64 protein-coding genes (1 of these 64 cut by a window edge) are annotated in these 55,996 nt (G+C 48.6%); 25 read left to right on the plus strand and 39 right to left on the minus strand.

Annotated features, from left to right (window positions below):
- On the minus strand, window positions 1-135 hold a 135-nt coding region (locus tag H608_RS24940; protein WP_155990104.1), incomplete at its 3' end, for a DUF4372 domain-containing protein.
- Window positions 136-457: 322 nt separating this feature from the next.
- On the opposite strand from H608_RS24940, the gene H608_RS0108945 reads away from it, so the two are divergent.
- Window positions 458-1,825, plus strand: a complete 1,368-nt coding sequence (locus tag H608_RS0108945; protein WP_028787379.1) for a M20/M25/M40 family metallo-hydrolase — start codon at window positions 458-460, stop codon at window positions 1,823-1,825.
- Here the strand turns inward: H608_RS0108945 and argH are convergent, their stop codons facing one another.
- The 9 genes from argH to H608_RS0108990 all read right to left on the minus strand — a co-directional run bounded on the left by argH (window position 1,826) and on the right by H608_RS0108990 (window position 10,592).
- Window positions 1,826-3,157: an argininosuccinate lyase gene (gene argH, locus H608_RS0108950; protein ID WP_028787380.1), complete on the minus strand. Its 1,332-nt coding sequence runs from the start codon at window positions 3,155-3,157 to the stop codon at window positions 1,826-1,828.
- 18 nt (window positions 3,158-3,175) lie between these two features.
- Window positions 3,176-4,249 carry a M20 family metallo-hydrolase gene (locus H608_RS0108955; RefSeq protein ID WP_028787381.1) on the minus strand — a complete coding sequence of 358 codons (1,074 nt, stop codon included), beginning with the start codon at window positions 4,247-4,249 and terminating at the stop codon, window positions 3,176-3,178.
- Entirely contained in the window at window positions 4,242-5,027 is a 786-nt protein-coding gene (gene argB, locus H608_RS0108960; protein WP_028787382.1) for an acetylglutamate kinase, read from the minus strand. Before argB ends, H608_RS0108955 begins: the two co-directional genes overlap by 8 nt.
- Window positions 5,020-6,042, minus strand: coding sequence for a Rossmann-fold NAD(P)-binding domain-containing protein (locus H608_RS0108965; RefSeq protein WP_245565743.1), 1,023 nt, complete (start codon window positions 6,040-6,042; stop codon window positions 5,020-5,022). Before H608_RS0108965 ends, argB begins: the two co-directional genes overlap by 8 nt.
- Window positions 6,002-7,165 (minus strand): aspartate aminotransferase family protein, encoded by a 1,164-nt coding sequence (locus H608_RS0108970; protein WP_028787384.1) that lies wholly within the window; start codon window positions 7,163-7,165, stop codon window positions 6,002-6,004. The genes H608_RS0108965 and H608_RS0108970 overlap by 41 nt, the downstream gene beginning before the upstream one ends.
- Before the next feature lie 32 nt (window positions 7,166-7,197).
- Window positions 7,198-7,560 (minus strand): four helix bundle protein, encoded by a 363-nt coding sequence (locus H608_RS0108975; RefSeq protein WP_028787385.1) that lies wholly within the window; start codon window positions 7,558-7,560, stop codon window positions 7,198-7,200.
- Between the two features lie 96 nt (window positions 7,561-7,656).
- Entirely contained in the window at window positions 7,657-8,631 is a 975-nt protein-coding gene (gene argC / locus H608_RS0108980) for an N-acetyl-gamma-glutamyl-phosphate reductase (protein ID WP_028787386.1), read from the minus strand.
- Between the two features lie 30 nt (window positions 8,632-8,661).
- Window positions 8,662-9,861: an argininosuccinate synthase gene (locus tag H608_RS0108985; RefSeq protein WP_028787387.1), complete on the minus strand. Its 1,200-nt coding sequence runs from the start codon at window positions 9,859-9,861 to the stop codon at window positions 8,662-8,664.
- 8 nt (window positions 9,862-9,869) lie between these two features.
- A complete protein-coding gene (locus H608_RS0108990) occupies window positions 9,870-10,592 on the minus strand; it encodes a GNAT family N-acetyltransferase (RefSeq protein ID WP_038007973.1) in 723 nt (240 codons plus the stop codon).
- Between the two features lie 302 nt (window positions 10,593-10,894).
- On the opposite strand from H608_RS0108990, the gene H608_RS0108995 reads away from it, so the two are divergent.
- Entirely contained in the window at window positions 10,895-11,317 is a 423-nt protein-coding gene (locus H608_RS0108995) for a hypothetical protein (RefSeq protein ID WP_071836940.1), read from the plus strand.
- Between the two features lie 195 nt (window positions 11,318-11,512).
- On the opposite strand, the gene H608_RS0109000 is transcribed toward H608_RS0108995, so the two are convergent.
- Both H608_RS0109000 and H608_RS0109005 read right to left on the minus strand, forming a co-directional pair.
- On the minus strand, window positions 11,513-12,211 hold the full coding sequence (locus H608_RS0109000) for an SAM-dependent methyltransferase (protein ID WP_028787390.1): 699 nt from the start codon (window positions 12,209-12,211) through the stop codon (window positions 11,513-11,515).
- Between the two features lies 1 nt (window position 12,212).
- A complete protein-coding gene (locus tag H608_RS0109005; RefSeq protein WP_028787391.1) occupies window positions 12,213-12,959 on the minus strand; it encodes an EI24 domain-containing protein in 747 nt (248 codons plus the stop codon).
- A gap of 268 nt (window positions 12,960-13,227) precedes the next feature.
- On the opposite strand from H608_RS0109005, the gene H608_RS0109010 reads away from it, so the two are divergent.
- Entirely contained in the window at window positions 13,228-13,842 is a 615-nt protein-coding gene (locus H608_RS0109010) for a DNA-3-methyladenine glycosylase (protein ID WP_028787392.1), read from the plus strand.
- Between the two features lie 190 nt (window positions 13,843-14,032).
- On the opposite strand, the gene H608_RS0109015 is transcribed toward H608_RS0109010, so the two are convergent.
- The 3 genes from H608_RS0109015 to upp all read right to left on the minus strand — a co-directional run bounded on the left by H608_RS0109015 (window position 14,033) and on the right by upp (window position 17,280).
- Window positions 14,033-15,349: a cation:dicarboxylate symporter family transporter gene (locus H608_RS0109015; protein ID WP_028787393.1), complete on the minus strand. Its 1,317-nt coding sequence runs from the start codon at window positions 15,347-15,349 to the stop codon at window positions 14,033-14,035.
- A gap of 71 nt (window positions 15,350-15,420) precedes the next feature.
- Window positions 15,421-16,437, minus strand: a complete 1,017-nt coding sequence (locus tag H608_RS0109020; RefSeq protein ID WP_051268156.1) for a PorP/SprF family type IX secretion system membrane protein — start codon at window positions 16,435-16,437, stop codon at window positions 15,421-15,423.
- A 192-nt stretch (window positions 16,438-16,629) separates the two neighbouring features.
- A complete protein-coding gene (gene upp / locus H608_RS0109025; RefSeq protein ID WP_028787395.1) occupies window positions 16,630-17,280 on the minus strand; it encodes a uracil phosphoribosyltransferase in 651 nt (216 codons plus the stop codon).
- Window positions 17,281-17,406: 126 nt separating this feature from the next.
- Between upp and H608_RS0109035 the strand changes: the two genes are divergently transcribed.
- Window positions 17,407-18,498, plus strand: a complete 1,092-nt coding sequence (locus tag H608_RS0109035) for an anhydro-N-acetylmuramic acid kinase (protein ID WP_028787396.1) — start codon at window positions 17,407-17,409, stop codon at window positions 18,496-18,498.
- 150 nt (window positions 18,499-18,648) lie between these two features.
- On the opposite strand, the gene H608_RS0109040 is transcribed toward H608_RS0109035, so the two are convergent.
- The 5 genes from H608_RS0109040 to H608_RS21800 form a co-directional block, all read right to left on the minus strand.
- Complete coding sequence (locus H608_RS0109040) at window positions 18,649-19,389, minus strand: LytR/AlgR family response regulator transcription factor (protein WP_028787397.1); 741 nt, start codon at window positions 19,387-19,389, stop codon at window positions 18,649-18,651.
- On the minus strand, window positions 19,377-20,468 hold the full coding sequence (locus H608_RS21790) for a sensor histidine kinase (protein WP_245565744.1): 1,092 nt from the start codon (window positions 20,466-20,468) through the stop codon (window positions 19,377-19,379). Before H608_RS21790 ends, H608_RS0109040 begins: the two co-directional genes overlap by 13 nt.
- A gap of 11 nt (window positions 20,469-20,479) precedes the next feature.
- Window positions 20,480-20,830, minus strand: coding sequence for a DUF4288 domain-containing protein (locus H608_RS0109050; protein WP_028787398.1), 351 nt, complete (start codon window positions 20,828-20,830; stop codon window positions 20,480-20,482).
- Between the two features lie 66 nt (window positions 20,831-20,896).
- The gene (locus H608_RS21795; protein WP_051268157.1) at window positions 20,897-21,694 is read right to left on the minus strand and encodes a LiaF transmembrane domain-containing protein; all 798 of its coding nucleotides are present in this window, start codon (window positions 21,692-21,694) and stop codon (window positions 20,897-20,899) included.
- Window positions 21,695-21,904: 210 nt separating this feature from the next.
- On the minus strand, window positions 21,905-22,534 hold the full coding sequence (locus H608_RS21800; protein ID WP_051268158.1) for a hypothetical protein: 630 nt from the start codon (window positions 22,532-22,534) through the stop codon (window positions 21,905-21,907).
- 85 nt (window positions 22,535-22,619) lie between these two features.
- Between H608_RS21800 and H608_RS0109065 the strand changes: the two genes are divergently transcribed.
- Window positions 22,620-23,201, plus strand: coding sequence for a DNA-3-methyladenine glycosylase I (locus H608_RS0109065; RefSeq protein ID WP_028787399.1), 582 nt, complete (start codon window positions 22,620-22,622; stop codon window positions 23,199-23,201).
- 102 nt (window positions 23,202-23,303) lie between these two features.
- On the opposite strand, the gene ade is transcribed toward H608_RS0109065, so the two are convergent.
- From ade to H608_RS0109105, 8 genes are all read right to left on the minus strand, one after another.
- A complete protein-coding gene (gene ade / locus H608_RS0109070; protein WP_028787400.1) occupies window positions 23,304-24,953 on the minus strand; it encodes an adenine deaminase in 1,650 nt (549 codons plus the stop codon).
- 27 nt (window positions 24,954-24,980) lie between these two features.
- Window positions 24,981-25,622, minus strand: a complete 642-nt coding sequence (locus tag H608_RS0109075; protein WP_028787401.1) for a response regulator transcription factor — start codon at window positions 25,620-25,622, stop codon at window positions 24,981-24,983.
- On the minus strand, window positions 25,597-26,427 hold the full coding sequence (locus H608_RS0109080; RefSeq protein ID WP_028787402.1) for a sensor histidine kinase: 831 nt from the start codon (window positions 26,425-26,427) through the stop codon (window positions 25,597-25,599). The genes H608_RS0109075 and H608_RS0109080 overlap by 26 nt, the downstream gene beginning before the upstream one ends.
- On the minus strand, window positions 26,391-27,035 hold the full coding sequence (locus H608_RS0109085; protein ID WP_028787403.1) for a hypothetical protein: 645 nt from the start codon (window positions 27,033-27,035) through the stop codon (window positions 26,391-26,393). Before H608_RS0109085 ends, H608_RS0109080 begins: the two co-directional genes overlap by 37 nt.
- Window positions 27,036-27,045: 10 nt before the next feature.
- Window positions 27,046-27,657 carry a hypothetical protein gene (locus H608_RS0109090; protein ID WP_028787404.1) on the minus strand — a complete coding sequence of 204 codons (612 nt, stop codon included), beginning with the start codon at window positions 27,655-27,657 and terminating at the stop codon, window positions 27,046-27,048.
- 261 nt (window positions 27,658-27,918) lie between these two features.
- Complete coding sequence (trmD, locus tag H608_RS0109095) at window positions 27,919-28,593, minus strand: tRNA (guanosine(37)-N1)-methyltransferase TrmD (protein WP_028787405.1); 675 nt, start codon at window positions 28,591-28,593, stop codon at window positions 27,919-27,921.
- Between the two features lie 26 nt (window positions 28,594-28,619).
- Complete coding sequence (locus tag H608_RS0109100; RefSeq protein WP_028787406.1) at window positions 28,620-29,009, minus strand: Ig-like domain-containing protein; 390 nt, start codon at window positions 29,007-29,009, stop codon at window positions 28,620-28,622.
- Window positions 28,996-29,394, minus strand: coding sequence for an RNA-binding S4 domain-containing protein (locus H608_RS0109105; protein ID WP_028787407.1), 399 nt, complete (start codon window positions 29,392-29,394; stop codon window positions 28,996-28,998). Before H608_RS0109105 ends, H608_RS0109100 begins: the two co-directional genes overlap by 14 nt.
- Before the next feature lie 19 nt (window positions 29,395-29,413).
- Between H608_RS0109105 and H608_RS0109110 the strand changes: the two genes are divergently transcribed.
- Entirely contained in the window at window positions 29,414-30,733 is a 1,320-nt protein-coding gene (locus H608_RS0109110) for a hypothetical protein (protein ID WP_028787408.1), read from the plus strand.
- A 51-nt stretch (window positions 30,734-30,784) separates the two neighbouring features.
- On the opposite strand, the gene H608_RS0109115 is transcribed toward H608_RS0109110, so the two are convergent.
- From H608_RS0109115 to H608_RS0109125, 3 genes are all read right to left on the minus strand, one after another.
- Window positions 30,785-32,146 (minus strand): dipeptidase, encoded by a 1,362-nt coding sequence (locus H608_RS0109115; RefSeq protein ID WP_028787409.1) that lies wholly within the window; start codon window positions 32,144-32,146, stop codon window positions 30,785-30,787.
- A gap of 66 nt (window positions 32,147-32,212) precedes the next feature.
- A complete protein-coding gene (locus H608_RS0109120) occupies window positions 32,213-33,184 on the minus strand; it encodes an EamA family transporter (RefSeq protein WP_028787410.1) in 972 nt (323 codons plus the stop codon).
- Window positions 33,185-33,186: 2 nt separating this feature from the next.
- Window positions 33,187-33,657 carry an Lrp/AsnC family transcriptional regulator gene (locus tag H608_RS0109125; protein ID WP_028787411.1) on the minus strand — a complete coding sequence of 157 codons (471 nt, stop codon included), beginning with the start codon at window positions 33,655-33,657 and terminating at the stop codon, window positions 33,187-33,189.
- 115 nt (window positions 33,658-33,772) lie between these two features.
- On the opposite strand from H608_RS0109125, the gene H608_RS0109130 reads away from it, so the two are divergent.
- Window positions 33,773-34,480 carry a DUF6498-containing protein gene (locus H608_RS0109130; protein ID WP_028787412.1) on the plus strand — a complete coding sequence of 236 codons (708 nt, stop codon included), beginning with the start codon at window positions 33,773-33,775 and terminating at the stop codon, window positions 34,478-34,480.
- Here H608_RS0109130 and dinB read toward each other — a convergent pair.
- On the minus strand, window positions 34,473-35,642 hold the full coding sequence (gene dinB / locus H608_RS0109135; RefSeq protein WP_028787413.1) for a DNA polymerase IV: 1,170 nt from the start codon (window positions 35,640-35,642) through the stop codon (window positions 34,473-34,475). The genes H608_RS0109130 and dinB overlap by 8 nt on opposite strands.
- Before the next feature lie 135 nt (window positions 35,643-35,777).
- Between dinB and H608_RS0109140 the strand changes: the two genes are divergently transcribed.
- The 5 genes from H608_RS0109140 to H608_RS0109160 all read left to right on the plus strand — a co-directional run bounded on the left by H608_RS0109140 (window position 35,778) and on the right by H608_RS0109160 (window position 40,039).
- Window positions 35,778-36,254 carry a hypothetical protein gene (locus H608_RS0109140; RefSeq protein ID WP_155990105.1) on the plus strand — a complete coding sequence of 159 codons (477 nt, stop codon included), beginning with the start codon at window positions 35,778-35,780 and terminating at the stop codon, window positions 36,252-36,254.
- Entirely contained in the window at window positions 36,244-36,843 is a 600-nt protein-coding gene (locus H608_RS0109145) for a Crp/Fnr family transcriptional regulator (protein WP_028787415.1), read from the plus strand. The genes H608_RS0109140 and H608_RS0109145 overlap by 11 nt, the downstream gene beginning before the upstream one ends.
- Window positions 36,844-36,911: 68 nt before the next feature.
- Window positions 36,912-37,469, plus strand: a complete 558-nt coding sequence (locus H608_RS0109150; protein ID WP_162142860.1) for a DinB family protein — start codon at window positions 36,912-36,914, stop codon at window positions 37,467-37,469.
- Between the two features lie 21 nt (window positions 37,470-37,490).
- Window positions 37,491-38,678, plus strand: a complete 1,188-nt coding sequence (locus H608_RS0109155) for an acetyltransferase domain-containing protein (protein ID WP_028787417.1) — start codon at window positions 37,491-37,493, stop codon at window positions 38,676-38,678.
- Between the two features lie 143 nt (window positions 38,679-38,821).
- The gene (locus tag H608_RS0109160) at window positions 38,822-40,039 is read left to right on the plus strand and encodes an IS256 family transposase (RefSeq protein ID WP_051268159.1); all 1,218 of its coding nucleotides are present in this window, start codon (window positions 38,822-38,824) and stop codon (window positions 40,037-40,039) included.
- Window positions 40,040-40,141: 102 nt separating this feature from the next.
- Here H608_RS0109160 and rimM read toward each other — a convergent pair whose 3' ends face one another.
- From rimM to H608_RS0109180, 4 genes are all read right to left on the minus strand, one after another.
- Entirely contained in the window at window positions 40,142-40,657 is a 516-nt protein-coding gene (gene rimM / locus H608_RS0109165) for a ribosome maturation factor RimM (protein WP_038007979.1), read from the minus strand.
- Window positions 40,658-40,739: 82 nt separating this feature from the next.
- Window positions 40,740-41,192: a 30S ribosomal protein S16 gene (rpsP, locus tag H608_RS24830; protein WP_051268160.1), complete on the minus strand. Its 453-nt coding sequence runs from the start codon at window positions 41,190-41,192 to the stop codon at window positions 40,740-40,742.
- A 170-nt stretch (window positions 41,193-41,362) separates the two neighbouring features.
- Complete coding sequence (gene ffh, locus H608_RS0109175; protein WP_028787420.1) at window positions 41,363-42,685, minus strand: signal recognition particle protein; 1,323 nt, start codon at window positions 42,683-42,685, stop codon at window positions 41,363-41,365.
- Between the two features lie 110 nt (window positions 42,686-42,795).
- Complete coding sequence (locus H608_RS0109180) at window positions 42,796-43,665, minus strand: sigma-70 family RNA polymerase sigma factor (protein ID WP_211227051.1); 870 nt, start codon at window positions 43,663-43,665, stop codon at window positions 42,796-42,798.
- 297 nt (window positions 43,666-43,962) lie between these two features.
- Here H608_RS0109180 and H608_RS0109185 point away from each other — a divergent pair, with 297 nt between their 5' ends.
- Window positions 43,963-44,340: an START-like domain-containing protein gene (locus tag H608_RS0109185; RefSeq protein ID WP_028787422.1), complete on the plus strand. Its 378-nt coding sequence runs from the start codon at window positions 43,963-43,965 to the stop codon at window positions 44,338-44,340.
- Here H608_RS0109185 and H608_RS0109190 read toward each other — a convergent pair.
- Window positions 44,309-44,947 carry a hypothetical protein gene (locus H608_RS0109190; protein WP_155990106.1) on the minus strand — a complete coding sequence of 213 codons (639 nt, stop codon included), beginning with the start codon at window positions 44,945-44,947 and terminating at the stop codon, window positions 44,309-44,311. The genes H608_RS0109185 and H608_RS0109190 overlap by 32 nt on opposite strands.
- A gap of 75 nt (window positions 44,948-45,022) precedes the next feature.
- On the opposite strand from H608_RS0109190, the gene H608_RS0109195 reads away from it, so the two are divergent.
- The 6 genes from H608_RS0109195 to H608_RS0109220 all read left to right on the plus strand — a co-directional run bounded on the left by H608_RS0109195 (window position 45,023) and on the right by H608_RS0109220 (window position 49,968).
- Complete coding sequence (locus tag H608_RS0109195; RefSeq protein ID WP_028787424.1) at window positions 45,023-46,459, plus strand: LptF/LptG family permease; 1,437 nt, start codon at window positions 45,023-45,025, stop codon at window positions 46,457-46,459.
- A 172-nt stretch (window positions 46,460-46,631) separates the two neighbouring features.
- Window positions 46,632-47,378: a superoxide dismutase gene (locus H608_RS0109200; RefSeq protein WP_028787425.1), complete on the plus strand. Its 747-nt coding sequence runs from the start codon at window positions 46,632-46,634 to the stop codon at window positions 47,376-47,378.
- A gap of 10 nt (window positions 47,379-47,388) precedes the next feature.
- On the plus strand, window positions 47,389-48,162 hold the full coding sequence (locus H608_RS0109205; protein WP_028787426.1) for a M949_RS01915 family surface polysaccharide biosynthesis protein: 774 nt from the start codon (window positions 47,389-47,391) through the stop codon (window positions 48,160-48,162).
- Window position 48,163: 1 nt separating this feature from the next.
- On the plus strand, window positions 48,164-49,165 hold the full coding sequence (locus H608_RS0109210) for a cation diffusion facilitator family transporter (RefSeq protein ID WP_038007988.1): 1,002 nt from the start codon (window positions 48,164-48,166) through the stop codon (window positions 49,163-49,165).
- Window positions 49,162-49,557, plus strand: coding sequence for an OsmC family protein (locus tag H608_RS0109215; RefSeq protein ID WP_028787428.1), 396 nt, complete (start codon window positions 49,162-49,164; stop codon window positions 49,555-49,557). The genes H608_RS0109210 and H608_RS0109215 overlap by 4 nt, the downstream gene beginning before the upstream one ends.
- A gap of 3 nt (window positions 49,558-49,560) precedes the next feature.
- Window positions 49,561-49,968, plus strand: coding sequence for an RrF2 family transcriptional regulator (locus tag H608_RS0109220; RefSeq protein ID WP_028787429.1), 408 nt, complete (start codon window positions 49,561-49,563; stop codon window positions 49,966-49,968).
- Between the two features lie 20 nt (window positions 49,969-49,988).
- Here H608_RS0109220 and H608_RS0109225 read toward each other — a convergent pair whose 3' ends face one another.
- Window positions 49,989-50,360 (minus strand): helix-turn-helix domain-containing protein, encoded by a 372-nt coding sequence (locus H608_RS0109225; RefSeq protein WP_028787430.1) that lies wholly within the window; start codon window positions 50,358-50,360, stop codon window positions 49,989-49,991.
- Window positions 50,332-50,742, minus strand: coding sequence for a hypothetical protein (locus H608_RS0109230; RefSeq protein ID WP_028787431.1), 411 nt, complete (start codon window positions 50,740-50,742; stop codon window positions 50,332-50,334). The genes H608_RS0109225 and H608_RS0109230 overlap by 29 nt, the downstream gene beginning before the upstream one ends.
- A gap of 297 nt (window positions 50,743-51,039) precedes the next feature.
- Here H608_RS0109230 and H608_RS0109235 point away from each other — a divergent pair, with 297 nt between their 5' ends.
- From H608_RS0109235 to H608_RS0109260, 6 genes are all read left to right on the plus strand, one after another.
- Window positions 51,040-51,675 (plus strand): peroxiredoxin, encoded by a 636-nt coding sequence (locus H608_RS0109235; protein WP_028787432.1) that lies wholly within the window; start codon window positions 51,040-51,042, stop codon window positions 51,673-51,675.
- 2 nt (window positions 51,676-51,677) lie between these two features.
- Complete coding sequence (locus H608_RS0109240; protein ID WP_051268161.1) at window positions 51,678-52,382, plus strand: phosphoadenylyl-sulfate reductase; 705 nt, start codon at window positions 51,678-51,680, stop codon at window positions 52,380-52,382.
- Between the two features lie 62 nt (window positions 52,383-52,444).
- On the plus strand, window positions 52,445-53,353 hold the full coding sequence (gene cysD, locus H608_RS0109245; protein ID WP_028787434.1) for a sulfate adenylyltransferase subunit CysD: 909 nt from the start codon (window positions 52,445-52,447) through the stop codon (window positions 53,351-53,353).
- A 34-nt stretch (window positions 53,354-53,387) separates the two neighbouring features.
- Window positions 53,388-54,629, plus strand: a complete 1,242-nt coding sequence (locus H608_RS0109250) for a sulfate adenylyltransferase subunit 1 (RefSeq protein WP_028787435.1) — start codon at window positions 53,388-53,390, stop codon at window positions 54,627-54,629.
- A gap of 136 nt (window positions 54,630-54,765) precedes the next feature.
- Complete coding sequence (gene cobA, locus H608_RS0109255) at window positions 54,766-55,593, plus strand: uroporphyrinogen-III C-methyltransferase (protein ID WP_028787436.1); 828 nt, start codon at window positions 54,766-54,768, stop codon at window positions 55,591-55,593.
- Window positions 55,586-55,996, plus strand: the 5' portion of a protein-coding gene (locus tag H608_RS0109260) for a diflavin oxidoreductase (protein WP_028787437.1). Its footprint extends 1,296 nt past the window's final position; the window shows 411 of its 1,707 coding nt (coding positions 1-411); the start codon lies at window positions 55,586-55,588; its stop codon lies beyond the right edge, outside the window. Before cobA ends, H608_RS0109260 begins: the two co-directional genes overlap by 8 nt.

Consider the following 55,996-nt stretch of genomic DNA (forward strand, 5'->3'; position numbering starts at 1 on the left):
CATACACATGAACTGATGCCAACAAGTAAAATGTCTGACACCTTTGTTGCCATTAAACATCTTGACACAACGATCAAAAACACGACTGGGTAAAAGCAACACTGCCTGCGCAAAGACATATTGTCCAGAATTCATAAGCCTCTGATTTTCATAAAACTAGAAAATCAGTAGTTTCAAATCGTCACCGACCTAAAAATGCTTGAAACACACGACTACCAAGACTTTCAAAGAACTTCAATTAAATTATACCGGACATTAGTGATTACTTATAACGGCTGTTTTACCTTATACCCTATACCTCAAGCCTTCTACCTTCTCCCCAAAAACCTATGACCTAATACTTACAACTTATTACTTATAACGGCTGTTTTACCTTATACCCTATACCTCAAGCCTTCTACCTTCTCCCAAAAAACCTATAACTTAGAACCTAATACTTACAACTTAATACTTCTTCATGCGTCGCTTTCTTTTCGCTTTCGCAGCTCTGTTGATCTGCAACCTCACATTCGCTCAATCCGACTCGGCTTTTATCCGGCAACTGGCCGATGAAATTTTATTACGGGGAAAAGCTTATGAGCAGCTACGTCATTTAACCAAAAAGATCGGGCCGCGGCTCGCAGGCTCGCCGGGAATGGTAAAAGCGGAACAATGGGGCGCTGCGGAAATGAAAGGCGCCGGCGCCGACCAGACCATCTTGCAGGAATGCAAAGTCCCGCATTGGGTACGTGGTGGAAAAGATGAAGCAGTGGTAACCGGTAAAGGTATTCCCGCACGCAAACTCGACGTGATCGCTTTGGGCAATTCAATTGGATCGCCTAAAGGAGGTGTGCAGGCACAAGTGATCGAAGTGAGCTCATTTGATGAACTCGATAAGCGGGCTGCCGAAGTCAAAGGCAAAATCGTTTTTTACAATTATCATTTCAAGCCGGCTTTTGTCCGCACATTCCAGGCCTATAGCGATGCTGTTGCTTACCGCGGACAGGGACCTTCGAGGGCAGCGAAGCTTGGTGCTATCGGCGTTATCATCCGCAGCATGAGCCACAGCACCGATAATATTCCGCATACAGGTTCTACCCGTTACGACAGTGCCTATGCCAAAATTCCCGCAATTGCTGTTGGCCTGCGGGATGCCGACTGGCTGAGCCAGACCCTGCAATCGGGAAAGACCCTGAATATGCGCATCACTACACACGGTTATTTTTTGCCCGACACAACCGGACACAACGTGATCGGTGAGTTGAAAGGTTCTTTATATCCCGACGAGATCATTACCGTCGGCGGCCACCTGGATAGCTGGGACAATTGTGAAGGCGCACATGACGATGGTGCAGGCTGCGTGCAGACATTGGAAGTACTGCGGGCATTCAAAGCGCTCAACTATCGTCCGCAACGCACGATCCGGTTTGTACTTTTTGCCAATGAAGAAAATGGTTTGCGCGGCGGGTCGAAGTATGCTGAAGAAGCGGTGGCCAAAAAAGAGAAACACATTTTTGCGCTCGAATCGGATGCCGGTGGCTTTACACCACGCGGTTTTGGATTTACGGCCAGTGATGAACAGTATAAAAAAATAATGCAATGGTTACCACTCGTGGCGCCTTATGGTTGTTCTGAATGGGTGAGAGGTGGTGGCGGCGCAGACATCGGTCCGCTCAACCGTTCGTTGGGTACACCAATGGCCAGCCTGAATCCAGACAGCCAACGCTACTTCGATTTTCACCACGCACGCAATGATGTATTCGAAGCCGTAAATAAACGTGAACTGGAGCTCGGTGCCGTTAATATGGCGGCGCTGATCTACCTGGTAGATCGCTATGGGCTTTGATCAGGAAAGTAGTTTATCGATAGCAGCCTGAACGTGGGCAAAAGGAAATGCCGCTACAGCGCTATCCATTTGTTTACGTATCTCGGCCGTACAAAGCTGACCGATACTTCCTTCGTGTGTGTGATTTAATTGCAGGTCATAAGTAAACTTACCGGCTTCTATATCAAGTCCCACTTCTTTGTAAGCATCGCGGAAAGGCATACCCGCAAGTACGCGCTTGTTCACTTCTTCCACACTAAAGAGGTACTTGTATTTTTCATCCGTCAGAATATTGTCTTTTACTTCGATGTTCGACAACATCAATCCCGCCATTTCCAGGCAATCACGCAGGTTGCGGAACGCGGGAAACAGATGTTCTTTCAACAATTGCAGATCGCGGTGATAACCCGAAGGCAGGTTGGTGGTCATCAGCATGATTTCATTCGGTAAAGCTTTGATGCGGTTGCAATGCGAACGGATCAGCTCAAATACATCCGGATTTTTTTTATGCGGCATGATGCTGCTGCCGGTTGTCAACTCCGGGGGAAAACTGATAAAAGAAAAATTCTGGTTAAGGTAAAGACAGGCATCCATGCTGAGCCGCGCCAGTGTGTCGGCTACATTGGCCAGCGATTGTGCTACTACACGTTCTGCTTTACCACGGCCCATCTGTGCATATACAACGTTGTAATTGAGATCGGCAAATCCCAGCAATTGTGTAGTAAGTGTACGATTGATGGGAAACGAGGAACCGTAACCGGCGGCCGATCCCAACGGATTTTTGTTGACCACATCATAAGCTGCTTTCAACGTGATCACGTCGTCGGCGAGGCTTTCCGCATAAGCGCCAAACCACAAACCAAAAGAAGACGGCATGGCCAGTTGCAGATGCGTATAGCCAGGCAGCAACTGCGCTTTGTATTTTTCGCTTTGTTGTTGCAACAGTTGGAAGAAGGGCTCGATGGCTTTTACCGTCAATTCGAGTTCATTCCGCAGGAATAGTTTTATATCAACCAAAACCTGGTCGTTGCGGCTGCGCGCAGAGTGGATTTTTTTGCCGGTGTCGCCGAGCGCTTCGGTCAGTAACAATTCTACCTGCGAATGAATATCTTCCACATTGTCCTGCAGGGAAAATTTTCCTTCCTGTATGCGTGCATAGATTTTTTTCAGTTCAACATGCAGTGCGGTAGTTTCTTCCGCCGTCAGCAGGCCGATACTTTCCAGCATACGGGTATGTGCCAGCGATCCCAGCACGTCGAATGCAGCGAGGTAAAGATCCATTTCGCGGTCATGACCAACGGTAAAGGTTTCTACTTCTTTCAGTGACGCCGTATTTTTTTGCCAGAGTTTCATGTTGTATCGGTTGAAATGTTATCCGTTCTGCACTTCGTTGATGAGTTGAATATAGAGCGCTATACCGTCCTCGATTTCTTTTACATATATGTATTCATCCGCCGTATGGCTGCGTGCCGAATCTCCGGGACCCATTTTCAACGAAGGGAAAGGCATCAATGCTTTGTCGGATGTGGTGGGTGAACCGTAATAGGTACGCCCGAGTTTACTGCCCGCTTTTACCAGCGGATGATCCAGCGCGATGGATGTGGAGCGCAGGCGTGTACTGCGTGGCAGCACTTCGCTGTCTACATGTGCGCGGATGATTTCCAGTACTTCTTCGAAAGTGTAACACTCGTTAATGCGCGTGTCCACTACAAACTTACAGACGGCAGGCACAACGTTGTGCGCCTTGTTCTCCGTTTCAATAACGGTTACGTTCATGCGGGAAGGACCGAGCAGATCGGACACGCGATCGAATTGATAGGAGCGGAACCATTCGATGTCTTTGAGTGCTTTGTACAAAGCATTCTCTCCTTCGTTGCGCGCAGCATGACCTGCTTTGCCGTGACTGACGCAATCGATCACCATCAGTCCGCGTTCCGCCACGGCCATCTGCATTTGCGTAGGTTCGCCTACGATTGCCGCCGCAATGGGCGGAAGATCGTTGATGATGAGTTCGATGCCACCTGTTCCGGAAATCTCTTCTTCAGCGGTAGCGGCAAAGATCACGTTATACGGTCCTTTGTGTTCATAGAAATAAAGAAAGCTTGCCGCCAGCGATACCAGGCAACCGCCCGCGTCGTTGCTGCCGAGGCCAAACAGTTTTCCTTCTTCCACATCGGGAGCAAACGGATCTCTCGTGTATTGCGGATTGGGCTTGACGGTATCGTGATGGGAATTAAGCAGCAGCGTTGGCTTGCCCGGGTCATAGTGTTTGTTCCGTACAATAACGTTGTTGCCAATGCGTTGCACGGGAATCTGCCGTCCGGTAAAAAATGTTTCCAGCAGGAGAGCGGTTTTGTCTTCTTCCTTGCTGAAAGAGGGAGTAGCGATCAGTTGTTTGAGTAAAGCCACTGCCGCTGTCTGCAGTATGGTTAGTTGATCATTCATTCACGATTGTTGTACCCGCACTTCCCCGGATCAGTTGATGCAGTTGTTCTGCCTTGCCAATGATCACACGGCTTACACCGCTGTTGAGTGCTGTAAAGGCATTGTCCAGTTTGGGGAGCATGCCTGCAAATATTTTCTTCTGTGCTTTGAGTTGCTGGTAGTAGTCCGGGTTGATGGATGGAATAACGGTGCTGTCATCATCGGCATCCAGCAGCACGCCACTTTTTTCAAAGGAATAAATAAGGTTCACTTCATATAATGCGCTCAGGCCTTTGGCAAGTTCCTGTGCAATGGTGTCCGCATTCGTATTGAGGAGTTGTCCCTGCTGGTCGTGTGTAATGGGCGCAAATACGAGTGCGATATTGCGGCTGAGCAACATGTCGGCCAGATCGGTATTGATGGCATCTACATCGCCTACAAAGCCGTAATCCACTACGGGATGTTTGCGTTTGTGTGCGAGGATGGCATCACCATCGGCGCCGCAAAGTCCCATGGCATTGCAATTGAAAGACTGCAGTTTGGCTACAATATTTTTATTGATATAACCCGCGTAAACCATCGTCACGATGCGGAGCGTTTCTGCGTCGGTGATCCGCCGGCCATCGATCATCTGTTGCTGGATGCCGAGTGTATCCGCCATGCGTGTGGCGAGTTTGCCGCCGCCGTGCACGAGAATTTTACGTCCGTCGATATTGGAAAAATCTTCGAGGAATGCGGCCAGTTTTTGTTCATCATCGATGATGTTGCCGCCGATCTTTATGATATAAAGCTTATCCATTGTTTCTTAGAATCTCAGAGAGTACGGCTTGTGCAGCCCATACGCGGTTGCCGGCTTCCTGTGTTACGAGGCTGTTGGGTCCGTCGAGTATTTCGTCGCTCAGTTCCACGTTGCGGCGTACGGGCAGGCAATGCATCACGCGCGCATTGTTGGTCTGTTCCAGTTTTTTATTGGTCAGCATCCATTGCGGATCGCTTTCATAAATCTTGCCGTAGTCATTGTATGTACTCCAGTTTTTTACATACACATAGTCGGCATCTTTGAGCGCTTCGTCCTGGTTGTGGGTGATATGTGCACCGCGAGTGAAGTCTTCATTCAGTTCATAATCTTCCGGATGAGTAATCACAAAATCGGCCTGTCCCCAGCGGTTGATCCATTGTGCAAAGCTGTTGGCCACGCATTGCGGCAGCGGTTTTACGTGTGGCGCCCAACTGAGAACGATCTTTGGCTTCCTGCCCGGCGTTGCAGGCTTGAAGGTTTCGTTGATCGTAATCAGATCGGTGAGCGACTGCAAAGGATGTAAGGTGGCGCTTTCAAGACTCACCACCGGAATACCGGCGTACTTGATGAATTGTTTGATATAAAGTTCGCTGTAATCATCGTCGCGGTTCTTCAGAGAGGGGAACGTGCGGATGGCGAGTATGTCAAAATATTTTCCGAAGATGGGTGCGGCATCTTTTACATGTTCGACGGTGTTGCCGCTCATGATGGCTTCTTCTTCAAACTCGAGTGCCCAACCTTCATTACCTACGTTGAATACAACGGCTTCCATGCCCAGGTTCTGCGCGGCTATCTGTGTGCTGAGACGTGTGCGCATGCTGGGATTGAGGAAAAGACATCCGATACGTTTACGGGCGCCGAGCGTCTGGTCGCGGAAAGGATCTGCTTTGTATTGCAGGCCTGTATTGATCAGGTGGTCAATATCAGGAACGTCATCAACGGAAATGAATTGTTTCAATTTACGGTTGGGTGTTTTATTGTTGTGATGAATGAACGGCTGGTTGATATGAAGCAATTTCTTCTTTAACGGCTTTGATGAAGCTGCCGGCGTTTTCCAGGCCGAGTGCCAGTGAAGGCAGCAGTCTGATCACATTCGGTTTGGCTTCACCGGTGAATATTTTTTGTTTCCACAGCAGATTCTTACGCAGCTCACCCAATTCGGCGGGTACGTCGAAGCCGATCATGAGTCCGCGTCCGCGGACATTTTTTAAACCGGCGATGGCTTTCAGTTCATTGATCAGGTAATCACCGGTGGATTTGGCCTGCTGCAATAATTTTTCTTCTTCGATTATTTCCAATACCGCCAATGCTGCGGCGCAGGCGAGGTGGTTGCCACCGAAAGTAGTTCCCAACTGGAAATGTTTTGCGGTGAATTTGGGAGAAACGATGATGCCTGCCACGGGGAAGCCGTTGCCCATGCCTTTTGCCATGGAATAGATGTCGGCGTCAACGCCGGCCCAGTCGTGGCTAAAGAACTGACCCGTACGGCCGTAACCGCATTGTACGCTGTCGGCGATATAAACGGCGTTGTATTTATCGCACAATTCGCGGATGAGGCGGAGGAAAGCAACTGAGGCTTCCCTGATGCCGCCAACTCCCTGTATACCTTCGATGATCACGGAAGAGATCTCGTTGCCCTGGCGTTCGAAGCAATCAGCCAAAGCCTGTTCGTCGTTAAAAGGCAGGAAGATTACGTTGTCTGTTTCGTTGACGGGCGCAACGTAGTTTTTATTATCGGTAACGGCAACGGCCAGGGAAGTGCGTCCGTGAAAAGCTTTGTTGAAAGCGATCACTTTGCGGCGTCCGTTGTAGAAAGAAGCGAGTTTGAGTGCATTCTCGTTGGCTTCGGCGCCGCTGTTGCACAGGAAGAGTTGATAATCTTCTTTGTTGGCTACTTGTCCTAGCCTGGTGGCGAGTTCCTGTTGCTGGGGAATGCGGATGGAGTTGGAATAGAAAGCAATCTTCTCCAGTTGTTCTTCAATGCGTTTTACCCAATGTGGATGCGTATGGCCGATGCTGATCACGGCATGACCGCCGTAGAGGTCGAGGTATTGCTGACCATTTTCGTCCCACACATGTGAGCCCTGAGCTTTCACGATGTTGATGTCGTTGATGGGGTAAACGTCGAAGAGATTCATGGTAAGTAGTAGTAAGTATTAAGTAATAAGTTTTAAGTTTTTTGATTCCGAACCTTGGTAATAAGTCCGATAAGCATAGCTTTTACTTCATTTATTTGTGCAATAAGTCTTTCATATTGAAACTTCTCAATGAAAGATAAATCGCAGGCAAGCAATATGAAATATTCAGCTTCGTTGGCTGATCCCAACGCAATATTTAAAAAATGCGCCAGCTCGGCGTTTGATTTCTTACCGCAGCCCTCCGCAATATTGGCGGGTATGGATATCGCCGCTCTTTTCAATTGTGATGTAAGACCATAAACTTCCTCTCTGGGAAATGTCTGGCAGGCTTTATATAAGTCCAACACAAACCTATGCGCGCTGTTCCATACTTTCAGGTCTTTGTAATTTTGCATACCGTATTAGTTTTAACACGGTTTCAATTCATTCGCGTCACAATCTACTCCTTAAGTATTACTTAAAACTTAATACTTATTACTTAATACCTTCCCTCAAAACGCCACCGCCTTCAACCCCAGGCCCAACTGCTCTGAAAAACCAAACAACAAATTCATATTCTGCACGGCCTGTCCACTGGCTCCTTTCAATAAATTATCAATAGCGGAATGCACCACCAATTTGCTGCCGGCTTTTTCCAGGCCAATAACAGCTTTATTCGTATTCACCACCTGTTTCAGAAATACCGGATCGGTACTTACATGCGTAAACGGATGATCTTTGTAAAATTCTTTATAGAGCACGATCAGCTCTTCGATACTCAGATCGCAATGCAACGTGGAACTGATAAAAATGCCTCTTGTAAAATCACCGCGCCAGGGTACGAAGCTCAGATCGATATTGTTGGCGGGCTGCAGTTGCAGCAGCGACTCGCCGATCTCTCCGAGATGCTGATGGTTAAGCGTTTTGTATGCCTGTATATTGTTGGCGCGCCAACTGAAATGCGAGGTGGCAGACAAGGATTGGCCGGCACCTGTAGAACCCGTAATGCCGGTTGTATAGATGTCGGTCAGCAATCCCGCTTTAGCGAGGGGTAATAATCCTACTTGTATAGCGGTGGCAAAACATCCGGGGTTGGCAATGTTTTGCGCCGTGCGGATGGCTTCGCGATTGAGTTCGGGCAATCCGTATACAAACTGCCTGCTGCCGATAGACGAAGTTGCCGCAAGACGGAAATCATTCGCCAGATCGATGATGCGTGTAGCAGAAGCTATTGTATTTTCTGCCAAAAATTTTTTCGACTCACCATGTCCTAAGCAAAGAAACAATACATCCGTGTCCTGCATTTCACCCGAAAAGGTAAGATCGGTATCGCCGATCAGATCCTGGTGTACGCTGCTGACGGGTTTGCCGGCATTGCTGCGGCTGTGAACAAATGCAACATGCACTTCGGGATGATGGATGAGTAAACGGATCAGTTCTCCTCCCGTGTATCCTGCTCCTCCGATAATGCCTGCTGTAATTGCCATGTCGTTTCAGTTATTCAGTGATCAGAAAATTTACTTGTCGTTGTCGGTTTTCACCAGGTGATAGATCAGCGTCTGGTTGCCGAAGATGCGTGTGAATCCTTTTACATCGTCGCCGGTGAAGCCGGTGTTCATTTCACCGTACTTGCCGAATTTGCTGTTCATCAGATCGAAGCGGCTTTCGATGCCTGTTACCTGGAAACGGTAGGGTTGTAACTGTACATACACATCACCGGTTACATTGCGCTGGCTTGTTTCGAGATAACCTTCGATATCTCTCATCACCGGATCGAGGATCTGGCCTTCATGCAGCCAGTTGCCGTAGAACTGTGCCAGTTGATCTTTCCAGTTGAGCTGCCATTTGGTCAACACATGTTTTTCCAATGCGTGATGCGCTTTCAGGATCACCATTGGTGCGGCAGCTTCAAATCCTACGCGGCCTTTGATACCGATGATGGTATCGCCTACGTGTATATCGCGACCGATGCCATAAGGACCGGCAATGCTTTGCAGGTATTGAATGGCTTCGGAGGGATGTTTGAATGTCTCGTCGTTGACGGCTTTGAGTTCGCCTTTCTCAAACGAAAGTTTTACTTCCTGGCTGCCGGTTTGGGTAACCTGTGTGGGCCATGCTTCTTCGGGAAGCATGCCGCGTGAAGAAAGTGTTTCGCGTCCGCCTACGCTGGTACCCCAGAGGCCTTTGTTGATGGAGTAGGCGGCTTTTTCAAAATTCATTTCCACGCCCTTTTCTTTCAGGTAGCTGATCTCGGCTTCGCGGCTGAGTTGCAGATCGCGGATGGGTGTGATGATCTCGATGCCGGGGATCATGATGTGGAAGATCATATCGAAGCGTACCTGGTCGTTGCCGGCGCCGGTGCTGCCATGTGCCACGGCATCTGCACAGAGTTCTTCGGCATAGGAGGCGATGTGCAAAGCCTGGCTCAGGCGTTCGGCCGATACGCTCAGTGGGTATGTATTATTCTTGAGCACATTTCCGTAGATCAGAAAACGGATGATGCTGTCGTAATAGCTCTTGACGGCGTTAACGGTTTTGTGCGATTTCACGCCCAGCCGGTAAGCATGCTCTTCGATATTCTTCAGTTCTTCTTCGGAAAAACCGCCGGTGTTCACGATGATGCTGTGAACCTCATAGCCCTGGTCTTCTGTGAGGTATTTTACACAGAAAGAGGTATCGAGTCCGCCGCTGAAGCCTAAAACGACTTTTTTGCCCATGGTAGTAATCAGAAATTAAATAAAAAGTGAATAAATGATTTTAATCTGTTACGATCGTTCTTTTTGTCTTTATCTTTTTGTTCTTTTTTGAGAAATGGCTTGAGCAGTTTCCATTGTTTGAAACGCTGCAGGCGTTCCAGTCCTTTTTTATTTTCTTCGAAATAGGCTTTTGTTTCCGCAGGCTCATAATGATCCTTGGGATCGTAGAGCATGGCTGTACACATGCAGTTTTTGCGGTCTTTGCTCATGAGGATGTCGAAGTTCACACAGCTCCGGCAGCCTGCCCAGAACGCTTCATCCTGCGTAAGCTCGGAGTAGGTTACGGGTTCGTAGCCGAGTTCGCTGTTGATCTTCATCACGGCCAGGCCGGTAGTGAGGCCGAATACTTTTGCATCAGGATAAAGCTGACGCGAAAGGTTGAATATTTTTTGTTTGATGCCTTTGGCAACACCTGTCTTACGATAATTGGGAGAAACGATGAGGCCGGAGTTGGCAACATACTCGCCGTGGCTCCAGGTTTCGATGTAACAAAAGCCAACCCAGTCGCCTTCTTTGGTGAGTGCGATAACGGCTTTGCCTTCTTCCATTTTCTGCGCAACGTAATCGGGGCTGCGTTTGGCTATACCGGTACCACGGGCTTTAGCTGACGCTTCCATTTCCTCAGTGATGAGGTCTGCATATGATTTATCATCCCGGGTAGCGACCCTAATGATGATCTGTTGATTGTCCACTTGTAAAGAGTTGATAGTGTCGGATGACCAGTCCCAAAGTAAATGTCCGGAGAGGGTTCACTGACAGGGACCGTGGTAAGGGGTTCGTCCTGTCAGCACTCAGGGCGGCGTCGCGGGCGGCAGAAAGTAAACACATCATAACCAACGGCATACACGCCGCTCGTAATTGGAGCGTGAAACGCGAATTGCTTGGTATGTGTCAGAATGTTGCTCATGTTTACAAAGCAAATTGTAAATTGGGATACAAATGTATAATAATAATTGCGTTCACTGAACAAATTTTTTGTTATAAAAAAATAACCATGAACACCACTGTTGCCGGGTCTCCCCGGCGTTTTTCAGGCCTCCGGAAATTCTTTCTAACGTTCGTTATTTTACTGGTTCTTGCGCTCGCCGGTTACATCTACTGGAAGTTCTATTATCCTTACACAAGTGATGGTGTGAAGTCTGGTTATCTCAACTATGCGGTGAAGAAAGGACAGCTGTTTAAAACGTATGAAGGCAAGCTGATCCAGGAGGGTATCCGTAGCAAAACGGCCGGCGCCATTCAGTCCAATGAATTTGAGTTTTCCATCCGCGACAAGGAAGTATTCGAAGTATTGAAATTGAACAGCGGAAAAATTTTCGACCTGCATTACAAGGAATATAACGGCGTGCTGCCCTGGCGTGGCAATACGCGTTATATCGTAGACAGTATCATTGCCATGAGAGAGCCGGAGCGTTGAGGCAGGTTCCATCGGGCAGTCGTGAATCGTCAAACGTCAATCGTGAATGATATTGTGAATTGGCAATTGTGAGTGAGCGGCGGTTTTTTGCTACAACCTAAGCCCGAAGTTTCGGCCCGAAGTGTCGGCCCGAAGTGTCGGCCCGAAGTGTCGGCCCGAAGTGTCGGGCCTTACGCCTTACGCCTTCTGCCTCCCTCAGGCCTGCAGCAGAAATATCGCGGGACGTTTATGCAGGTCGGGCACATCATTTTGCCATTGCTTCACCGTGCGGGTACGCACCCATTCGTTGGGACCGGTAAGGTCGACGGCCACACAGATCCGGGTATCGGGTTTGCATTGTTTGAGCAATGTATCGAGCATGGCATTGTTGCGGTAGGGCGTTTCAATAAACAATTGTGTACACTGCCGGCGCGCCGAATTCGATTCGAGCTCGCGAACAGCCTTGATGCGCTGGCCATTGTCGATAGGCAGGTAACCATGAAAATGAAATTCCTGGCCGTTCATGCCACTGGCCATCAGCGCAAGCAAGATCGAACTCGGACCTACCAGCGGACGTACCGTTGCCTGCAATTCCTGTGCGGCTTGTACCAGCCGTTGGCCGGGATCAGCCACGCCGGGACAACCCGCTTCGCTGATGATGCCGATGCGTTTTCCTTCTTTTACTTTCTGGCGGAACCCGTTCACCACGGCTTCTTCGGCTTTGTGAATGCCATGCCATTCGTAATCGTCGATCACCATTTCGCGCCACAGTTGTTTGAGATAACGGCGTGCCGTGCGTTCATTTTCCACGAAAAAAACTTCGCAATCTTTTATGGCGTCGAGCAGGTAAGCGGGGAGCACATGAAATCCCTGATCGTCGAGTTGGGAAGGTATCAGATAAATAGTAGCCGCCATGTTACTGGTTTTTGACTTTGTGCACGGTGAGGGTGGCGGCAATTACGGCGTAGGCCGGAGCAAAGATCACCACGAGGTGCATCAGGTAAAAAAGAATGCCGTTGCCGATTGCCAGTCCCTTGTGGCGGCCGGTAAAGCGGGCACTTTCGGTGAGCGAGAAGCCGCTGCGCGCCAGGCTGTAGTCAAGCATGGAACAACCGAAGTAATAACATTCGATCAGCAGCGCGAGCACCGGCGTTATCCATCCCACCACCGGCACCAGCGAAAGAATGACGATGCCCAGCAGGTAAAAGGATTGCAGCCCTGCATTGCGGAGGATCAGCCGCATGCTGCGGCCACATTCTTTGCGGAGTGCACGCCATTGCCACACATGTGGTTGCTGCGCGAGAATGGATTCGGTCTTTTCGCTCAACAAGGCGAGCACCGGCGAGCCGATGAGCAGAATGAGGTATTTAAAAAAAGAAAAGTAAAAGAGGACCAGTATCAGCCGGAACATCATGCCCGTCATCACAAATACAAAACTGAGCAGGGGGCTTCGTTCCTTTTGCAGAAAATTTTCGATGCCGAGTTCGGAATTGATCCAGGAGATGGCATCATCTGTGCTGCTCCAGAAGAAGTACATACCGGTGAAGAACAACAACGTGTAGAAAATGCCGGGCAAAAGGATCCAGACCCAGAGCCGGTGTTTCCGCAGAAAGTAGTGAGCTTCGCGGTACGACTGAAACGCTATGACTATTTCTTTGAGCAAATTTTTTCAGGTGGGTAAATATAGGAATTGGTGATAAGTTTTAGGTAATAAGTTGTAGGTTTTAGGTAAAAGGTGTAAGGCGTAGGGTTAAACAGTCGTCACTGGGCTTAGGTAATAAGTTGTAAGTATGGTGGAAGGCTTTAGCCCTGATTATCGGACCGGAGTTTGTAGATAATAGGTTTAGATAATAAGTCAGTCAGTGAATATGGCTGTTTTACTTATAACTTATTACCTAAAACTTATAACGGCTGTTTTATTCGCAATAATCATGAACAAACTAACTATCGATTTTTATCAACGTGAAGATGTATGGCAGGTAGCGGAAGAGCTGCTGGGCAAACTGTTTGTCACCCGTTTTCGTGGAGTGGAAACAGCAGGACGCATTGTGGAATGCGAAGTATATGCCGGCGTGGGGGATAAAGCTTCACATGCATATGGCGGACGACGCACCGCCCGCAACGAGGCAATGTACGCCGCCGGTGGCATTACGTATGTATATCTCTGTTATGGCATTCATTACCTGGTGAACGTGGTTACGGGCAAACAGGATGTGCCGCATGCTATTCTGCTGCGTGGTCTCGAACCCGTGCGCGGCATACCGGCGATGCTGCGTCGTACCGGCAAACCAAAACCCGATCACTCCCTTACCCGCGGCCCCGGCAACCTCACCAAAGCGCTGGGCATCGATACCAGCCACAACGCACAAAACCTATTGGGAAAAACTATATGGCTCGAAGACGACGGCACGCGCTATTCATCAGATGAAATAGCAAAAACGCCCCGCATCGGCGTTGATTATGCGGCGGAAGACGCGTTGCTGCCATACAGGTACATTGTGAAAGGCAATCCTTATGTGAGTGGGAAGAAAACAGCCAATGTGTAAATATGAAAATGTGTAAATGTGTCCCGAAGGCTCGGGAATGAAACAGCCATTGCTTAGCACAGCAGGCTCACTTCACATTTACACATCCCACGCCAGTATATCATGAATATGGAAATGAAACAGCCATTGCTTATTACAGCAGGCTCACCCCACATTTACACATTCGCGAGGCTTTAGCCTCGTGACACATTTACACATTACTCCCCAGGTTATCATGCAAAATATCTTCGGATTTATCTGTATTAGCAAAAGCCCTCTCCATCTTCACCGGATCAAATTCTTTTTCATTGTGGGCTATCCAGATCGTGGCCACGCCATTGCCTATGAAGTTGGTAATAGCTCTTGCCTCCGACATAAAACGATCCACACCCAGCAGCAACGCGAGGCCTTCCATGGGAATCACCTTAATCGCCGTCAGCGTAGAGGCCAGTACGGCAAATCCGCTGCCCGTTACACCCGCCGCACCTTTGGACGTTAACATCAGGATGCCCACTATACTCGCAATCTGTGCCCAACTCAGATCCACATTGTATACCTGCGCCAAAAAGATCATGCACATCGAGAGATAGATCGTAGTGCCATCGAGGTTGAAGGAATAGCCTGTTGGCACTACCAGCCCCACCACGGATTTGGAGCAACCCATGCGTTCCAGTTTTTCCATCAGCGAAGGCAATGCTGCTTCAGAAGAGGAAGTGCCTAATACCACCAGTAATTCTTCACGGATGTATTTTAAGTACCGCCCGATCGATACGCGGCAGTAACGCAGGATCAGCCATAGTATAACAAAAATAAAGACGGCCATGGTCATGTATACCGTGCCCATCAGCTTGGCCAGTGGCAGTAATGCGCTGATGCCATACCGTCCGATAGTGTAAGCCATCCCACCGAAAGCGCCGATGGGAGCAAGGATCATCACGAGGTGCAATCCTTTGAAAATATATTTTGATACACGCTGAAGTGGCCTGATGACGCGATCCCTTTTTTCATAAAAACTGAGCAGTATACCCGTTAAAAGGGCAAGCAGCAAGACCTGCAGCGTAATGTTGTCCTGGAAAAATTTCCACCAACTGAAGTCGTCACCGGCTTTGGTATAGCGGGAGATGTCTCCGCCTTTTACCGCATGTGTGTCCACGCCCTTGCCTGGCTTCACCAGTAAGGCCACGCCTGCACCGATGAGGAGGGCAAAAGTGGTCACGATTTCAAAATACAGCAAGGCCTTTGCACCTACACGACCCACCTTTTTCAGGTTGCTCATGCTTACAATACCTAAGGTGATGGTCAGGAAAATGATGGGATTGATGAAAAGTTTCACCAGGCTGATGAACGCTCCGCCGAGAAATTCGCTGAGTGTGGCGCCGATCTCGATGTGCTGGCCCATTGCGGAGCCCTTGAAGGGCTTGTCCATCACTTTCTGAAGCGCCCATCCCGGGGCATAGTGGCCCACGAGGATGCCGGCCGTAATGGCCACCAATACCCAGAAGGTGAGATTGGTCAATACTTTTTTCATACAGCGCTTCGGTTACTTAAAAATCAAACCCCGGATGAACCGGGGTTTGGATATATAGCGAATTGGTTGCGTCAGAATTTAGGACAGTTCAGCTTTCTCATGTTCGGGTCTACATATTTTTTGATGTAGATGAGTGAAATCTCGATACCACCGCGTGCATTGGAGGCCGTTTTCAGTTGTGAGGTATTCACATCATAGGAGGCACCGAAATGCCATTCGCCGAATTCAAGACCCATGTAAGGAATTACCGCATCGCCAAAACGGTACCAGCTTCCGAGGTATACATTCGTTGGATTTTCTTCATCGTTGTTTACGTTAAGAGAAAACGAACCACCGACGATTGTATTGTGTGCCTTAGCCTGCATGCTGTGATTGGCAGCGAGGTGAATGAAGTTGTAACTGCCGATCGGAATTTTGCCACCGGCCTGGATGGTTGTTCTGGTGGCCAGGGTGAAGTTGCCGCCCTGCTGGAATGTTTCTTTCGGACGGTTGATGTGATACATGGAAGCGCCGAGGTAAAAGTTGTTGTAACCATTGGTGCTACCGTTGTAAAATACACCGGCGTTCAGATCGAAATAGTTCAGGTTCAGTTGCTGTCCGGCAAAAGTTTCAGCCGATACGCCTGTAAATCCAAAAGGCGTGAGCTGATCCTGGAATACGATCTTGCTGCTGTTAAGACGTTTGTTCATGTACGTTCCCTGGAAACCTGCACCCAATTGATGGAAGCTGTTTTCGTCGAGACTTTTATGATAGGCCACAGAAAGGGCGCCGTAGTTGCTGGTGAGTGCACCGTTGCCTGCGCGGTCGGTGAAGCCCATGATGCCGATACCGAATTGATCTCCTTCGGGAATACGGTTTTTGAGAATGCCCATGTCAACGGATGCCGTACCGGTAATGTAAGCATTGTTGATGGATGGCCATTGGTTGCGGTAGTTGCCTGCCACGCGGAACACTCCGTCGAACTTGCCGGTGAGTGCCGGGTTCATGGTAAGCGGGGAGGCAAAGAATTGGGAAAAGTTGGGGTCCTGCGCGCGGCTCACAAGGGTCAGTGCTACACAGGCTATCACAGTAGTCAATAACTTTTTCATCAAAGCGTTAGGTTTTACGATCGGTTCTCAGACGGGGAGAGGACCCTAAATAGCAGTTTATGTTGGTTATAACGTCCGGTCTTTCTAAAAATTGCTCATCAGTTTCTGTCCCCGGCTTTACGGATACGAAATGGAAAAATACGGAAAAACAGGTTAAACCGGAAAATAAAGATTCTCTCTTTTTTGGCAGGATTACATCTGCACTTTTACGCCGAAAGCCAGATCCCCGGCATCTCCCAGCCCGGGAACGATATATCCTTTCGCAGTGAGTTCATCGTCAATATCTCCGCACCAGATGGTCACGCCCGGCTCTTCGCGTTTCACGTATTCGATACCCACGGTGCAGGCAATAGCCGCCACGATATGAATTTCGCGGGGATGTCCTTCTTCGCGGAGGAAATGAATGGTTTTGACCAGTGATGAACCGGTTGCCAGCATGGGATCGGATACGATCACCACCCGGTTTTCCAGTTCGGGACAGGAAATATAGTCGAGGCTGATCTCGAAACTGCCGTCTTTGTTGTGCTTGCGGTAAGCGGAAATGAAGGCGTTATCGGCTTTGTCGAAATAATTAAGCAGTCCCTGGTGCATCGGCAGGCCGGCACGCAGGATGGTGGCCAGCACAGGTTGTTGCTGCAGCACTTTGCTCACCGATGTGCCCATCGGTGTCTGGATTTCTTTTTCTTCAAATGCCAGCACTTTGCTGATTTCATAGGCTGCTATCTCACCGATACGCTCCAGATTACGGCGAAAACGCATCCGGTCGCCCTGGATGTCGACATTCCGCAATTCGCTAACCCAATTACTGACAAGACTGTGTTGATCGCTTAAGTTGATTACCATGATTCTGTATTCGGCGGGCCTACTCCCTGTTTATAACGCTTTCGTCTTACTTTTGGGCAAAACTAAAATCCTGGTCCCATGGGAGGAAATTTATTTTTTTCAGGACCTGCAATACTTGTTTGACTCATGATTTACAGAGCTATAGGATTGATGAGCGGAAGCTCACTGGACGGACTTGATATCGTTTTTGCGGAAATCCACGAAAACGGCGGACGCTGGAGCTACTCGATCGTTGCGGCCGATTGTTATCCCTATTCAGCCGAATGGGCAGGTCGTTTGCAATCCGCCACCTCCCTCAATGCACTGGATTACCAGTTGCTGCACGCCGAATACGGTGCTTATCTCGGAGCGGAAGTCAACAGGTTTATCGGGGAAAAGGGATTGGATTACAAAGTAGCGCTCATCTCATCGCACGGACACACTACTTTTCACGTACCTGTCAAACGCATGACGGCCCAGCTCGGCGACGGCGCCGCCATCGCCGCGGCAACCAAACTGCCCGTTGTGAGTGATCTGCGGGCTATGGACGTGGCGCTTGGCGGACAAGGCGCGCCCATCGTGCCGATAGGTGAACAATTACTCCTCAGCGGGTATAATTATTTTCTCAACCTTGGCGGCATTGCCAATATTTCCCGTCATACCGAAGGACATTATGCCGCTTTTGATGTGTGTGCGGCCAACCGCGTATTGAATATGCTGGCGCAGACAGCGGGTCATACTTATGATGCCGGTGGCCAACTTGCCGCATCCGGAGCGATAAATAAAAAATTGCTGGAAGAACTGGACGAACTTTCTTACTACCGGGAGTCCGCTCCCAAATCCCTGGCGAATGATTTTGGTACGGATACCGTATACCCGATCATACAGGCAGCCGGACTTTCCGTTAATGATGCATTGCGTACTTACACCGAACATATAGCACGCCAGATAGCGGCGGCGCTGCTTACAACAGGACCCGTAAATGAAAATGCGAAACTGCTGGTAACCGGCGGCGGTGCTCTCAATACATTCCTGATCGAACGTCTTCGTGTTAGTCTGGATGCCATCGGCATAGCAGTAGAAGTGCCTGCTGACGAGCTCGTCAATTACAAAGAAGCATTGATCATGGCGCTTATCGGGGTATTGCGCTGGCGCGAAGAGAACAACGTGCTGTCATCCGTAACCGGCGCCTCGCGGAACAGTGTAGGCGGTGCGATGTGGATGGGACAGGAGGATTGAAAATTAAAAATGTGGAGATGTGCCCTTCCTTCGGAAGGGACCATGTGGAAATGAGCAAGTCAGAAATTAAAGAATGCTGATAATTCATTTTCACATTTCCACACCCACGAGGCCGCAGGCCTCGTGCACATTTTCACATTCCGCAGGAGCTTACAACCCCAATACACTCTTCAACTTCCCGTAGCCGCCACGGCTCACCGGCACGCGTGCACCTGAGCGGAGAAGGGCTACGTGATTGTCTTTTTCGTACGGATCGATGCGGGTAATCTGCTGCACATTCACGATATAAGAACGGTGACACCTTGCAAACTGCTGCTTGTCCAGCACCTGTTCAAAATACCCCATCGTTTTATTCTTGAGGAAATAACCCTCCGGCGTGTGCACTTTCACATAATCATCCGCCGCTTCGAGGTACCAGATATCGTGCACGGGAATGATCTTAATCTTGTTGCCATTCTTTACTACTATACGTTGATTTTGGGAAGGAGAGAGGGCGGCCGTTTCCAGCAAACCCTGATCCACAACCGCGGGCGCTGATTTTTTCTGCTCGGCCCATTTGCCCACTGCTTTATCAAAACGGTCTTTGTTGAACGGCTTCAACAGGTAATCTACCGCATGCGCTTCAAATGCGCGGATAGCATATTCATCAAATGCCGTGGTGAAAATAACAGCAGGTGGTTCTTCGATCAGTTCCAGCATTTCAAAACCATTGATCTTCGGCATCTGTATATCGAGAAAAATCAGATCGGGCTGGTACTGCTGTATAGCTTTTACTCCTTCAAAACCATCGCCGCACTCGGCTACCAGCTCGAGGTCGGCATGACCCGCGAGGTATTCTTTCACCACACTGCGTGCGAGATATTCGTCGTCGATGATGATTACTTTATACATAGTTTATTTGATGGGAGAGGTGCGGTAATTTTTTTATCAGTCGGGTCTCCCGGTTGCGGGATGCGGATAATGGTGGTGAAAATATTTTCTTCACCGCTTGTTTGTAAAAGATCATTGCGGCCAAACAACAGGTACAATCGCCGTTGGACGGAGGAAAGACCAAATCCTGTCCCCTGTTTGGGTGAGGAAGTTTCCGGATCGTAGGGATTCTGTACCTGTATGATCAAATGTTCGTCTTCGCGTGCGGCATGCAACGTGATTACGGTGTCGCCGATGGTATCATATAAGCCAAACTTGATCGCATTTTCCATAACGGGCTGCAGCAACAATGCCGGCAATACAAGCGTACCTGTTCCTTCTTCGCAGGTAACTTCGGTACTCAGGCGGTTGCCGAAACGCACTTTTTCAATATCCAGGTAAAGCTCCAGGTATTGCAGTTCTTCCTGCAGGCTCACCCACTGTGTTTCATCTTTCTTCAGTGTGCCTCTGAGAAAATCGGAAAGTTGCTGTACCATTTTCCTTGCTTCATCCGGCCGCAGGCCGATCAGGGCATTGATCGAATTGAGGCTATTGAATAAAAAATGCGGTTGTAGTTGCTGGCGCAGTTTAAATAGTTCTGCGTCTTTGGCCAGTTTCTCGGCATCGGCTTTACGTTCTTCATTGAGCTGCAGGTCCTGGAAGTTGTGCCAGACGATACAGGTCAATGAAATAAACCCAAGGATCAGCATGCCGAAAGCCGCACGTATCACCAGGGAGCGCTGCAGGAAGGAAAAATATTCTTCTTCCGATCCCAGTGTCCACCAGAGTATGGAACGGTCCAGCAGCAGCCAGAATATTCCTAATACCAGGCACAGCACTACCACGTTCATGTATTGTCCCGACGAAGGGGAATAAAAACGAAGAGTGTTGATCACCATCAGGCATACCCCCAGCAGCAGCAGGTTGCTGATGAGGCTGTCGGCAACGGCCACCTGCAGCGACAGGCCAAACCAATTCAGCAGCAGTGCATGACCGGTGATTAATACCAGCCAGGCCACACTGAAGATGATCAGGAATCGTCGTGCAGATAGTGGGTTCATTGCCATATTGATCAGTGCCAGCTTGGTAAGGGTGATGGAGAAATGTTGGAAGCTTTTCCGTTGATGATGGAAATGTAAGCATCTGCATTTTCTTTTTCTTCGATCCGGGAATAGATCTCCATACCGTCTGACAGTTGCTGTAATTCGTGTAGCTCACTTACGTTGATGAATTGCCATTGTACCAGTTGCAGCCGTTGATTGTAGAAAGCATCTTCGTCTTTTTTGCCCATTGCCAATGCTTTGCTCAAAGCCTGTTCTTTGTTTTCGGCAGCCACCAGGCGCAGTTGCTCATCAAATTGAGGCGTGTGTTCTCCGTTGCCACAGATGATCCGGAATACCATTTTAGCCATGTACCAGTTCATGGGATGATTTGTTAGGTTGAATAATGTGCATGCCTTGCTAAAGGTGGCGCAGGCAATGGTCCGTTATCAGTAGCTTTTGATTTCTATGCCGCCAAAGATCACCGTACCGGTAAGCACCAGGGTCTTGCCGTCGTTTTCGGTGAAGTTGGTGAACTTCCGTTTGTCGCTGATGCCGCCGAAAATGGTGACGGCCTCCGAGCGGATTATCCAGTGCGAGGGCACTACCAGTGTGGCGCCGCCAAAAAGGGCGGTTACTTCCAGTTTTACTTTACCATTGATATCGGCCTGTGTCAGGTCGAGTTCGGAACCTCCGAATATATTCACGATATCACCCCCGCGGAAGTTTTTGGAGAGGATCACTTTTTTATCGCTGCCGAAAATGGAAGTGCTGTCGACAAAGTCGTCCCCGTCCGTGCTGGTGCTACCTGGACCAGGCCCGGGCGCATCGGGACTCTCCGGCGTTAGTGCTGTTTTTTTTTCATCGAAAAAATGTGACCGGCGGCGGCGGGGCCGGAACACAAAAAAGATACCCGCGATGATCAGGATGAGTGGCCACATGTGACGGCGGAGATCGCCATTCATGAAAAATTCATTGAGCAGGAAAATACTGCCGATGATGATCAGCACCAGCCAACCCCCACCCTGGAAATTCTTCCGGAAGCCAACAAACAGCCCCAGCGCGATCAGAAACATCTGCCAGCTGAATATCCAGCCGGGAATGGGTACACCAAAACTTTTGATCAGGGCCACACAGCCGACAGCCAGCAGGAACATACCGGTCCATATATGACCGTTCGGGTTACGCTCCTCATGTTCGCGGCGCCATTCTCTTCTTTCTTCCCTGAAATCTCTGAAAACACTCATTGTTGTAAATTTTAATCAAAAATAGTAGCTGTCGTAGCGCGAAGCAAGCCCGGGCAGGTAATGAAACGTCCATTACCGGTAAACGGCGGAAAAAAGACGGTGAACAGCTAATTTGAAAATTTGAGGATTTGAAAATTAGGCAATGGTTTGGCCGAACACATAATTCTTTCCCGAATCATTCTCAAATCTTCAAATTTTCAAATCATCAAATTACACTGTCCATTCATCATGCACCACCGCCACCAGCCTCAGCCGGCCGTTGTAAGGTTCCATCACAATCCTGAGGCAGGACCAGTCCATGCCTTCGTATTTCTTATCGAAACCCGGGTAAAAGTATTCCACGTTCATAGCCGACGGGTATACTTCTTTGAGATTGTTGAGCGAACTGCCATGCGTTAAGAAGTTATTATAGCTCCGCTTCGGGGCGCGGAGGTAATTGGCATTAATAACAAACCGCCTGAAATAACGCTCGATGGTGAATTTTATCGGATCGCCGGAACCATCAAAATCGCCCCAATTGTGGACATCGGTCATTTTGGCTTTTTGCAAATCCTGTGTGGTAAAGTGAGCGGTAGCGCTTGTATCGACAAAGCCGTAAGGAGAAAAGCGGACGCCTTTTTCCGGGTGAACGAAAGATGCCAGTGTTACAAGATCCCGGTTATTAAGCGCCTTCACTACACTGTCTGCAAAAATGTAAGCCAGCATAGAGTCGGATGCTTCCTTTGCTGGTTGAGCCACTGGCCCGGGTGCGACTTCAGTAACGGGCTGGTTTTTGTCTTCTTTCTTCTCGTTATTACAGGCAAGGACGAATAAAACGGTTATTAAAAAGAGGTATTTCATACGCTGATTGATAAGTGGTAATTTGGCGAGGCAAATCGAAGTTGACGAAAATTCTATTCTCAAATTTTCAAATTTTCAAATCAGTATGTCCTACTGCTCCTATATTCCTGCCATGACCGGTGAAAAGAAAGCACTGCATGGCAACTACCACGACAACTACTACGGGTTTCCCATACATGACGACAATGAACTATTTGGGCGGCTGATTATGGAGATCAACCAGGCCGGGCTCAGTTGGGAAACGATACTGAAAAAGGAAGCGACGTTCCGGAAGGCCTATCATCAATTCAATATTAAAAAAGTGGCCGCGTATACGGAAAAAGACCGCGAACGTTTGATGGCCGATGCCGGAATCATCCGGAACCGGCTTAAAATAAATGCAGCCATCGAAAATGCAAAGTCCATTCTGCAATTACAAAAGGAATACGGGTCTTTTGAAAAATGGCTCGACCACCATCATCCCAAAACAAAAGAAGAATGGGTGAAGCTTTTTAAAAAGACGTTTCGCTTCACCGGCGGCGAAATCGTGAATGAATTTCTGATGAGCACCGGTTATCTTCCGGGAGCACACGTGGAGAGTTGCCCGGTGTATAAGAAGGTGCTGAAGGCCCGGCCTGCGTGGAATTCAAAAGTCAAAAGTCAAAATTCAAAAGCGGGCAATAAGTGAATGCACTCCGGAACGGCATGAATACCTATTACCTGTAAGGTTGTTCACCGTACACCTTAAATCTTAAGCCTTCAGCTTTACTTACTACTTAAACCTGCTCCCTTACGCCTTGTCCACAAACGCAAACCCGTCTCCATCAAACAAGCCAAGATCACTGAGCTTGAGATGCGGGATCACCAGCAGCGCCATAAAAGATAAGGTCATAAAGGGCGAACCGAGGGTGCTGCCCAGGTCTTTCGAGGCTTTGTCGATCAGCGAATAGGCCTCGGCAACGCGGTAACCATCTTCCGCGCTCATCAATCCGCCTACGGGCAGGGCAACGATCTGGCTTTCGCCGGTTGACGGATCGTGCAGGCTCACACCACCTTTGCGTTCGATGACGAGATTGACCGCTTTGCAAATGCTTTCGTCGTCAACGCCTACTGCTACGATATTGTGGCTGTCATGTGCTACTGAGGAGGCAATGGCGCCGCGCTTCAAACCGATATTACGGATAAATGCTGTGGCAACAGGCGCCTGTTTGTAGCGGTTGACCACCACGATTTTCAGGATGTCATTATCAGGCTGACTCACCAGTTCGCCATTCTGCACACGTCCTTCCAAGAGTAATTTATTGGTGATGAGTTGTCCGTCGAGCGCTTCGATCACATGAATGTCTTTCGTGTCTGCCGGAGCCGCTGTGCGGAAATCTTCGGGTTTCCTGGGAGCGCAGTCAAATTGATTAACGAGTTCTTCGGGTTGCGCAGGAAGCGCGATATGCGTTTTGCCTTCACTGGCTACGAGTTGCCCATCGATATAAGTAGCGGTGATGTTAAAGTTTACAAGATCTTCCGCGATGATGAAGTCGGCAGGATCGCCTTCTTTCAGCAGACCGACGTTCATTTTATAATGCAGCACGGGATTGATACAGGCGGCCTGCAATACGTTGAACACATCGATGCCACGTGCAACGGCACGCGCGCACAATTGGTTGATATGCCCGAGTACAAGGCTGTCGGGATGTTTGTCGTCGCTGCAGAACATGATATGATCAGCGTGATCGTTGAGCAGTCCGGCCAGCGCGTCGAAGTTGCGGGCGGCGCTTCCTTCGCGGATCAGGATCTTCATGCCGTGTTGCAACTTGTCCAGGGCTTCTTCTTCGGTAAAACATTCGTGATCGGTGCTGATACCAGCTGCGATATAACGGCGCGCATCTTCTCCGCGCAAACCAGGTGCATGTCCGTCAACAGGTTTGCCGAGGCGTTGAGCGGCTGCGATCTTTTCCATTACTTCCGGATTCTGGTGCAAGACACCGGGGAAGTTCATCATTTCACTGAGATAGCGGATTTCAGAACGTTCCAGCAAACGCGTGACGTCTGCTGCGTCGAGTGTAGCTCCTGCCGTTTCAAAAACCGTAGCAGGCACACAACTCGGTGCGCCGAAATTGAATTTGAAGGGAACAGTGTTGCCATTGTCGATCATGAATTCCACGCCGGCCATTCCGCATACATTGGCAATCTCATGCGGATCACTAATGGTGGCAACGGTACCATGCACTACGGCCAGCCGCGCAAACTGCGACGGGATCAACATGGAACTTTCAATATGTACGTGGCTGTCGATAAATCCGGGTAACAGATAACCTTTTACGGCTGTATTATCAGGCAACGGTTGAATGCTGCTGATCTGTGTACCGGTCACCGTTACTTCGGCCGGATAAATGCGGCGGTTGGGAATATCGACGAGATTCGCTTTGACAGAGAAAGATGACATAAGCATGGAAATTGAACGGCAAATGTACTAGAGTTGAACGAGACCGCGCCTCACGGCTTCAAGCGCCATGCCCGTGCGGCTTTGTACACTCAATTTGCCGAAAAGCGATTCGCGGTAGCCATCGATGGTGCGTTCGGCCAGCGACATCTGCGCCGCAATTTGTTTATAGGTAAGGTCGGAGCAGGCAAGTTGCAAAAATTCTTTTTCCCGTGGTGTAAAACCGGGCTGTTCATTTTCCAGCAAACCATGTAATAAACGCCGGTAATTGACATTGGCCACATCGGCGTTGTAATAACCGGTCTGATGGATTTCTGTCAAAGCTCTTTCGAGTTCATCGGGATGAAGGTCTTTGAGCAGATAGGCGCAGGCACCGGCCCGCAGCATAGTGATTACAGAGGCGTCATCGCTTTTCATGGAAAGGGCAACAATGCGGGCAAGCGGGTACCGCTGGCTGATAAATACCGCGGTGGCAGCACCATCCAGATTAGGCATATCCACATCGAGTAAAACAATCGCCGGAGGTTCTGCGGCTGATTCGAGACGCTGCAATAGCTGTGCGCCATCTACAGCTTCCGCTACTACATAGAACTGTGGCAGGTGATCGATCAGCATGGAAACTGATTTAAGAAAAAGCTGATGATCGTCAGCGATGGCGATGGGAATTTTCATTGTCGGTTTTTTGAAGGGAAATGCTTGTATGAAAAGGAATATGAACAGTAACAGTAGTGCCGGTGCGGGGTGCGGACGTCCAGGTGATAGTGCCCTCCAGCAGCCGCGTGCGTTGCCTCAGGTGTAACAGGCCCACTCCGTTGCCTGAAGTGGCTTCCGGCTTGAAGCCGCTGCCATCGTCGGTTATTTCAATGGTAAGATGGTCGCCGGTGGAAAAAGTATTTATGGTGAGGTTGGATGCTTTGCCATGTTTCAGGCTGTTCTGGATAGCTTCCTGGATAATGCGGAATAAAAGTAATTGCCGTTCGTGGTGGAGCTGATCCAGGTCGGGAATGAGGTGGAGTTGAACGGCGGAGATTTTTCCTGATTCAAGGCGAGAGGCTTCTGACTGCAAATTTTCCCGCAGGCTGAAATTCGCCAGCCATGCGGAATTGAGCGAGCGGGAAAGCGCACGCAGATCGCTGAGTGCCTGTTGCAAACGGTCGTCGGCCTGGTGAAGAGAATCGGGTATGGTACCGAGCTGACGGTTGGCAACGCCGATCAGCATGCGGACGCTGCCTAATTTTTGTCCCACATTGTCGTGTAATTCCTGCGCGAGAAAAGTGCGCGTATGCTCCTGCACTTCCAATTGTGACTGCAGGAGTTGTTGACGAAAATCTGCTTCCAGGGCAGCCGTTTCCTGCTGAAATTTTTTCTTTCGCTGGTTAAATAAATTGATGAGAAGGAATAGGAAAAGACCTGCAATAAAAAGAGTGCAGGTTAAGATAATCACGCCGAGGATGATATCGTCTTTCGGAACTTGCATAGGAACGCATAAGTCCAGGCTGCGTATAAAATAAGGCTTGCTGCATTAAATATAATAAATCTGAGGAAGATGCCATAATTCCTGTTGATGAAGGTCAGCTGTTTGAAAAAAATGCTTGCCGTAGTAGTACAGAGATAAAAAAACAGTAGCCCGGTGAATATCCAGAACGGTGCGAGCCCTTTGATGACTACATATTCTTTTTGTTTCATTAATGAAAAGAAATAGATGCAACACCAGATGATGATCCAGGTGCCGCAGAACACATTTGTATAGAAAGCGTAAGCAGAAAATTTATAGTTGGTCAGTTCTATTGCAAAAAGAGCATGAAAGATGACAAGGCCGGTCCATTTCCAATATGTCGTATAAGCGGGTATCAGCTTTGTGAAAACAAAAATGGTAAAGATGAATTTGATGTAGAGGTAGATATTGTAGAGATCGTGGTTCGCCATTTTATTTTTACCCATCCAAAAGCCCGTGATCTCGGTAAGCAATGTATAAAGAATAAACACGCAGAACAATTGCCACCAGCCGGTGCGGGCGCGTAAAAGCCACCACACACCGGCCAGCAGGCAAACAAATTCAAAAACGATACTCGGAGGAAAAGGCATGGTTAAGCTTTTACGGCCAGAGGGCTCCTTCGTCGAATACGAAAGATGAGTCGGGGCTACTGGTATTCATTGTACCGGTAGCTCCGTCAGTCTTATAAAGCGACAACAGTGCGGTGTCTTTTTTTTCTTTTTTTAATTGAAAATAGTCAAGGGCAATTACACCCGTCCCTTTTTTGATAGGAACCAGCACGGGCATGAGGTAAACATTAAGGCATGGTTTTGTGCCAACCCGGCCAATGCCGAACACAAATCCAGCCTGCCATTGATAGCCTTTTGTTTCTGCTGCTCTATGCGTGGAAATGAAGGCCGGCAGTTTGTGAAGTATATACTCGTTCAATGTGCTGTCATGCACTACACCAAATTTTTTGTCGCGAAATACAAGTTTGAAAAGAGCGCCTCCTTTTCGATAAGCTTCAATTCCAATTTCAGCCTGGTCTAAAGGAATTACCCGGGAGAATATGGATTTATTTCTTTTAATTGTATCCACAGAAGGTAGCATCATTATCTCTGCTTCTGAGATGGTTTCTTCGTCTACTGGTGTTTTACCGGTATTGTTGTTACACGACTGCGTTATAATTATGGTAGTGAACAGCAATGACACAATAGTGAATATTCTTTTCATAAAACAGCGTTTTGGTGGTAAAGGGGGTTTCTTACACAAAATGTAAAAAAGATGCGACCTGCGCAACGGGAAATTTCCCGGTGCGGGAGAGAATGAGATAATAAAGTGAATGCCCTGGTTCGTGTATACACGAACCAGGGGGTTGGAGTTTGAGCGCTATGTCTTTAATCGGAAGGAGTGAAGGTCCTGTCATAAAATGCCCTGGTCCGTGTATACACGATCCAGGGGGCTGTTTACTTAAAACTTATTACTTACCACTTATTACTTCAACAGGTCCGGCCTTCTTCCCTCCGTGCGTTTCACCGCCTGCTCATAGCGCCAGTCATCGATCTTGCGGTGATCTCCACTCATGAGCACATCCGGTACTTTCCAGCCGCGGAAATCTTCGGGGCGCGTATACACGGGAGGAGCAAGGAGGTCATCCTGGAAAGAATCGAATAGGGCGGAAGTTTCGTCGTTGAGCACACCGGGCAATAAGCGTCCGATGGCATCTACCAACACGGCGGCGGCCAGCTCGCCGCCACTCAATACATAATCACCGATGGAAATTTCTTTGGTCACGAAATGTTCGCGAACGCGTTCGTCAATGCCTTTGTAATGTCCGCAGATCATCAGCAGGTTACCTTTCAGTGAAAGTGCATTCGCGGTTCGCTGGTCAAGTTTGTGCCCGTCGGGAGTGAGGTAAATAATCTCGTCGTATTGGACGGTGGCCGATAGTTCTTCGATCGCGCGGACAAGCGGTTCGCACATCATCACCATACCGGCGCCTCCGCCATATTGGTAGTCATCGACCATACCGTATTCGTTAACGGCCCATTTGCGCAGTTGGTGAACGTGTACTTCGAGATGCCCTTTCTCACGCGCTCTCTTCATGATGCTGTGGTCAAAGGGGCTTTGTAATAATTCCGGTAATACGGTGAGGATGTCGATGCGCATGCGGCAAAGATAACATTAAGCGGCATTTAGGGAGCGCTTACCACTACGGAAGAAGCGGCTTCATTGGCTCCGCGGTCCCGGGCCTGCACTTGTATGCGGTAACTGCGGCCGGCCTCGGGTACAAAGGATTCTGCCAGTTGATAAGATGTTCCGGCCGGATACCGGTGTATGTCGATCAGCAATGCGCCGGTATTGTTATCGGAAATATGAATATGCACCATGTAGATCTCGCGTTCATCTGTAATGGTGCCTGTAATGGCAGTGGTTTGTCCTGCAAGCAGTGTGGCGCCGTTCAGCGGAGCTGTCAGCGTGATAACAGGATCCGTGCGGTCGTCGTTATCGGTTCCGCCTTTATTGCAGCCGGCCAGCGGTGCAAACAGCATCAGGTATAGCGCAATTTTTTTAACCTTTGTCATAAAATTCATCAAGATCGCGGCGTTCTTTTTTAGTGGGCCGCCCGATTTTACTGGGACGCTTGCCGGTATGAAAGCTCGCCGCCTGGTAAGCAATGCGTTCGAGTTCGTCGGGTGGTGTGATGTCGGCGTAGTATTTTATTGCTTCTTCATGTTTCAGCCGGGTGTGCAACAGCGCTGTAACGCGTATACGCCAGCGTTTTACCTCTGTTTTTACTTCGTATTCATCTCCCACATTTACGGTACGTGCCGCTTTTACGGCGGTGTCGTTCAGTTTCACTTTTCCTGAATCACACGCGGTGGCCGCCGCCGACCGCGTTTTGAACAGCCGGATACTCCACAGGTATTTATCCAGCCGCAGTTTTTCAGTTTTACTATTATTGACCATGCGTTATCTTTAGTCTGATATGAGACGCAAATTAATCATTTCCCTGTTTTGCTGCTGCGTGTTTAACATAGCTGTAAATGCACAGGCACCCCCGGGTATCCGGCAGGTAGTCCGTGCTTTTTACGGTCATTACAATCTTTCGGCCTTCACGGTTCAGCAGGTACAGTTTCAGAAGAAAAAAGACGACTGGTATATCGTGACTATTGAATACAACGGCGATAAACTGAATTATAATACTCCTGTACTTTTTTATAGCGGAAAGCAAAAGAAATTCCTCGACCTGGAGATTGACCGGAATGGTGGCGAGCGCGCAGTCGACGTTTCGCAATATGTAGACGCTTATTCGCTGGCCAATTTTGATCTGCAGCCTTATTTCGGTTATCCCGGCTGGTACCTCGATGTGATCAGGGAACTGGGTTCAAAACCGTGGCTGGCAGATAACGATCTTTATGCACTCGGGCGGGCTTACAGCACCGCCTATACCGCACCCCTCACCAATACCGGCCGCGATGCCGCTCCCGGTGCTTATCGTGAACTTCCTTTGACCGACGCGCCACTGCAGGGTGAAAATCTTCGTGAGTTTAACCGCGACGCAGATAGCGCCATTGCCTGCTTCGGCCGCCTTGCCGCCCGCAATCCAACTTACCCAACCAGTGTCGGCGATATCCGGCTTAAATATGCCAATGAGTTGCTTTGCCGCTATCATTTGCTATTGACGTTTGCGCCTGCCGAGGCAGAACAAACTGTTTTGCCGGACGGGATATATGCAAACTCCCTGCTTGACAGCGCAAGACAATTACTAAACGAATGCCCGAAGAGTGCCGTTTTTCTTTCATTCGGCGATAATGATTTCTATCCGCTTTTATACCTTCAGAAAAAGGAAGGATTTCGCAGGGATGTGTATGTGGCTAATTACAACCTCATGGCGGTCGATCATTTTATTTACCGGTTAATGAAACCACAGTTCAATGCGGCGCCACTACCTGTCTCGCTCGACACAACGTTGTACCGTAGGGACGCGAATGAATATGTTTACCGGGCAACGGGTAATGATACCGTAACCATCGGTAGCGCCATTAATTTATTGAAACAGCCATTGCCGGATGGAGAGTCCGCACATACATTAAGTGCTGCTGCATTGAAGCTGCCGCTTAAACGCCCCCGGACTATTTCATTGTCAGGGATCAGTTACCTGCTGCGTAATCATATCGTTTTGCTGGACATCATTTCCAACCTGAGCAACCGCCCGCTTTGCATGAGCGGATATTTTACCGATGAACTGCAGCCTCTCAACAGTTGGTTTGACCGGAAAACCAACATCGGTATTTTTTATCCCTAAAAAATAAACCCCGCCTTACAGCGGGGTTCTTTATAAGCTCCAACAACTATTTTATTCCGCAAAGAATTTGTGGAAGTAAGGGATCGTTTCGATGCCCTTATAATAGTTTTCGATATTGTATTTTTCATTGGGCGAATGCAGGTTGTCGTTATCGAGACCAAAGCCCATGAAAATGATTTTAATGCCCAGCTCTTTTTCCAGGATGGAACAAATAGGAATGCTGCCGCCGCCACGAACCGGGATCGGCGCTTTACCGAATGTTGCTTCCACAGCTTTTGCCGCAGCCTGGTATCCTTTGCTGTCGATGGGTGTCATGTAAGGTTCTCCACCGTGATGCAGTTCCGCTTTTACTTCAACAGACGGCGGTGCAATGGATTTAAAATAATTCAACAGCTTTTCGGTGATTTTGTCAGACGATTGATTCGGCACGAGGCGCGCAGAAATCTTTGCGTATGCTTTTGAAGGCAGTACGGTTTTGGCTCCTTCGCCGGTATAACCACCCCAGATGCCGTTTACCTCCAGTGTCGGACGGATGCCGGTGCGTTCGTAAGTGGTATAACCGTTTTCACCCCACAGTTCTTTCACGCCGAGTTCATCTTTGTATTCCTGCTCATCATAGGGTGCTTTATTCAGCAGGTCGCGTTCTTCGGGTGTTGCCACTACCACATCGTCGTAAAAACCAGGAATGGTGATGTGATTGTTTTCGTCGTGGCAACTGGCGATCATTTTTGCAAGAATGGTGATCGGGTTGGCTACCGCTCCTCCGTAAGTGCCGCTGTGCAGGTCGCGGTTGGCACCGGTTACCTCAACCTGGATATAGCTCAGGCCGCGTACACCGGTATCGAGCGAAGGGTTTTCCATGCTCAGCATGGAACTGTCGCTGATAAGGATCACATCGGCTTTCAGCAGGTCTTTGTGATCGGCAACGAACTTCCCGAGGTTGGGAGAACCAACTTCTTCTTCGCCTTCGATCAGGAATTTGATATTCGTGGTGAGTGAATTGGTCTGGCTCATTACTTCCAGCGCTTTCACGTGCATGTAGAATTGTCCTTTGTCGTCGGCACTGCCGCGGGCAAATACTTTTCCGTCTTTGATCACCGGATCGAAAGGTCCGCTGTGCCACAGTTCCAGCGGCTCTGCGGGTTGCACATCATAGTGGCCATACACTAAAACGGTTGGTTTGGACGGGTCGATGATTTTCTCACCATACACAACAGGATGTCCGGCGGTGGCCATCACTTCTGCCTTATCGCAGCCGGCGTCGCGCAGGCTTTTGGCAACGGCATCGGCACAACGCTGCATGTCTTCTTTGTGTTCGCTTTTGGCACTGACAGAAGGGATGCGCAGCAGATCGATCATCTCGTTCAGAAAGCGCTCTTTATTTTTTTCCTGATACTCTTTCCAGGTTTGCATAACAAACAATTTGAAAGTGAAAAATTGAGTGACGAAGATAGTATTTTCAAAACCGGGTGCTGCGGATTATTCTGTAACCGCCACCTGTTTTTTTTCGACGGGTTCCGCTACGGGTACTTTCTTTTCGCGTGAAAGGTTCACCAGGATCACACCGGAAAGGATAATGGCTAAGGCAATCACCTGCTGCCAGGTGATCGTTTCGCCGATCAGCAACCAGCCGAGGAACACGGCCACAACCGGGTTTACATAGGCATAGGTGCCTACCAGCGATGGCGGTTTGATATTGAGCAGCCATACATAAGACATATAGCCGATCAGTGAACCGAAGGTGATCAGATAGCCCAGGGCCAGCCAGGCATTGGTAGAAACGTTGTGAACCGAAAAATGGTTGTGTTCGCCGATGATCAGGCTGGCAATAAGCGAGCAGGTGCCTGCGGCGGCCATCTGTATGGCGGCTTTCATGCCGGCCGTTGCGGCTACGGGTTTGTATTTGGAATAAAGCGATCCGACAGACCAGGCAATCGATCCGCCGGTCAATACGATCATGCTGATCACTTTCATCGAATTGCCCGAAAAGTCCAGCAGTTTGCGGTCGGCTACCAGCACGATCACACCGGCAAACCCGACGAGCAGGCCGGTCATGATCCAGCGATTGGAAAAATAAAAACTCCACTGACTTCTGTCCAGCAATACAAACCACAAAGGCACCGTAGCGACAATGATCGAGGCGATGCCGCTGGAAATGTATTGCTCCACCCAGGCCACCGAGCCGGTGCCCATGAACAGCATAAGAATGCCTGCTGCAGAGATTTTGCCGACAGATTGAAGATCGGGCGCTTTTTCACCGCGCAGGCGCGCATAGATAAATAATAATAACCCTGCGGTAATGAAACGGCCGCCTGCCATCAGGAAGGGCGGAATGTCTTTGATGGCAAAAAGAATGGCGATATAAGTTGAGCCCCAGATAAGATAAATAGCGGCAAAAGCAGCTACTATCGCGAGGGATGAAGGTTGTGTTGACTGACCGGGAGCAGACATGACTAAAGCGTTTTAGGAACGGGCAATAAATTGGTTTCTTTCATGGTTTCGAGCACGATGGTGGTTTTGGTTGACAAGAGACCGTTGATCTTGCTGAACTTATCGCGCATCAGTTGCGCCAGCGATTGCGGATCACGCGCGCGCACTTTCACGAGATAACAATCTTCCCCGGCGATATGATGCAGCTCGAGTACTTCCGGTATTTTGCTCAGTTGTTTTGATACGGAAATATTACCCGGCCCTTCACTGCTTTTTACAAAAATGAATGCCAGCAGGCGCAGGTCGAGCGAGGCGGCATTGATGCGGGTGGTGTAAGCCTGGATCACTCCTTTTTGCTCCAGTTTCTTGACACGTTCGAGCATGGCAGAGGGTGCCATTTTGAGCAAACGGGCAAGATCGGCGTTGGAAACGCGCGCATCAGACTGCATTTCAGCCAAAATGCGCAGATCTATTTCATCGAGAGATGACGACATAATCAGAATATTGTTCGGCTAATTTAAGAAAAAACAGAATATTATTCTGTTTGAATTTTATAAATACCGTGCAGCACGGATAGACGGGCATGCAGGCGGCTGTTATCTTGCAACCATGGCAATGAATTACCGCCGGTTGGCCCTGCCCACACACCCGATGTTTTTTCTGGTGCTCCAGGCCATCGTATTCCTGGTTGGCATCTTATTTCTGGGATGGCATGCAGATGCCATCGCGGTCGCTTATTTTTTTGAAACAGTGATCATCGGGCTGTTTCATATTGTAAAGATGTTGATCGTTTATTTTTCCGGCAATGCTCAGCGCGAGGCGCTTCGCAATGCCACTGCGGAACAGCAGAAACAGAACGGGTTTTTCATGATCCCTTTTTTCTGTATCCATTATTTCTTCTTTCTCTTTGTGCAGTCGGTATTCATGTTTATGTTCATTTCAAACGATACCGGCAATTCGTTCAATGTGATCGCCAATTATGCGGCAATGCTGCGGCGTGAAGATGTTCAGCAGGCGGTGTTGGTCAGTTGCTTTACACACGCCGCCATGACCATGCGTGATTTTATTTTACCAAAGCTGTATCACGAATACAGCCTGGCTGGCATGTTTTTTCAACCTTATGGCAGGGTGTTGTTGCAACAGATAGTGGTGATTCTTTCGGGATTCTTTTTTATGTTATTCAACGGAGCGCTGGTGCTGGCAATCCTGCTCATACTTTTCCGCACGGCGCTGGATGCATGGATGATAAAATGGGGAAGGGGAAATTTTGCCATGCTCTCGAAGGAAAGAAAGCCTTCGGACGGCGGATTTATTTAGTGTCCTTTGGCTTTTGTTTTACCGTGATGGCTTTTTTTACCAGCTTGCTGCCAAACCGGTCCTTGATATCATCCACGGCTTTGTAAAGGTTCAGCTTTTCCTGGCTGTTGTTGAACAGGTCCATTTGCATGGTAAAAGGAATAAGCTGGCTGAATCGTACACCGAGCAATCGCACCGGACGTCCTTTCTGGTAATGCTTCGCAAAAATATCTTTGGCCTTGGCGATCAGCCGGTCGTCGAGCGAAGAATAGTCGATCGCTTCCTGCCTGCTGGTGGTTTCAAAATCGGAATAGCGGATCTTAATGGTAATGCAGCCGGTAAGCTTTTCGTCCTGCCGGAGGTCATAGGCCGTTTTTTCCGTCAGGCGGACTATTTCACTGAAAAGAAAATCGGCGTTGGTCTGGTTGTCGTGAAAAGTGTTTTCATGCGACATGCTTTTTTGTTCCCAATCCGTTTCAATGGTGGTGCTGCCGATACCTTGTGATTTGCGCCACAGGCTTTCGCCCCATTTTCCAAAATATTTTTCCATCACTTCCTGCGAAGTGCGCGCCACATCGCCGAGTGTGTAGAGGCCGAAATTTTTCAGTTGTTGTTCGCCCTGCTTCCCCACGCCGTTTACTTTTTCGATTCCCATTGGCCAGAGAAAATCTTTTTCCCGTCCGTTGGGTACTTCGAGAAAGCCGTTGGGCTTGGCTTCGTTGGTCGCCATTTTGGCGATGAATTTGGCTGAAGCGAGCCCGCAGGAAATGGGCAACCCGGTTTCACGGATAATGGATTCGCGCAACTCGCGCGTATATTGGCTTACGCCGAAAAATTTGTCCATGCCGGTGAGATCGCAATAAAATTCGTCGATGGAAGCTTTTTCGAACAGTGGTACTTTGGAAGCGATGATTTCGGTAACGATGCGCGAGTATTTACTGTATTCGCTTCCCGATCCGCGGATAACGATGGCTTGCGGGCACAGGCGCATGGCGGTTTTCATCGGCATGGCGGAATGCACGCCGAATTTCCGGGCCTCATAACTGCAGGTAGACACCACGCCCCGTTCCGCAGATCCGCCGACAATCACAGGTTTTCCTTTCAGCGAAGGATCGAGCAGGATCTCCACCGACACGAAAAACGAGTCGAGGTCGAAATGAACGATATGGTGGGGGGAGATCATTTTACAAAGGTAAAATGATCTGATTTGACAATTTGAAAATTTGGTAATTTGATGAAGATCAAAGCTTTCAAATCTCAATCCGAAGCATCGGGAATCAAATTTTCAAATCATCAAATTTTCAAATTATCTTCCCTCATGAACTTCGAATGGCTCAAAAGCGGTATAGGTCCGCTGAAAGACCTGCTGTCTTATCTCGGACAGGAAAGCAAGACGAACGATGTGGTCAAACGTCAGTTGCTGCGTGAACTGCGCAACAACCTCAACATCTTTCAGAACGCTTTCCTGAACGCCGTATCCCCGGATGTGGTGATCGATATGTTGAGCAATCAGGCAATCACCGATGCCATCAAAGCTAATTTTAAATTCCGCAAACTCAGGGCCGGCACCATCGAGCCCTATCATATTTTCGACGACCGCAACAAACGCTACATCGGCTGGGATGCCGCCAGGCTGACGGACAAGATCGATGAGAAGATCGAAGAGCTGAAAAATATCAAGAAGATGAACAATAACAGCACGGTCAATATCCGGAATAATACACAACTGAAGCTCAGTAATCTTTTTTATCGCATGAAACTGCTCGCAGACTTTATCCGTTCCGATGTCAAATAATATTTCACCCGATCATCTCGAGCCGGTGAGGCAACTCGCGCGTCCTGTATTACCGGATAATAGTCCGGAAATGGCAGCCTTGCTTGCCATCTGGCAGCCCTGCGACTGTAAGCGGAAAACGGTATTAACCGCTGCGGGAGAAACGGAACGGCATATTTATGTGGTGCTTGAAGGTATTCAACGCGCGTTTTACCTGAGCGAAACTGGCAGGGAAGCGACGATCGTATTTACCTATCCTTATTCTTTCTCCGGGGTAGCCGATTCTTTTCTTACCCAAACGCCATCGACGGTTTTTTTTGAAACACTTACGGCGAGTAAATTCCTGCGTGCCGGTTATGCGCAGTTGGAAGAACTGCAGCAACGGTTTCCCCTGATACGTCAATGGGTATTGACGCTTACTGCTCACGCATTGAAAGGCGCTTTGCAGCGGCAGGCTGAATTGTTGTGTTACAGTGCCGAAGAAAAATTCCGCATCCTGCTCAACAGGAGTCCGCACTTGCTGCAATTGATCCCGCACAAATACATTGCGTCCTATCTCGGACTCGATCCTGCCACTTTCAGCAAACTGCTGGGAAGTATCCGCCTTTGATAAAATCTTTGCCTGGCCCAAGATTTCCGGAAAAAGGTTGCCGGAGTTTTGTGTAAAAAATGAAAGCAATGGAATCCGCTGTGCTGATTGATGAACTGCAGGCGCAGGTACGACGCATAATCGCCACAGCCACGACGTTAAAACAATTGTTGCCCGTTGACCTGGATAAAGCTCCGGCGCCGGGAGCCTGGTCGGTGGCGCAGATACTGGCTCATTTGAATTTTTATGGTGACTATTATCTCCCGGCTTTGGAAAAAGCACTGGCGCAGGCACCACCGGCTAAGAAGTATTTTAAACCGGGATGGCTGGGCAACTATTTTACCAAACTGATCAGTCCCAACGCAGCGGGAGAGGTGCGCGGAAAAATGAAATCACCCGCGCAGGCGCGACCATCTTCTTTTGTAAAAGCGGTTGATACCTTACCCGTATTTATCGGTCAGCAACAATGGCTGCTGGAGTTGTTGGAAGAAGCAAGAACAAAAGACCTGGGCAGTGTGCGCGTGCCCATATCGATTGCGAAAATGATACGCCTGAAAGCCGGCGATACCTTCCGTTTCCTGATCGGTCATCAGCAACGGCATCTGTTACAGCTGACGCGAACCCTGCACCAGTTACAGTTGAATTAAAAAACGGTTGTATATTCCGGTATGCAACCAAACCTTACCGCCGGCAAACGTATTGTGGCCATCGACATACTACGCGGTGCCGTTATGATCATCATGGCGCTCGACCATGTACGTGACTTTTTTCATATAGGCGCATTCCAGGGCGATCCGCTCAATCTGTCTGCTACCACAACGGGTTTGTTTTTCACCCGATGGATCACGCATTTCTGCGCCCCGGTATTTGTGTTTTTGTCGGGCATGTCGGCCTTCATTAGCGGGCAAAGAAAATCCAAAGCAGAGCTGAGTTTGTTTCTTATCAAACGGGGAGCATGGCTGGTCGTTGTGGAGTTGGTGATTATTTCGTTTGCACTGAGTTTTGATCCCTTGTATCATTTCTTCCTGCTCCAGGTAATCTGGGCCATCGGGTGGAGTATGATTGTACTCGGGCTGTTGCTGCGGTTGGGCTATAAAACTGTTTTGATAACGGGTATCGTATTGGTGGCGGCACACAATCTGACAGATCGGTATCCGTTGCCGTCTGAAGGAGTTCCCGGTATTCTTTCGCAACTGTTTTTAACAACGGGTGGTATAGTATATCCGGTAGGGGAAAGGATCATTGTGGCGGCCTATGCCATCCTTCCCTGGACGGGAGTGCTATTGCTGGGCTACGCGGCTGGTGCGTTGTATAAGCAAAATGTGGAAGAGGCTAAGCGTCGCCGCTGGCTGCTTGGTGCAGGTACAGGCTTAATCATATTCTTTATCATTCTCCGCTGGAGCAATTGGTATGGAGATCCCCGGCCGTGGTCGGAGCAAGAGCGTGAGGGGTTTACTCTTCTGTCTTTCATCAATACGGCCAAATATCCGCCATCGCTGTTGTATGTGTGCATGACGATAGGCCCGGCGCTGATATTATTGACCCTGATGGAAAATGCGAAAGGTGCAATAGCCAGGATCATGATGGTGTATGGTAAAGTGCCTTTCTTCTATTACGTGCTTCACTTTTTCCTGATCCATTTGTTGTGTGTGGTGGTATTTTTCGCGCAGGGGTATGGGGTAGATCAGATCCGTGATCCAGGTTCACCGTTTTTGTTTGTACCGGTTGGTTTCGGGTTTGAGTTGCCGGTAGTCTACCTGGTGTGGGCGCTGGTTGTGTCGGCCTTGTATGTTCCCTGCCGTTGGTTCGGAAAGTATAAGGCGAAGCATAAGCAGTGGTGGTTGAGCTATGTTTAGGGAAGGTATAGGGTATAAGGCGTAAGGTGTAAGGTAGAAGGTGTAGGGTTGTAAGTTGTAGGCAACACAGGCATGGTTCGTGTATACACGAACCAGAGTGTGCTTAAAAAAGTGTGTCAATTTAAAAACCAGTAAATTGATACATGATGGAAGAGAAAAAACTTGATTTAGATGACTTTATCCGTCAGGCGGGTGAGCAACTGAGGTCGGGTAAGGCCTTGACAGGAGCCGATGGTATCTTCACGCCGTTGCTCAAAAAGATTCTGGAAGCCTCTTTAGAAGGAGAACTGGATGAGCATTTAAAGCAAACACGCTCTACGGCTAAGAACCGTCGTAACGGTCACGCACAGAAAAATGTACAAAGTTCTTTGGGAGGGTTTGACATTTTTTCGCCCCGCGACCGCAATGCGACCTTTGATCCGCAGACCATTGCCAAGCGTAAGCGGGTGATCAGTGAGGATATCGATAAGAAGATATTGGGTTTGTATGGCCTTGGATTGTCTTACGCTGATATCCAGCAACACCTCAGGGATATTTATGATTTTGAGATTTCTGATGGAACGATCACGGCGATAACCGACCGGATCATCCCGGAGATTAAAGAATGGCAGAACCGGCCTTTAGAGAGCGTTTATCCGGTGATCTGGCTGGATGCTATTCATTTTAAAGTTCGCCAGGATGGTGTGGTTAAAAGCAAAGCCATTTATTCTATACTGGCCGTGACAGTGGAAGGTCAAAAAGAGGTAATAGGGCTTTATTTTGGCGATAACGAAGCCAGTTCTTTCTGGAGAGGTGTTCTCAATGACCTGAAGATGCGTGGCGTAAAAGATGTCTGCATTGCCTGTATAGACAACCTTAAAGGCTTTGCACCGGCCATAGAAGATGCCTATCCTGCTGCTGAAGTTCAGCTATGTCTTGTTCACCAGATGCGCAACTCCATGAAGTATATCACTTACAAAGATCTCAGGGCTTGCGTAAAGGATCTGAAGCAAGTGTACCAGGCCAACAATGAAGAAATGGGACTTCTCCATCTGCAGCAAGCTGAGCAAACCTGGGGCAAAAAATATCCGGCTGTTTTCAAAAGCTGGCGGGAGAACTGGGATCGGTTGGCCGGTTTTTTTAATTATCCAAGTGCTGTCAGGCGGATCATTTACACGACCAACCCCATCGAAAGTTATCACCGGATGGTACGGAAGGTCACCAAAACAAAAGGCGCCTTCAGCTCGGAAGACGCCATTGTTAAGCAGATTTATTTAGCTACCATCAATGCCAATACTAAATGGCAGGGGCAAATGTTCGGATGGAAGGCTGTAAGGCAAGAACTTGATACTTACTTTAAAGACCGATTTAATGTCAAATGACACACTTAACTAAGCAGACCCACGAACCATGGTATTGGGACGAACCGGTGCTGAGCGCACCACGGCTCTTTCATTCACGACGATTGACCATTCACGATTGACTCATCCGAGATAAATCTCCAGTAGGCCGTCCGGTAATTCAACCAGCACTTCTTTCTTGCGGTGGTTGATGGACTGAAGAGTTTCTTCATGCAGGGGAATGAGTACTTCTTTGCCTTTGACCTCTATGCGGCAAAGCAGTTGATGCGGTTGTTCAATTACTTCCAGTATTTCTCCGAGCGGGCCGTTATGCTGTGTGATGGTATAGCCGAGCAGGTTGGCGGGTGCTGACTTGGCGGCGAATTTTTTAAAGTTCTCTTCGGGCAGCCAGCATTCTTTTTGCGTGAGTTTGATAGCCGCTTCGCGGGAATCGATGGATTCCAGTTTAATATAGATTTCCGTGTCGCTTTTGATACGTGTTTCTTCGATGAACCACGGAATGAAGGCTTTGTTTTTGTCTTCTGTAAACAAGGCCTCCAGTCCTTTGAGAGAAGTTTTTTGACCGAGTTCATGTTTGCATACGAGTTCGCCTTTAAGGCCGTGGGCGGCAACGAGCTTTCCGATTTTTACATAAGCCATAGCTGCAAAAATACAAGGTTGGGGGGCAAACAAAAAGGCGACAGTAAACTGTCGCCTTAAGTACTTTCAGGATCCGGAGATATTATCCTTCGCTCCCTGAAGTGTTTTCACCTTCAGTTCTGCGCTCAGGTCTGCGACCTGGCATGGGGCGACGGCTTCTCTTGTTGCGATAAGCTTCTTCCTGGCGTTTTTTCATCTGAGCGTCGTGCTCGGCGCTCCATTTGGTAAACTTCTCCATTGCGGTAGCGTCGTCGAACAATCCCAGACCAACTCCACGGAGCAGGTGCTTGAGATAGAGTACACCCTTAAAGCTGAGGATACGGCGAACAGTATCGGTGGGTTGAGCACCTTTCTGGAGCCATTCCAGGGCTTTCTGACGATCGAGCTGAATAGTAGCAGGAACAGTCAGTGGGTTGTACGTACCTAATTTCTGGATGAATTTACCATCACGCGGAGCGCGTGAATCAGCCACTACGATGAAGTAGAAAGGTCTTTTTTTAGACCCATGGCGTTGCAGTCGGATTTTTGCTGACATTAAATAGACATTTAACAGCGTTAAACAATAATTGTTAATTCCGGTCGATACCGGGAGGGCGAAGATAAAGCCAATTCGTTAATTTGACAATTTGAAAATTTGAAAATGAATGTTAAGTTGATTATCTCCCTTAATCGTCAAATCTTTAAATTTTCAAATCTTCAAATTTTCTATCTCTTCATCCCCATCATCCGGCCGAACATGCCCATTTTGTTCATATTCTTCATCATGTCGCGCATTTGCTCGAACTGCTTCATGAAGTTGTTTACTTCTGTGATGCTTTTGCCTGAACCGGAGGCGATCCTTTTGCGGCGGCTGCCGTCGATGAGATCGGGATCGGCTCTTTCTGCGGGGGTCATGGAGTTGATCATCGCTTCGATGCCTTTGAAGGCATCTTCATTGATATCCAGGTCTTTGATCTTGCCACCTACGCCGGGAATCATGCCCAACAGGTCCTTCATGTTACCCATTTTCTTGATCTGCTCCAACTGCATTTTAAAGTCGGCAAAGTCAAATTTATTCTTGCGGATCTTGCCCTCGAGCTTTTTCGCCTGTTCTTCGTCGAATTGCTCCTGGGCTTTCTCTACCAGCGAGGTAATGTCACCCATACCAAGGATCCGCTGCGCCATCCTGTCGGGATAAAACACATCGAGGGTATCCATTTTTTCACCACTGCTGATGAATTTGATGGGTTTGTTAACCGTGTATTTGATGGAAAGGGCGGCACCACCACGGGTATCACCGTCCAGCTTGGTCAGTACCACACCGGTAAAGTCGAGGCGGTCGTTGAACGATTTGGCCGTGTTGACCGCATCCTGACCGGTCATGCTGTCCACCACGAAAAGGATTTCCTGGGGATTGACCGCGTTGCGGATATTGGCTACTTCGGTCATCATGGCCTCGTCGATGGCCAGACGGCCCGCCGTATCGATGATCACTACGTTCTTGTTCTTGCTGCGGGCTTCTTTAACGGCATTTTGCGCAATGGCTACAGCGTCTTTGTTCTCGGGTTCGAGGTGTACGTCCACGCCGATCTGCTCGCCCAGTACGCGCAATTGTTCCATCGCCGCAGGGCGGTAAATGTCCGCCGCTACCAGCATCGGAGAAAAGCCTTTGCGGGATTTCAGGTAATTGGCCAGTTTGCCACTGAAAGTGGTTTTACCACTACCCTGGAGACCGGCGATCAGGATCACGGCCGGGTTGCCTTTGGCATTGAAAACGGCTTCCTGCCCGCCCATGAGGTCGGCCAGTTCGTCCTTCACGATCTTCACCATCAATTGCCCGGGGCTGATGGCATTGATCACCTTTTCCCCCATCGCTTTGTCTTTGATGCGATCGGTAAATTCTTTGGCGATTTTATAGTTCACGTCCGCATCTACCAGTGCACGACGGATGTCCTTTACGGTAGCGGCGATATTGAGTTCGGTAATGCGGCTTTGTCCTTTCAGCCCTTTGAAGGCGGACTCTAACTTTTCCGAGAGATTCTGAAACATAATCGGTTAACGCTTTCAATCAGTTAATCCGCAGGCAAAGACCGGCGGTTCCCTGCGATCGGTAAAGATCGCAGCGGCTGGCAAAGATAAAGATTCGGCCGCGATTAGGCTTACAAATACGTACGTAAAAGGTTGCAGCGGTTTGTGGTGCGGAGCTTGGTGATGGCTTTGTCCTTGATCTGGCGCACCCGTTCGCGGGTGAGATTGAACCGTTCGCCAATGTCTTCCAGGCTCATGGGATGGTCTACACCAATGCCGAAAAAGTAACAGATCACCTCTTTCTGCCGGTCGGTCAGTGTTTTGAGGCTGCGATCGATTTCTGTTTTCAGGGATTGGCGGTGATCCAGTTCACCATCGGTTTTGTCGGCATTGGGATTTTCGAGCAGATCCAGCAGGGTGCCGTCTTCTCCTTCGGAAATAGGGGTGTCCATGCTTACGTGACGGGCATTGATGCCCAGTGTGGCGGCCACTTCTTCCGTGTCCATGTCCAGCAGTTCGGCGAGTTCTTCGGCTGAAGGCTCGCGCTCGTATTGCTGCTCCAGTGTGGAGAAAGCTTTCTGGATACGGTTAGTGAGGCCCACTTTATTGAGCGGGAGGCGTACAATACGTGCCTGTTCGGCCAAAGCCTGTAAAATGCTCTGGCGAATCCACCATACGGCGTAGGAGATGAATTTGAAACCACGCGTTTCGTCGAAACGTTGAGCGGCTTTGATCAGTCCTACATTTCCTTCGTTGATAAGATCAGGGAGGGAGAGGCCCTGATTCTGGTACTGTTTGGCAACAGATACCACAAAACGGAGATTTGCCTTGGTCAGGCGTTCCAAAGCTTTCTGGTCACCTTGTTTGATCAGGAGGGCCAGGCGCACTTCCTCTTCCGGGGAAATGAGTTCGACCTTGCCAATTTCCTGAAGGTACTTTTCCAGGCTTTGAGATTCACGGTTCGTAATCGACTTCGTGATCTTCAATTGTCTCATACTCATAGCGATAGGTTATTGGTTTTACAAACGGTATTTATTGGATCCAGGATGGTGTTAGTCCGGTGGTTAGATCTGATAAATAGCCGAAAAGTTTGGCTCAGGCTAGAGTAAACTCTTAGGATTTGTAGCAATTTATCGAATTTGTTAATATATTCCAAAAAAAGTTTAATGGAAACGAATCAACAAGACAGTAAAATTATTTAATATATATAACTGCCTTTCCGTCCGAAAAAAATATTTTGACACAAGTATTAATTTTCTATTATTGCAAGCCTTCTGAATACTTTGATATCAAGAGAAATGAGTAAACAACTATATACGTTAGAATTCCCTGTAAGATGCTCTCCCACTATATTGTACGAGTTTCTGTCAACCCCCGCAGGATTAGGTGAATGGTTTGCCGAGAAAGTTGACGAGCGCGATAATATTTTCTATTTCGGCTGGAACGGATCTTTCGATCAGGCTGAGGTAGTAGAAAGTGAACCCGAGAAATTCATCCGTTTCCGCTGGCTGAAAGGTCCGAACGATGAGTACTTTGAATTCCGCATCGACAAGTCAGAGATCACTAACCAGACGATCCTGGTGATCAAGGATTTTGCAGAGAAAAAGGAGATCAAAGATCAAAGCCTTCTCTGGGACCACCAGGTTAAAGACCTGTTTCACCGGCTCGGTAACTGATACCTGTGAGAGCGGACAATAACCGTCCGAAATCACCTGTCAGTTGTCCGGTAAGCTGATCCCATTCTTTCAACGAATGCAGTTTAACCAGTTTTAAAAATGGTTGCCCGCAGCAGACGGCAAACTGCCGGCTGTCAAGGCTGGTGAGTGCAGTATAGTTCTGTTCTTCCACATGATGTTCCCAGGCCGATTCGCCGGTAGCGATCAGCCAGCCCTCTTGTTGCAATAAAGGAAAAGCTGCCTGCAATGCAGGACTGTATTGCAATTGATAGCTGCCCGAGAGCTGCAGCGTTACGCTCATATAATTTCCCCACCAGAAAAAACTACGGATCGCAAACGTGGCTTCGCGGCCGAAGCAGCGCGGATGGTCCAGCACCAGCCACGGCAAGCCGCGGTACTGATCGCCACGGGATATTTTCGGAGAGGTGGTAACCACTTCTGCCGGAAGATGGCCGGCGAATAACGGCAGCAACGCCTGCTGCGCTTCCAGCACCTGCACCAACAGGTCATTCACCTTTCGCAACACGGTGTTCTTTGTTAAAATCCACTGGCCATTGAGAACCAATTCCATCTCCTCTGATGAAAGCCTTATTTTTGCGTCGGCCATGCCGTGATGCTTAAGTTTGTGTAAGAGAGATCGTGCAGACGGGCTAAATTAACGGGAATTATTCAACCGACCATTGTGTTCAAGAAATTAGATAAACTCATCATTAAATCTTTCATCGGCCCGTTCATGGCCGTGTTCTTTATCACCCTGCTGGTATTGGTGATGCAGTTTTTCTGGCTTTATATCGACGATTTTGTAGGGAAAGGGTTGAGCGCAGGGATCATTTTTAAATTTATCTGGTATCAAAGCGCCGTACTCATCCCCCTGGCACTTCCATTGGCCGTATTGTTATCATCATTGATGACCTTTGGTAACCTGGGTGAAACCTTTGAACTCGTGGCGATCAAATCAGCCGGTATATCGCTGTTGCGTTTCATGCGGCCGCTGTTCCTGTTGTCAATTGTCATCAGCGTATTGGCTTTTCTTTTTTCCAACTACGTCATTCCCGTCGCCAACCTGAAATCGTATACCATTCTTTCGGATATCGTTAAAGCCAAGCCCGCCTTCGATTTGCGGGAAGGTGTGTTCTACGACAAGATCCCCAACTTTGCCATCAAAATCGGCAAGAAAGAAGAAAATGATTCCATTATCCGCGATGTGATCGTATTTGAAAATGATAACGGGCTGCAGGATAATTTTATCGTAGCCAAAAGCGGAGTGATGCGCACGTCGGAAGACAAACGGTACCTTGAATTTTTTCTCCGCGATGGCTGGCGTTACCAGGAGCGCGCCGACCGTTACGGCAGTAACCAGACCGAATACGTACGACTGGGATTCAAAGAATACAAAAAGATTCTCGACCTCAGTACATTCCAGATATCGTGGACATCCGATTCATCGGGCAGCAGTAATCAGCGTATGCTCACGATGCGGCAACTCACGCATTCAATCGATTCATTGGGCATTGAATACAAACGAATCCAGCAGCAGATGGGCAACGATATTTATCTCTACCTGCCTTTCATGCAAACACGGGACAGTATCGCTACCTGGCAGAAGCGTCGCGATTCACTCGGCAAAAAAGATACGGTCCTTTATGCATCGTTCGATGAATATATTCCCGATTCCGCGGCCAAGCCGGTTTACGACCGTGCAATCAGCCAGGTCAATTCACTTCGCTCGGGGCTGGAAGCAACGGCCATCAACCTGAAAGAAAGAGGCAAAGAGTGGAGAAAACACAAAATAGAATGGCATCGCAAGATCGTGTTGTCGCTCGCGTGCCTGGTGTTGTTTATGATTGGGGCGCCATTGGGTGCCATCATCCGTAAAGGTGGTCTTGGCTCTCCCTTGATCTTCTCTATCGTGTTTTTCATGGTGTTTTATTTCACCACTACCACGGGAGAGAAGTTTGCGAAAGAAGGGGCATTGTCGCCGTTTGCGGGCATGTGGCTGGCCACGTTCGTGCTCACACCGATCGGTATTTTCCTTACCTATAAAGCAATGCGTGATTCGCAGTTGTTCAATAAAGAGTTTTATAGCAGGATTGTGAGGAAGTTGAGGAAGAAGGAGTAAAGGAATGTGTAAATGTGCCCGCCGAAGCGGGACCATGTGGAAATGTGAAAATGAAACGGCCTTTTAGCAATCACATTCGTGTTTTGAGTTGTCATTTTGAAGTATTCACGATTGACGACTCACGATTCACCCCTTTTGAATTTTGACTTTTGACTTTTTAATTAAATAAGCTATGAGCACATCTCGTCGTCAGTTTCTGCAAACTTCGTTTTTCGGATCTGTGGCACTCGCTGCAGGTGCTGCTTCGGTTACATCCCTGCTGCAATCATGTGGCTCCGGCCGTAAAGTAGTTGCGGGTCCCGGCAGAACAGGTTTTTCGCAGCAGCCTTTGCCCTATGCCTACAACGCACTCGAGCGTGCCATCGATGCGCAGACAATGGAAATTCATTACACCAGGCATGCGGCATCTTACGCCACTGCTTTGCAGGAAGCGGCCCGCAATGAAGGGGTGGACATGAACAAACCACTCGAAGAAGTACTCGGCCGCATTTCAAAATATTCGACCAAAATGCGCAACAATGGCGGCGGTCATTATAACCACGAACTTTTCTGGAAGTCGATGTCGCCGAAGGGTGGCGACAAACCAACCGGTCCGCTGCTGACCGCTATCGAAGAAAGTTTTAACTCTTTCGACAGCTTCAAAACACAATTTGCCGATGCCGGCAAAAGCCGCTTCGGCAGTGGCTGGGCATGGCTCTATTTTGACGGCGATAAAAAATTACGCATCGGCTCCACACCCAACCAGGACAATCCGCTGATGGATGTAAGCGAGATCAAAGGCGTGCCGCTGCTGGGCCTCGATGTATGGGAGCATGCCTATTATCTGCGTTATCAGAACAAACGTCCCGACTATATCACTGCCTGGTGGAGTGTGGTCAACTGGGGTTTTGTAGCCGAACGTTTTACAGCTTTCCGTTAAAACACATTTGATGCGTACTTATTATTATTTACTAATCGTCTCATTACTGGCATCCGCTTTTGTTGCCTGTAATGACGTGGACAAAACATCTGCGTCGGCTGCCGATTCGCTGACTGTTGCGGAGATCAGTCCGAAACAATTGACAGCAGCGGATATTCCTGCCGATGTGCGTTACCGCGGTACATTGTACAAAGCATTGGAGTGGCAGGACAAAAAAGGTGATAACCTGCTGATCACTTCACTCGTGGCACCGCATGCTTCGGGTGCTTCCGGACAGGGAGGGGAAGAAGAGCAGTCTGCCGAACTTTACGCCTTTCATTTTGTAAAAGACAACAACGGACAATACAAATTGCTCTGGCAAATGGCCGATGCGGAACGTGAATGTCCGGTTGATATCAGTTGTGCATTTTTGGAGCAGGGAATCGGTATCACCGATCTCGATAATAACGGCATTGCTGAAACGACCGTTGCCTATAAGCTCGCCTGCCGTGGCGACATATCGCCTGCCTCCATGAAAGTGGTGATGCACCAGGATACGGTTAAATATGCTTTGCGCGGTCAAATGTGGAACCGTTTCCTGACAGAAGATACAACGGCTACCTTGCCGGTAACGGAAAAGGATGTGAACCTCGCTGCCTTGCCCGGTTATCGCGGCCGGGAAGATGAATACATGAAAACGTACGGACGATACGAAAACGAAAAGGATTTTGAAAAAGCTCCGCCGGCTTTCCTTGTCCATGCGCGTCAGCAATGGTTGAAACTGGCACCCGAAACTTTTGAATAAAATGAAGGCGCAGAATCTTGCCAATCAGAACCTGCATATACAAAAATGGGTGGCCGGCGTTTCCGTTGCGCTGCTCCTGGTAAAGTTCTGTGCTTACTATTTCACCCAATCGGTAGCCGTACTCACCGATGCGATGGAAAGCATCGTGAATGTGATAGCCGGTTTTATTGGTTTGTACAGCCTTTATGTGGCGGCCAAACCCCGCGACAAGGACCATCCTTATGGTCACGGAAAAGCTGAATTCTTATCCGCCGCAGCCGAAGGCACCATGATCATCGCGGCAGGTGTTTTCATTTTATACAAAGGCGTCCGCCAATTGATCGTGCCGGTGCCGGTTGAAAAAGTGGATCTGGGTATCTGGCTGGTGAGCATTACCGCATTGGTCAACCTGGTGATGGGGCGTATCTGCATCCGCATCGGTACCCGCAATAACTCACTGGCCCTGGTTGCAAGCGGGCGTCACCTGCAAAGTGATACAATTTCCACGATCGGTATTGTTGCCGGTCTGATCTTGTTATATTTTACAGGCGAAACATGGATCGATGGGGCCGTGGCGATTGTATTTGGCCTGTTCATCGTCATTACCGGTTACCGGATTGTCCGCCATTCTATTGCCGGCATCATGGATGAGGTGGATGAGCAACTGCTGAGCGACATGGTGGAAATGCTGAATGCCAACCGGCGTATCAACTGGATAGACCTGCATAATCTCCGGGTGATCAAGTACGGTAGCGTGCTGCATGTCGATTGTCATTTAACCGTTCCCTGGTACCTCAATGTGCATGAAGCGCACGAAGAAATAGATGCCTTATCGGAGCAGGTGCGTAATAAGTTTGGCGAGTCAGTGGAGCTTTTTGTTCATTCCGATGGATGCCTGCCGTTTCAATGCCCGATATGTGACAAAGAAGATTGTCCGGTAAGACAACACCCGTTTGAAAGAACAATAACCTGGACGCTGGAAAATATTTCACAGAATCAAAAACATCAATTGCCTGATACATGAAAGCAACAATAGCCTGGAAGCATGGTCATGCTTTTACCAGTACATACGAAGGACAAACGATCAACATCGACGGTGATAAACAGGAGGGGCCTGGTCCGAAATCCCTGCTGCTGTCGGGGCTTGCCGGATGTTCGGGCATCGATGTGGTCGATATCCTGGAAAAAATGCGTGTTCCTTTCGGTCGCTTTTTTATAGAAGTGGAAACGGAACAAACCGAAGAGCATCCGAAAGTGTTTAAAGACATAACGGTGATCTATCACATAGACGTAGAGCCGGTCAATGCCGATAAAGTAAAAAAAGCGATTGAATTATCCCTGGATAAATATTGCGGGGTGGCGGCGATGCTGAAGAAAAATTCAGGGATTAGTTATAAATTAGAGATATTACAATAACACATGCTTTCCAAGAAATCACAATATGCGTTCAAGGCACTGACTTATCTCAGCGAGAAATACAATGAGGGGCCCGTGCTGATATCGGAGATATCCAAAAAGAAAAAAATCCCGCTGAAGTTTTTAGAAAACATTCTTCTCGAACTCAAAAAGGCAGGCATTCTCGATAGTAAAAAAGGCAAGGGCGGAGGTTATTTCCTCAGCCAGAGCCCTGATAAAATCAAAGTGGCCACCGTTATCCGGCTTGTGAACGGGCCCATTTCCATGCTGCCCTGCGTCAGCCTTTATTTCTACGAACGATGTAAAAACTGCAATCAGAAGCATTGTGCGCTGCATGACATGATGGTGGAAGTAAGAGACGCTACCCTCAACATCGTGGAGAACCGCACATTGCGTGACCTGATGGGGTGAGGAGCTGAACGAAACACGTATTACTTTTTTCCTGACCGTTTTTTCGCAGTCGCTATTTTCTCTTCTACCACTACTATTATCTCGTCTGTTTTGGGATGTGCCTGCACATGGAAGGTAATATTTAGCGCAGATTGAATCTTAGCGAGTGTTTCGAAGTTTAAAGGTTTATCTCCTCTGAAAACCTGTGTAATATAACTGGCAGAGGTTTTTATTTTTTCACTCAACTCTTTCCGCGTCATTCCCTGCAGTTCCTGGTACTTTTCAATTTCACTGGTAAAATTGAACATGAGCATTTGCGCCTCATGTTTAATTTTTTCTTCGTTGGTCGAAAAATTCAAAATGTCATCCCATTTCCGGACTGCTTTACCGTCTTTCGACAATTTCGTATTCATAGCTGCCTACTTTATGGATTAATGTTCTGTTTTTTTCCTTGATTTTCTGGTCTTTCTTTTTTCGTAACAGCTCAGCAACGATTACATAGAAGGTACCAGTGATGGATCGCTGTTCTTTACAATAAATGCGGATATTCTGGCCTCCTTTGAAGAGCTTCATAGCCGTTACGTTCTTCGATTTTGAATCAATTTCCTCTTTATCATAAAGTTCCGTAACGCGCAACCCTCGTAAAATAATATCCCGGATTTGACGGAATTTCTTAATCCGGGCCTTATCCTCATTTAAAAAACCGAAGATTTCGTTTTCATTAGCGATGTCGATACAAAGATGCCGCCTTCCGTCTTCAGACGATTGCAGTATATATGCCTGTCTTTTTGCCACAAAATTAAGCTATAGGTTAATTTATTCAAATTTTTTTGGTGTGGCTGTAATCTACTTTCAGATCGCTCAAGTAAGTAGGTAGAGGCAATGATAGCAGCATTTATAGGCGCTTTACAGGAATATAAGGTTTAAGTGTTTGATAAACGGTTATTCATCTATCTGGCCAACTCAAGAAACCGTTGTCCTATCTCGCTGAACGAATGACTGTTAGGTTGTTAAAGTTTTTTATCAATTTAGTCTACTCGTTTGGTGGGGTGTTTGATTGGTCCTATCTTTATCTTCCAAAATTTTTTAACTATGGCATTACGTCTTGGAGATACCGCTCCCAATTTCAAAGCGCAAACCTCTGCAGGTGATATCGATTTTTATGAATATCTCGGCGATAGCTGGGGCGTTTTGTTTTCGCATCCTGCCGATTACACACCCGTGTGTACCACTGAGCTCGGCCGCACCGCGCTGCTGGGAGACGAGTTTGCCAAACGTAATGTAAAAGTGCTGGCCGTAAGCGTTGACCCGATCGACAAACATCACGGTTGGATTAACGATATCAACGAAACACAAAATACCACCGTAAATTTTCCCATCATCGCAGACCCGGACCGCAATGTGGCCACTTTGTATGATATGATTCATCCGAACGCATCCGCTACGGCTACCGTGCGTTCCCTGTTCATCATCGCCCCGGATAAAACAGTTAAACTGATCATTACCTACCCGGCTTCTACCGGACGTAATTTCGTGGAAGTACTGCGTGTGATCGATTCATTGCAACTGACCGCCGAACATAGCGTGGCTACACCCGCCGATTGGAAACACGGCGAAGATGTGATCGTGGTACCCGCCGTATCAACAGAAGACGCCATCAAGAAATTTCCCAAAGGCGTTAAAGTAGTAAAACCTTACCTACGGTATACACCACAACCCAACCTGTAATAATGCAATTGACCGGAGAACAGATGACACGCATAAGCAATCTCCCTGCCGCTGAAGCGATAGCAGAGGTTTGCGCGCTGTTTCCCGGGAAAGTTGTATTTTCTTCCTCGTTAGGACAGGAAGACCAGGTATTAACCGATATTATTTTCAGGAACAGCCTGTCCGTAAAGGTCTTTACGATCGATACCGGCAGGCTTTTTCCTGAAGTATACGATCTGATCGATCGCACCGAAGCACGGTACAAGAACCGCATCGACGTGTTCTTTCCCAACGCTCCGGCAGTCGAACAGTTTGTAGCCACCAGGGGTATCAACAGCTTTTACGAATCTGTCGACAACCGCAAGGCTTGTTGCCATGTACGTAAAGTAGAACCATTGGGCCGCGCGCTGGCAGGTGCGTCGGTATGGATCACCGGTCTCCGTGCCGGACAATCCGATAACCGGAAAAACATGCCCGTCCAGGAATGGGATGAAGCTAAACAACTGTATAAATTTAACCCGCTGATCAACTGGAGCCTCGACGAGGTACTGGATTATATCAACCGGTTCAACGTTCCCTACAATCCGCTGCATAATAAAGGATTTATCAGCATCGGATGTGCACCGTGTACAAGGGCGATCGAACCGGGAGAAGATGCCCGGGCCGGTCGCTGGTGGTGGGAAACCTCTCACAAAGAGTGCGGGCTCCATGCAGCAACAGTGAAGTAAAAACTCACTGCCATTTTTTTTGTCATGAAAGTCTACCAATACGGTAGACAAAAAGTATTCGTATGGATCAATACCAATTGGATTATCTCGCGCAACTGGAAGCAGAGAGCATTTACATTTTGCGCGAGGTAGCCGCCCAGTTTGAAAAGCCGGCCCTGTTGTTCAGCGGCGGCAAAGATTCTATCACCCTCGTACATCTTGCCCGCAAGGCTTTTGCTCCCGGCAAAATTCCTTTTCCACTTGTACATATCGATACCGGGCATAATTTTCCGGAGGCATTGGCCTACAGGGACCAACTCGCCAAAGACGTACAGGCAACACTCGTGGTAAGAAAAGTGGAAGACACTATCCGCGAGAAGAAACTGACCGAGCCTAAAGGAAAGTTCGCCAGCCGCAACTGGCTGCAGACACATACCCTCCTCGACACCATCGAAGAGTTTGGGTTCGATGCCTGTATCGGTGGCGCCCGCCGCGATGAAGAGAAGGCACGCGCGAAAGAACGCATCTTCTCCGTACGCGATGAGTTTGGACAATGGAACCCCAAATTGCAGCGCCCCGAATTGTGGAGCATTTACAACGGACGCATTCATAAAGGAGAGAACGTGAGGGTATTTCCCATCAGCAACTGGACTGAACTGGATGTCTGGAATTATATCCGTAAGGAAAAAATCGAACTGCCCTCCATCTATTTTGCACACGAGCGCGAAGTGATCAGTTTTGAAGGACAACTTGTAGCCGTATCGGATTTCATCCGCATCGATGAAGGAGATGTGGTGGAACGCAAACAAGTTCGCTACCGCACCGTTGGTGACATGACCTGTACGGCCGCCGTTGAATCCGCCGCTGCCACACTCGACGAAGTAATCGATGAGATCACCGCTACGCGCATCAGCGAGCGCGGCGAAACCCGCATCGATGACCGCGTAACTGAGGCAGCTATGGAAGACCGTAAAAAGAACGGCTATTTCTGATCACACCCTTCATCCAAACAAAAAAGATTCAAACATGGATTTACTCCGTTTCATAACAGCAGGCAGCGTGGACGATGGCAAGAGCACATTGATCGGACGTTTACTGTACGATAGCAAAAGCATTCTCGCCGACCAGCTCGAAGCATTGGAAAAACAAACAAAGAATAAAGACGCGGGAGAGATCGATCTCGCCTTGCTCACCGATGGCCTGCGTGCCGAACGAGAACAAGGCATCACCATCGATGTAGCCTATCGCTATTTCTCCACGCCAAAAAGGAAGTTTATCATTGCCGATGCACCCGGACATGTGCAGTATACCCGCAACATGATCACAGGGGCTTCCAACGCCAGCCTGATTATCATCCTGGTAGATGCCCGCAATGGTGTGGCCGAACAAACACGTCGCCACTCGATCATCGCTTCCTTGTTGAAAATTCCACACGTAGTAGTGGCCATTAATAAAATGGATCTCGTGGAATATTCGCAGGATGTTTATAATAATATCGTGATCGACTATGCGGAAGTGGCACGCCAACTCGGGTTAGAGCAGGTTACTTATATACCACTGAGTGCATTGAAAGGTGACAACATCGTGGAAAAGTCTGAAGCCATCGATTGGTATGACGGTCCTTCTTTATTGGAATTACTGGAAAATGTAGAAACAAAACAGGATACCAATTTCTCCGACGCGCGCTTCCAGGTGCAACTGGTGATCCGTCCGCAAACGGATGAATTGCATGATTATCGGGGGTATGCAGGGCGTGTTACGAGCGGCGTTTATCGCAAAGGCGATGCCGTAACTATTTTGCCTGCAGGGATTACCTCCACCATTTCCAAACTCGAAGCAGGCGGGGAAGAGCGGGATGAGGTTTTTGCACCGCAAAGCGTAACCATTCACCTGGCCGATGATATCGATATCAGCCGAGGCGATACGATCGTGCATAGTTCCAATCAACCTGCGGTGCAGAACGAACTGGATGTTTTGCTTTGCTGGATGGATGAGAAGCCCTTGCAGCCGGGTAATAAATATTACCTGCAACACAACAACCGCCTGGTAAAAGCAGTAGTACGCCAGGTTGATTACCGGCTGGATGTGAATACGCTTCAGCAATTACCCGTTGAAGGCGGCGTAAAGTTGAATGAAGTGGTAAAGGCAACGATTAAAACAGCCTCGCCGTTGGCGTTTGATGCATATGCAAAACTGCCTTCGAATGGCAGCGGCATTCTCATCGATGAGACCAGTAACAGCACGGTGGCGGCGGTGCTTTATCAGTGAATAGTGAATAGTGAATGGTCAATAGTGAATGGTCAGTAGTGAATGGAATATACAGACACTGCGATTACAATTTGACCAACTGCGCAAGCACCAGAAACTTAATACTTATAACTTAATACTTATTACCCTACGCCTTATGCCTTTCGCTTTAAGCCTTACTGATAAAGGCCGCGTGATCCTCGCCGGCGCCGGTCCGGGCGATGCCGATCTGATCACCGTCAGGTTGCAACGCTGCCTGGCACAGGCTGATGTGATCATAACCGACCGGCTGGTGAATACAGAGATCATCGACCTGTATGCAAGAAAAGAGGCGTTGGTGTTGATGACTGGCAAACAAGGTTTTCATGATGGCTCCGTCGCTCAAAGCGACATCAACAAGATCATTGTGCATCATGCGGCATCCGGTAAAACTGTTTTGCGGTTGAAAGGCGGCGATGTGGCTTTTTTCAGCAATGTACTGGATGAACTCATCAGCCTCGAAGAAGCGGGTATTCCTTTTGAAATCATACCGGGTATTACGGCTGGTTCAGGTGCAGCAGCTTATGCCGGCATCCCGCTGACGGCACGTGGGTACGCAAAGAACGTCCAGTTCATCACCTTCAACCCCTGCAGCCAATACGAAGAAGGTAAATGGAAAAGTTTTGTTCAGCCCGATGAAACGCTGGTGTTTTATATGGCTGCAAAAAGTCTCGATAAATTGGTGCGTTCACTGATGGCGAATGGTGCGGCACCGGATATGCCGATGGCCGTGATCGAACAGGCAACCACCGTACATCAGCAGGTGTACCTGAGCACTCTTGAAGATTGTTGCAGAGATTTTTCCGGAAAAAAGTTTGTCTCCCCCTCGTTGGTGATCGTTGGCCGGGTGGTTTCACTGCATCAGCGCTTTGCGTGGTACAAAGGAGGAAAGCCGGGTACGGTATTCAAAGAATTGATAACGCCTACAATTGCTCAGCATGCTTGAAGCCGCAAAATTGAAACAATGGGATGAATTGATCGGTACGGCTTCTCCGGAAGAGCTTATCTGGATCAACGGATATCTTTCCGGTATTGTCGCGCGCGCCGCGCGCGCTCCGGAGCCAACTACTGAAGCTGCGCCCGCTGTTGCCGTAAAAAAAGCACACCTGGTTTTCGGTACCGAAACCGGCAATGCCCGTAAACTCGCCGGGCGGCTGGCCGCAGCTGCAAAAAAGAAAGGCATCTCACTCAAACTGTCCGGGCTCGATCAGTACCGGCTCACCGATCTTTCCAAAGAAGATTATTTTTTTATCGTCATCAGCACACAAGGTGAGGGCGAACCGCCACTGACCGCAAAGAAATTTTACGAACATATTCATGCCACACAACCGGATCTTTCAACGATGAAA

This window comes from Terrimonas ferruginea DSM 30193 (assembly GCF_000425585.1).
Classification (GTDB): Bacteria; Bacteroidota; Bacteroidia; order Chitinophagales; family Chitinophagaceae; genus Terrimonas; species Terrimonas ferruginea.

Bases quoted from the DNA above. Each gene is read 5' to 3' on its own strand.
- H608_RS0108945 (WP_028787379.1), top strand. From the start codon at position 458: ATGCGTCGCTTTCTTTTCGCTTTCGCAGCTCTGTTGATCTGCAACCTC.
- argH (WP_028787380.1), bottom strand. From the start codon at position 3,157: ATGAAACTCTGGCAAAAAAATACGGCGTCACTGAAAGAAGTAGAAACC.
- H608_RS0108955 (WP_028787381.1), bottom strand. From the start codon at position 4,249: ATGAATGATCAACTAACCATACTGCAGACAGCGGCAGTGGCTTTACTC.
- argB (WP_028787382.1), bottom strand. From the start codon at position 5,027: ATGGATAAGCTTTATATCATAAAGATCGGCGGCAACATCATCGATGAT.
- H608_RS0108970 (WP_028787384.1), bottom strand. From the start codon at position 7,165: ATGAATCTCTTCGACGTTTACCCCATCAACGACATCAACATCGTGAAA.
- H608_RS0108975 (WP_028787385.1), bottom strand. From the start codon at position 7,560: ATGCAAAATTACAAAGACCTGAAAGTATGGAACAGCGCGCATAGGTTT.
- argC (WP_028787386.1), bottom strand. From the start codon at position 8,631: ATGGCAATTACAGCAGGCATTATCGGAGGAGCAGGATACACGGGAGGA.
- H608_RS0108985 (WP_028787387.1), bottom strand. From the start codon at position 9,861: ATGGGCAAAAAAGTCGTTTTAGGCTTCAGCGGCGGACTCGATACCTCT.
- H608_RS0108995 (WP_071836940.1), top strand. From the start codon at position 10,895: ATGAACACCACTGTTGCCGGGTCTCCCCGGCGTTTTTCAGGCCTCCGG.
- H608_RS0109000 (WP_028787390.1), bottom strand. From the start codon at position 12,211: ATGGCGGCTACTATTTATCTGATACCTTCCCAACTCGACGATCAGGGA.
- H608_RS0109010 (WP_028787392.1), top strand. From the start codon at position 13,228: ATGAACAAACTAACTATCGATTTTTATCAACGTGAAGATGTATGGCAG.
- H608_RS0109015 (WP_028787393.1), bottom strand. From the start codon at position 15,349: ATGAAAAAAGTATTGACCAATCTCACCTTCTGGGTATTGGTGGCCATT.
- H608_RS0109020 (WP_051268156.1), bottom strand. From the start codon at position 16,437: ATGAAAAAGTTATTGACTACTGTGATAGCCTGTGTAGCACTGACCCTT.
- upp (WP_028787395.1), bottom strand. From the start codon at position 17,280: ATGGTAATCAACTTAAGCGATCAACACAGTCTTGTCAGTAATTGGGTT.
- H608_RS0109035 (WP_028787396.1), top strand. From the start codon at position 17,407: ATGATTTACAGAGCTATAGGATTGATGAGCGGAAGCTCACTGGACGGA.
- H608_RS0109040 (WP_028787397.1), bottom strand. From the start codon at position 19,389: ATGTATAAAGTAATCATCATCGACGACGAATATCTCGCACGCAGTGTG.
- H608_RS21790 (WP_245565744.1), bottom strand. From the start codon at position 20,468: ATGAACCCACTATCTGCACGACGATTCCTGATCATCTTCAGTGTGGCC.
- H608_RS0109050 (WP_028787398.1), bottom strand. From the start codon at position 20,830: ATGAACTGGTACATGGCTAAAATGGTATTCCGGATCATCTGTGGCAAC.
- H608_RS21795 (WP_051268157.1), bottom strand. From the start codon at position 21,694: ATGAGTGTTTTCAGAGATTTCAGGGAAGAAAGAAGAGAATGGCGCCGC.
- H608_RS21800 (WP_051268158.1), bottom strand. From the start codon at position 22,534: ATGAAATACCTCTTTTTAATAACCGTTTTATTCGTCCTTGCCTGTAAT.
- H608_RS0109065 (WP_028787399.1), top strand. From the start codon at position 22,620: ATGTCCTACTGCTCCTATATTCCTGCCATGACCGGTGAAAAGAAAGCA.
- ade (WP_028787400.1), bottom strand. From the start codon at position 24,953: ATGTCATCTTTCTCTGTCAAAGCGAATCTCGTCGATATTCCCAACCGC.
- H608_RS0109075 (WP_028787401.1), bottom strand. From the start codon at position 25,622: ATGAAAATTCCCATCGCCATCGCTGACGATCATCAGCTTTTTCTTAAA.
- H608_RS0109080 (WP_028787402.1), bottom strand. From the start codon at position 26,427: ATGCAAGTTCCGAAAGACGATATCATCCTCGGCGTGATTATCTTAACC.
- H608_RS0109085 (WP_028787403.1), bottom strand. From the start codon at position 27,035: ATGCCTTTTCCTCCGAGTATCGTTTTTGAATTTGTTTGCCTGCTGGCC.
- H608_RS0109090 (WP_028787404.1), bottom strand. From the start codon at position 27,657: ATGAAAAGAATATTCACTATTGTGTCATTGCTGTTCACTACCATAATT.
- trmD (WP_028787405.1), bottom strand. From the start codon at position 28,593: ATGCGCATCGACATCCTCACCGTATTACCGGAATTATTACAAAGCCCC.
- H608_RS0109100 (WP_028787406.1), bottom strand. From the start codon at position 29,009: ATGACAAAGGTTAAAAAAATTGCGCTATACCTGATGCTGTTTGCACCG.
- H608_RS0109105 (WP_028787407.1), bottom strand. From the start codon at position 29,394: ATGGTCAATAATAGTAAAACTGAAAAACTGCGGCTGGATAAATACCTG.
- H608_RS0109110 (WP_028787408.1), top strand. From the start codon at position 29,414: ATGAGACGCAAATTAATCATTTCCCTGTTTTGCTGCTGCGTGTTTAAC.
- H608_RS0109115 (WP_028787409.1), bottom strand. From the start codon at position 32,146: ATGCAAACCTGGAAAGAGTATCAGGAAAAAAATAAAGAGCGCTTTCTG.
- H608_RS0109120 (WP_028787410.1), bottom strand. From the start codon at position 33,184: ATGTCTGCTCCCGGTCAGTCAACACAACCTTCATCCCTCGCGATAGTA.
- H608_RS0109125 (WP_028787411.1), bottom strand. From the start codon at position 33,657: ATGTCGTCATCTCTCGATGAAATAGATCTGCGCATTTTGGCTGAAATG.
- H608_RS0109130 (WP_028787412.1), top strand. From the start codon at position 33,773: ATGGCAATGAATTACCGCCGGTTGGCCCTGCCCACACACCCGATGTTT.
- dinB (WP_028787413.1), bottom strand. From the start codon at position 35,642: ATGATCTCCCCCCACCATATCGTTCATTTCGACCTCGACTCGTTTTTC.
- H608_RS0109140 (WP_155990105.1), top strand. From the start codon at position 35,778: ATGAACTTCGAATGGCTCAAAAGCGGTATAGGTCCGCTGAAAGACCTG.
- H608_RS0109145 (WP_028787415.1), top strand. From the start codon at position 36,244: ATGTCAAATAATATTTCACCCGATCATCTCGAGCCGGTGAGGCAACTC.
- H608_RS0109150 (WP_162142860.1), top strand. From the start codon at position 36,912: ATGGAATCCGCTGTGCTGATTGATGAACTGCAGGCGCAGGTACGACGC.
- H608_RS0109155 (WP_028787417.1), top strand. From the start codon at position 37,491: ATGCAACCAAACCTTACCGCCGGCAAACGTATTGTGGCCATCGACATA.
- H608_RS0109160 (WP_051268159.1), top strand. From the start codon at position 38,822: ATGATGGAAGAGAAAAAACTTGATTTAGATGACTTTATCCGTCAGGCG.
- rimM (WP_038007979.1), bottom strand. From the start codon at position 40,657: ATGGCTTATGTAAAAATCGGAAAGCTCGTTGCCGCCCACGGCCTTAAA.
- rpsP (WP_051268160.1), bottom strand. From the start codon at position 41,192: ATGTCAGCAAAAATCCGACTGCAACGCCATGGGTCTAAAAAAAGACCT.
- ffh (WP_028787420.1), bottom strand. From the start codon at position 42,685: ATGTTTCAGAATCTCTCGGAAAAGTTAGAGTCCGCCTTCAAAGGGCTG.
- H608_RS0109180 (WP_211227051.1), bottom strand. From the start codon at position 43,665: ATGAGTATGAGACAATTGAAGATCACGAAGTCGATTACGAACCGTGAA.
- H608_RS0109185 (WP_028787422.1), top strand. From the start codon at position 43,963: ATGAGTAAACAACTATATACGTTAGAATTCCCTGTAAGATGCTCTCCC.
- H608_RS0109190 (WP_155990106.1), bottom strand. From the start codon at position 44,947: ATGGCCGACGCAAAAATAAGGCTTTCATCAGAGGAGATGGAATTGGTT.
- H608_RS0109200 (WP_028787425.1), top strand. From the start codon at position 46,632: ATGAGCACATCTCGTCGTCAGTTTCTGCAAACTTCGTTTTTCGGATCT.
- H608_RS0109205 (WP_028787426.1), top strand. From the start codon at position 47,389: ATGCGTACTTATTATTATTTACTAATCGTCTCATTACTGGCATCCGCT.
- H608_RS0109210 (WP_038007988.1), top strand. From the start codon at position 48,164: ATGAAGGCGCAGAATCTTGCCAATCAGAACCTGCATATACAAAAATGG.
- H608_RS0109215 (WP_028787428.1), top strand. From the start codon at position 49,162: ATGAAAGCAACAATAGCCTGGAAGCATGGTCATGCTTTTACCAGTACA.
- H608_RS0109220 (WP_028787429.1), top strand. From the start codon at position 49,561: ATGCTTTCCAAGAAATCACAATATGCGTTCAAGGCACTGACTTATCTC.
- H608_RS0109225 (WP_028787430.1), bottom strand. From the start codon at position 50,360: ATGAATACGAAATTGTCGAAAGACGGTAAAGCAGTCCGGAAATGGGAT.
- H608_RS0109235 (WP_028787432.1), top strand. From the start codon at position 51,040: ATGGCATTACGTCTTGGAGATACCGCTCCCAATTTCAAAGCGCAAACC.
- H608_RS0109240 (WP_051268161.1), top strand. From the start codon at position 51,678: ATGCAATTGACCGGAGAACAGATGACACGCATAAGCAATCTCCCTGCC.
- cysD (WP_028787434.1), top strand. From the start codon at position 52,445: ATGGATCAATACCAATTGGATTATCTCGCGCAACTGGAAGCAGAGAGC.
- H608_RS0109250 (WP_028787435.1), top strand. From the start codon at position 53,388: ATGGATTTACTCCGTTTCATAACAGCAGGCAGCGTGGACGATGGCAAG.
- cobA (WP_028787436.1), top strand. From the start codon at position 54,766: ATGCCTTTCGCTTTAAGCCTTACTGATAAAGGCCGCGTGATCCTCGCC.